This window comes from Pseudomonas sp. PONIH3 (assembly GCF_002934345.1).
Lineage (GTDB): Bacteria > Pseudomonadota > Gammaproteobacteria > Pseudomonadales > Pseudomonadaceae > Aquipseudomonas > Aquipseudomonas soli.
On the sequence record NZ_CP026386.1, the window covers coordinates 4,685,001 to 4,741,639 of the forward strand.

Annotated in this window: 49 protein-coding genes, 4 tRNA genes, 2 rRNA genes and 4 pseudogenes (2 of these 59 cut by a window edge); 38 read left to right on the forward strand and 21 right to left on the reverse strand. The window is 59.5% G+C overall.

The features are described 5' to 3' along the window. The 5 genes from C3F42_RS21735 to C3F42_RS21755 form a co-directional block, all read left to right on the forward strand. A 23S ribosomal RNA gene (locus C3F42_RS21735) occupies window positions 1–2,743 on the forward strand; it begins 151 nt to the left of the window's first position. 134 nt (window positions 2,744–2,877) lie between these two features. Continuing rightward, a 5S ribosomal RNA gene (gene rrf / locus C3F42_RS21740) occupies window positions 2,878–2,993 on the forward strand. Between the two features lie 207 nt (window positions 2,994–3,200). Beyond that, a complete protein-coding gene (locus tag C3F42_RS21745) occupies window positions 3,201–3,860 on the forward strand; it encodes a paraquat-inducible protein A (protein ID WP_046854155.1) in 660 nt (219 codons plus the stop codon). Next, the gene (locus C3F42_RS21750) at window positions 3,847–4,470 is read left to right on the forward strand and encodes a paraquat-inducible protein A (RefSeq protein WP_023629756.1); all 624 of its coding nucleotides are present in this window, start codon (window positions 3,847–3,849) and stop codon (window positions 4,468–4,470) included. Before C3F42_RS21745 ends, C3F42_RS21750 begins: the two co-directional genes overlap by 14 nt. Then, window positions 4,463–6,763, forward strand: coding sequence for a PqiB family protein (locus C3F42_RS21755; RefSeq protein WP_104444891.1), 2,301 nt, complete (start codon window positions 4,463–4,465; stop codon window positions 6,761–6,763). The genes C3F42_RS21750 and C3F42_RS21755 overlap by 8 nt, the downstream gene beginning before the upstream one ends. 199 nt (window positions 6,764–6,962) lie before the next feature. On the opposite strand, the gene rpsT is transcribed toward C3F42_RS21755, so the two are convergent. Beyond that, window positions 6,963–7,241 (reverse strand): 30S ribosomal protein S20, encoded by a 279-nt coding sequence (gene rpsT / locus C3F42_RS21760; protein WP_023533220.1) that lies wholly within the window; start codon window positions 7,239–7,241, stop codon window positions 6,963–6,965. Window positions 7,242–7,490: 249 nt separating this feature from the next. On the opposite strand from rpsT, the gene murJ reads away from it, so the two are divergent. From murJ to ispH, 6 genes are all read left to right on the forward strand, one after another. Then, the gene (gene murJ / locus C3F42_RS21765; protein ID WP_104444892.1) at window positions 7,491–9,029 is read left to right on the forward strand and encodes a murein biosynthesis integral membrane protein MurJ; all 1,539 of its coding nucleotides are present in this window, start codon (window positions 7,491–7,493) and stop codon (window positions 9,027–9,029) included. Between the two features lie 118 nt (window positions 9,030–9,147). Further along, entirely contained in the window at window positions 9,148–10,098 is a 951-nt protein-coding gene (gene ribF, locus C3F42_RS21770; protein ID WP_104444893.1) for a bifunctional riboflavin kinase/FAD synthetase, read from the forward strand. Continuing rightward, on the forward strand, window positions 10,095–12,926 hold the full coding sequence (gene ileS / locus C3F42_RS21775; protein ID WP_094011773.1) for an isoleucine--tRNA ligase: 2,832 nt from the start codon (window positions 10,095–10,097) through the stop codon (window positions 12,924–12,926). The genes ribF and ileS overlap by 4 nt, the downstream gene beginning before the upstream one ends. Next, window positions 12,919–13,434 carry a signal peptidase II gene (lspA, locus tag C3F42_RS21780; protein ID WP_023629752.1) on the forward strand — a complete coding sequence of 172 codons (516 nt, stop codon included), beginning with the start codon at window positions 12,919–12,921 and terminating at the stop codon, window positions 13,432–13,434. Before ileS ends, lspA begins: the two co-directional genes overlap by 8 nt. Further along, complete coding sequence (locus C3F42_RS21785; protein ID WP_023629753.1) at window positions 13,427–13,864, forward strand: peptidylprolyl isomerase; 438 nt, start codon at window positions 13,427–13,429, stop codon at window positions 13,862–13,864. Before lspA ends, C3F42_RS21785 begins: the two co-directional genes overlap by 8 nt. Window positions 13,865–13,878: 14 nt before the next feature. Continuing rightward, window positions 13,879–14,826 (forward strand): 4-hydroxy-3-methylbut-2-enyl diphosphate reductase, encoded by a 948-nt coding sequence (gene ispH, locus C3F42_RS21790; RefSeq protein ID WP_038706818.1) that lies wholly within the window; start codon window positions 13,879–13,881, stop codon window positions 14,824–14,826. A gap of 1 nt (window position 14,827) precedes the next feature. On the opposite strand, the gene C3F42_RS21795 is transcribed toward ispH, so the two are convergent. Continuing rightward, the gene (locus tag C3F42_RS21795; protein WP_236661048.1) at window positions 14,828–15,274 is read right to left on the reverse strand and encodes a GspH/FimT family protein; all 447 of its coding nucleotides are present in this window, start codon (window positions 15,272–15,274) and stop codon (window positions 14,828–14,830) included. Between the two features lie 162 nt (window positions 15,275–15,436). Between C3F42_RS21795 and C3F42_RS30385 the strand changes: the two genes are divergently transcribed. The 5 genes from C3F42_RS30385 to thiO are packed head-to-tail and all read left to right on the forward strand — an operon-like array spanning window position 15,437 to window position 18,425. Then, complete coding sequence (locus C3F42_RS30385; RefSeq protein ID WP_371920581.1) at window positions 15,437–15,775, forward strand: hypothetical protein; 339 nt, start codon at window positions 15,437–15,439, stop codon at window positions 15,773–15,775. Then, the gene (locus tag C3F42_RS21805) at window positions 15,772–16,407 is read left to right on the forward strand and encodes a PilW family protein (RefSeq protein ID WP_104444894.1); all 636 of its coding nucleotides are present in this window, start codon (window positions 15,772–15,774) and stop codon (window positions 16,405–16,407) included. The genes C3F42_RS30385 and C3F42_RS21805 overlap by 4 nt, the downstream gene beginning before the upstream one ends. Then, the gene (locus C3F42_RS21810) at window positions 16,404–16,874 is read left to right on the forward strand and encodes a hypothetical protein (RefSeq protein ID WP_104444895.1); all 471 of its coding nucleotides are present in this window, start codon (window positions 16,404–16,406) and stop codon (window positions 16,872–16,874) included. Before C3F42_RS21805 ends, C3F42_RS21810 begins: the two co-directional genes overlap by 4 nt. Before the next feature lies 1 nt (window position 16,875). Then, entirely contained in the window at window positions 16,876–17,274 is a 399-nt protein-coding gene (locus C3F42_RS21815) for a type IV pilin protein (protein WP_023632897.1), read from the forward strand. Between the two features lie 53 nt (window positions 17,275–17,327). After that, window positions 17,328–18,425 carry a glycine oxidase ThiO gene (gene thiO / locus C3F42_RS21820; RefSeq protein WP_038706815.1) on the forward strand — a complete coding sequence of 366 codons (1,098 nt, stop codon included), beginning with the start codon at window positions 17,328–17,330 and terminating at the stop codon, window positions 18,423–18,425. A 60-nt stretch (window positions 18,426–18,485) separates the two neighbouring features. On the opposite strand, the gene C3F42_RS21825 is transcribed toward thiO, so the two are convergent. Continuing rightward, a complete protein-coding gene (locus tag C3F42_RS21825; RefSeq protein ID WP_023632576.1) occupies window positions 18,486–18,716 on the reverse strand; it encodes a PP0621 family protein in 231 nt (76 codons plus the stop codon). Between the two features lie 94 nt (window positions 18,717–18,810). Next, entirely contained in the window at window positions 18,811–19,830 is a 1,020-nt protein-coding gene (locus C3F42_RS21830) for an outer membrane protein assembly factor BamD (RefSeq protein ID WP_023632577.1), read from the reverse strand. 148 nt (window positions 19,831–19,978) lie between these two features. On the opposite strand from C3F42_RS21830, the gene rluD reads away from it, so the two are divergent. The 7 genes from rluD to C3F42_RS21865 all read left to right on the forward strand — a co-directional run bounded on the left by rluD (window position 19,979) and on the right by C3F42_RS21865 (window position 25,756). Then, window positions 19,979–20,941 (forward strand): 23S rRNA pseudouridine(1911/1915/1917) synthase RluD, encoded by a 963-nt coding sequence (gene rluD / locus C3F42_RS21835; RefSeq protein WP_038706814.1) that lies wholly within the window; start codon window positions 19,979–19,981, stop codon window positions 20,939–20,941. Further along, window positions 20,938–21,678, forward strand: a complete 741-nt coding sequence (pgeF, locus tag C3F42_RS21840; RefSeq protein ID WP_104444896.1) for a peptidoglycan editing factor PgeF — start codon at window positions 20,938–20,940, stop codon at window positions 21,676–21,678. Before rluD ends, pgeF begins: the two co-directional genes overlap by 4 nt. 267 nt (window positions 21,679–21,945) lie before the next feature. Beyond that, on the forward strand, window positions 21,946–24,510 hold the full coding sequence (gene clpB / locus C3F42_RS21845; RefSeq protein WP_104444897.1) for an ATP-dependent chaperone ClpB: 2,565 nt from the start codon (window positions 21,946–21,948) through the stop codon (window positions 24,508–24,510). Window positions 24,511–24,878: 368 nt separating this feature from the next. Continuing rightward, window positions 24,879–24,954, forward strand: a tRNA-Asn gene (locus C3F42_RS21850). Between the two features lie 4 nt (window positions 24,955–24,958). Further along, window positions 24,959–25,035 (forward strand) — tRNA-Pro (locus C3F42_RS21855). Between the two features lie 6 nt (window positions 25,036–25,041). Continuing rightward, window positions 25,042–25,117: transfer RNA gene (locus tag C3F42_RS21860), tRNA-Lys, on the forward strand. A gap of 102 nt (window positions 25,118–25,219) precedes the next feature. Further along, window positions 25,220–25,756, forward strand: coding sequence for a dihydrofolate reductase family protein (locus tag C3F42_RS21865; protein ID WP_104444898.1), 537 nt, complete (start codon window positions 25,220–25,222; stop codon window positions 25,754–25,756). Between the two features lie 124 nt (window positions 25,757–25,880). On the opposite strand, the gene C3F42_RS21870 is transcribed toward C3F42_RS21865, so the two are convergent. The 4 genes from C3F42_RS21870 to C3F42_RS21885 form a co-directional block, all read right to left on the reverse strand. After that, window positions 25,881–27,176 carry an NAD(P)/FAD-dependent oxidoreductase gene (locus tag C3F42_RS21870; protein ID WP_038706812.1) on the reverse strand — a complete coding sequence of 432 codons (1,296 nt, stop codon included), beginning with the start codon at window positions 27,174–27,176 and terminating at the stop codon, window positions 25,881–25,883. Between the two features lie 84 nt (window positions 27,177–27,260). Beyond that, window positions 27,261–27,434: a DUF3094 family protein gene (locus C3F42_RS21875; RefSeq protein WP_023631877.1), complete on the reverse strand. Its 174-nt coding sequence runs from the start codon at window positions 27,432–27,434 to the stop codon at window positions 27,261–27,263. Window positions 27,435–27,566: 132 nt separating this feature from the next. Next, a complete protein-coding gene (locus C3F42_RS21880; protein ID WP_038706811.1) occupies window positions 27,567–28,196 on the reverse strand; it encodes a DUF1780 domain-containing protein in 630 nt (209 codons plus the stop codon). Between the two features lie 55 nt (window positions 28,197–28,251). Beyond that, window positions 28,252–28,683, reverse strand: coding sequence for a hypothetical protein (locus C3F42_RS21885; RefSeq protein ID WP_038706810.1), 432 nt, complete (start codon window positions 28,681–28,683; stop codon window positions 28,252–28,254). A gap of 86 nt (window positions 28,684–28,769) precedes the next feature. Here C3F42_RS21885 and C3F42_RS21890 point away from each other — a divergent pair, with 86 nt between their 5' ends. Beyond that, complete coding sequence (locus tag C3F42_RS21890; protein ID WP_104444899.1) at window positions 28,770–29,477, forward strand: energy-coupling factor ABC transporter permease; 708 nt, start codon at window positions 28,770–28,772, stop codon at window positions 29,475–29,477. Between the two features lie 44 nt (window positions 29,478–29,521). Here the strand turns inward: C3F42_RS21890 and C3F42_RS21895 are convergent, their stop codons facing one another. From C3F42_RS21895 to C3F42_RS21915, 5 genes are all read right to left on the reverse strand, one after another. After that, a complete protein-coding gene (locus C3F42_RS21895) occupies window positions 29,522–29,770 on the reverse strand; it encodes a hypothetical protein (protein ID WP_104444900.1) in 249 nt (82 codons plus the stop codon). Window positions 29,771–30,092: 322 nt separating this feature from the next. Then, a complete protein-coding gene (yacG, locus tag C3F42_RS21900; protein ID WP_046854173.1) occupies window positions 30,093–30,293 on the reverse strand; it encodes a DNA gyrase inhibitor YacG in 201 nt (66 codons plus the stop codon). Further along, complete coding sequence (gene coaE / locus C3F42_RS21905) at window positions 30,290–30,913, reverse strand: dephospho-CoA kinase (RefSeq protein WP_038706809.1); 624 nt, start codon at window positions 30,911–30,913, stop codon at window positions 30,290–30,292. Before coaE ends, yacG begins: the two co-directional genes overlap by 4 nt. Further along, on the reverse strand, window positions 30,913–31,779 hold the full coding sequence (locus C3F42_RS21910) for an A24 family peptidase (protein WP_104444901.1): 867 nt from the start codon (window positions 31,777–31,779) through the stop codon (window positions 30,913–30,915). Before C3F42_RS21910 ends, coaE begins: the two co-directional genes overlap by 1 nt. A 2-nt stretch (window positions 31,780–31,781) precedes the next feature. Then, a complete protein-coding gene (locus tag C3F42_RS21915) occupies window positions 31,782–32,990 on the reverse strand; it encodes a type II secretion system F family protein (RefSeq protein WP_104444902.1) in 1,209 nt (402 codons plus the stop codon). 226 nt (window positions 32,991–33,216) lie between these two features. Between C3F42_RS21915 and C3F42_RS21920 the strand changes: the two genes are divergently transcribed. The 3 genes and pseudogenes from C3F42_RS21920 to C3F42_RS21930 all read left to right on the forward strand — a co-directional run. Next, window positions 33,217–33,627, forward strand: a complete 411-nt coding sequence (locus C3F42_RS21920; RefSeq protein WP_104444903.1) for a pilin — start codon at window positions 33,217–33,219, stop codon at window positions 33,625–33,627. A gap of 58 nt (window positions 33,628–33,685) precedes the next feature. Continuing rightward, a tRNA-Thr gene (locus C3F42_RS21925) sits at window positions 33,686–33,761 on the forward strand. Window positions 33,762–33,922: 161 nt separating this feature from the next. Beyond that, window positions 33,923–34,162: pseudogene (locus C3F42_RS21930) on the forward strand (integrase arm-type DNA-binding domain-containing protein); the annotation flags it as partial. Between the two features lie 17 nt (window positions 34,163–34,179). Here the strand turns inward: C3F42_RS21930 and C3F42_RS21935 are convergent. Both C3F42_RS21935 and C3F42_RS29435 read right to left on the reverse strand, forming a co-directional pair. Then, window positions 34,180–36,795 carry an AAA family ATPase gene (locus C3F42_RS21935; protein ID WP_104444904.1) on the reverse strand — a complete coding sequence of 872 codons (2,616 nt, stop codon included), beginning with the start codon at window positions 36,793–36,795 and terminating at the stop codon, window positions 34,180–34,182. 461 nt (window positions 36,796–37,256) lie between these two features. Next, window positions 37,257–37,484, reverse strand: a complete 228-nt coding sequence (locus C3F42_RS29435) for a hypothetical protein (protein WP_218277420.1) — start codon at window positions 37,482–37,484, stop codon at window positions 37,257–37,259. Window positions 37,485–37,753: 269 nt separating this feature from the next. Here C3F42_RS29435 and C3F42_RS21940 point away from each other — a divergent pair, with 269 nt between their 5' ends. After that, the gene (locus C3F42_RS21940; protein WP_100774681.1) at window positions 37,754–38,782 is read left to right on the forward strand and encodes an IS30 family transposase; all 1,029 of its coding nucleotides are present in this window, start codon (window positions 37,754–37,756) and stop codon (window positions 38,780–38,782) included. On the opposite strand, the gene C3F42_RS29440 is transcribed toward C3F42_RS21940, so the two are convergent. The 4 genes from C3F42_RS29440 to C3F42_RS29450 form a co-directional block, all read right to left on the reverse strand. Beyond that, window positions 38,748–39,095, reverse strand: a complete 348-nt coding sequence (locus tag C3F42_RS29440; RefSeq protein WP_158659581.1) for a hypothetical protein — start codon at window positions 39,093–39,095, stop codon at window positions 38,748–38,750. The genes C3F42_RS21940 and C3F42_RS29440 overlap by 35 nt on opposite strands. 315 nt (window positions 39,096–39,410) lie before the next feature. Next, a complete protein-coding gene (locus C3F42_RS29445; protein ID WP_158659582.1) occupies window positions 39,411–40,091 on the reverse strand; it encodes a hypothetical protein in 681 nt (226 codons plus the stop codon). 63 nt (window positions 40,092–40,154) lie between these two features. Next, window positions 40,155–40,973: an abortive infection family protein gene (locus tag C3F42_RS21945; protein WP_104444905.1), complete on the reverse strand. Its 819-nt coding sequence runs from the start codon at window positions 40,971–40,973 to the stop codon at window positions 40,155–40,157. Window positions 40,974–41,752: 779 nt separating this feature from the next. Then, entirely contained in the window at window positions 41,753–43,162 is a 1,410-nt protein-coding gene (locus C3F42_RS29450; protein WP_158659583.1) for a HEPN domain-containing protein, read from the reverse strand. Window positions 43,163–43,816: 654 nt separating this feature from the next. Between C3F42_RS29450 and C3F42_RS21950 the strand changes: the two are divergent. After that, window positions 43,817–44,086, forward strand: a pseudogene (locus C3F42_RS21950) (Arm DNA-binding domain-containing protein); the annotation flags it as partial. A gap of 60 nt (window positions 44,087–44,146) precedes the next feature. Here C3F42_RS21950 and istB read toward each other — a convergent pair. Further along, window positions 44,147–44,887, reverse strand: coding sequence for an IS21-like element helper ATPase IstB (gene istB / locus C3F42_RS21955; protein WP_064491510.1), 741 nt, complete (start codon window positions 44,885–44,887; stop codon window positions 44,147–44,149). Further along, window positions 44,884–46,404 carry an IS21 family transposase gene (istA, locus tag C3F42_RS21960; protein ID WP_081273177.1) on the reverse strand — a complete coding sequence of 507 codons (1,521 nt, stop codon included), beginning with the start codon at window positions 46,402–46,404 and terminating at the stop codon, window positions 44,884–44,886. Before istA ends, istB begins: the two co-directional genes overlap by 4 nt. A 132-nt stretch (window positions 46,405–46,536) precedes the next feature. Here istA and C3F42_RS21965 point away from each other — a divergent pair. The 9 genes and pseudogenes from C3F42_RS21965 to C3F42_RS22000 form a co-directional block, all read left to right on the forward strand. Continuing rightward, window positions 46,537–47,472, forward strand: a pseudogene (locus C3F42_RS21965) (tyrosine-type recombinase/integrase); the annotation flags it as partial. A gap of 137 nt (window positions 47,473–47,609) precedes the next feature. After that, window positions 47,610–47,993 carry a type II toxin-antitoxin system RelE/ParE family toxin gene (locus C3F42_RS21970; RefSeq protein WP_003462995.1) on the forward strand — a complete coding sequence of 128 codons (384 nt, stop codon included), beginning with the start codon at window positions 47,610–47,612 and terminating at the stop codon, window positions 47,991–47,993. Next, window positions 47,977–48,279: a DNA-binding transcriptional regulator gene (locus C3F42_RS21975; RefSeq protein ID WP_003462991.1), complete on the forward strand. Its 303-nt coding sequence runs from the start codon at window positions 47,977–47,979 to the stop codon at window positions 48,277–48,279. The genes C3F42_RS21970 and C3F42_RS21975 overlap by 17 nt, the downstream gene beginning before the upstream one ends. Before the next feature lie 143 nt (window positions 48,280–48,422). Further along, the gene (locus tag C3F42_RS21980) at window positions 48,423–49,838 is read left to right on the forward strand and encodes an N-6 DNA methylase (RefSeq protein WP_003462990.1); all 1,416 of its coding nucleotides are present in this window, start codon (window positions 48,423–48,425) and stop codon (window positions 49,836–49,838) included. A 93-nt stretch (window positions 49,839–49,931) separates the two neighbouring features. Continuing rightward, window positions 49,932–51,560 (forward strand): restriction endonuclease subunit S, encoded by a 1,629-nt coding sequence (locus C3F42_RS21985; protein ID WP_003462989.1) that lies wholly within the window; start codon window positions 49,932–49,934, stop codon window positions 51,558–51,560. A 2-nt stretch (window positions 51,561–51,562) separates the two neighbouring features. Next, a complete protein-coding gene (locus C3F42_RS21990) occupies window positions 51,563–53,284 on the forward strand; it encodes an ATP-binding protein (RefSeq protein ID WP_023049540.1) in 1,722 nt (573 codons plus the stop codon). Then, complete coding sequence (locus tag C3F42_RS29455) at window positions 53,281–54,093, forward strand: HNH endonuclease (RefSeq protein ID WP_124207739.1); 813 nt, start codon at window positions 53,281–53,283, stop codon at window positions 54,091–54,093. The genes C3F42_RS21990 and C3F42_RS29455 overlap by 4 nt, the downstream gene beginning before the upstream one ends. A 1,095-nt stretch (window positions 54,094–55,188) precedes the next feature. Further along, the gene (locus C3F42_RS21995) at window positions 55,189–56,016 is read left to right on the forward strand and encodes a DUF932 domain-containing protein (protein ID WP_064314573.1); all 828 of its coding nucleotides are present in this window, start codon (window positions 55,189–55,191) and stop codon (window positions 56,014–56,016) included. An 81-nt stretch (window positions 56,017–56,097) separates the two neighbouring features. Further along, window positions 56,098–56,639, forward strand: a pseudogene (locus tag C3F42_RS22000) (ParB N-terminal domain-containing protein) (it continues 1,543 nt past the right edge of the window).

Below are 56,639 nucleotides of genomic sequence, written 5' to 3' on the forward strand. Positions count from 1 at the left end.
TTGTACTGAATACATAGGTGCAAGAGGCGAACCAGGGGAACTGAAACATCTAAGTACCCTGAGGAAAAGAAATCAACCGAGATTCCCTTAGTAGTGGCGAGCGAACGGGGACCAGCCCTTAAGCTGGTTTGAGATTAGTGGAACGCTCTGGAAAGTGCGGCCATAGTGGGTGATAGCCCCGTACACGAAAATCTCTTGCCAGTGAAATCGAGTAGGACGGAGCACGAGAAACTTTGTCTGAACATGGGGGGACCATCCTCCAAGGCTAAATACTACTGACTGACCGATAGTGAACCAGTACCGTGAGGGAAAGGCGAAAAGAACCCCGGAGAGGGGAGTGAAATAGAACCTGAAACCGTATGCGTACAAGCAGTGGGAGCCTACTTTGTTAGGTGACTGCATACCTTTTGTATAATGGGTCAGCGACTTATATTCAGTGGCGAGCTTAACCGAATAGGGGAGGCGTAGCGAAAGCGAGTCTTAATAGGGCGCTTTAGTCGCTGGGTATAGACCCGAAACCGGGCGATCTATCCATGGGCAGGTTGAAGGTTAGGTAACACTGACTGGAGGACCGAACCGACTACCGTTGAAAAGTTAGCGGATGACCTGTGGATCGGAGTGAAAGGCTAATCAAGCTCGGAGATAGCTGGTTCTCCTCGAAAGCTATTTAGGTAGCGCCTCATGTATCACTGTAGGGGGTAGAGCACTGTTTCGGCTAGGGGGTCATCCCGACTTACCAAACCGATGCAAACTCCGAATACCTACAAGTGCCGAGCATGGGAGACACACGGCGGGTGCTAACGTCCGTCGTGAAAAGGGAAACAACCCAGACCGTCAGCTAAGGTCCCAAAGTCATGGTTAAGTGGGAAACGATGTGGGAAGGCTTAGACAGCTAGGAGGTTGGCTTAGAAGCAGCCACCCTTTAAAGAAAGCGTAATAGCTCACTAGTCGAGTCGGCCTGCGCGGAAGATGTAACGGGGCTCAAACCATGCACCGAAGCTACGGGTATCACCTTTAGGTGATGCGGTAGAGGAGCGTTCTGTAAGCCTGTGAAGGTGAGTTGAGAAGCTTGCTGGAGGTATCAGAAGTGCGAATGCTGACATGAGTAACGACAATGCGAGTGAAAAACTCGCACGCCGAAAGACCAAGGTTTCCTGCGCAACGTTAATCGACGCAGGGTTAGTCGGTCCCTAAGGCGAGGCTGAAAAGCGTAGTCGATGGAAAACAGGTTAATATTCCTGTACTTCCAGTTATTGCGATGGAGGGACGGAGAAGGCTAGGCCAGCTTGGCGTTGGTTGTCCAAGTTTAAGGTGGTAGGCTGAGATCTTAGGCAAATCCGGGATCTCAAGGCCGAGAGCTGATGACGAGTGCTCATTAGAGCGCGAAGTGGTTGATGCCATGCTTCCAAGAAAAGCTCCTAAGCTTCAGATAACTGGGAACCGTACCCCAAACCGACACAGGTGGTTAGGTAGAGAATACCAAGGCGCTTGAGAGAACTCGGGTGAAGGAACTAGGCAAAATGGCACCGTAACTTCGGGAGAAGGTGCGCCGGTGAGGGTGAAGCACTTGCTGCGTAAGCCCACGCCGGTCGAAGATACCAGGCCGCTGCGACTGTTTATTAAAAACACAGCACTCTGCAAACACGAAAGTGGACGTATAGGGTGTGACGCCTGCCCGGTGCCGGAAGGTTAATTGATGGGGTTAGCGCAAGCGAAGCTCTTGATCGAAGCCCCGGTAAACGGCGGCCGTAACTATAACGGTCCTAAGGTAGCGAAATTCCTTGTCGGGTAAGTTCCGACCTGCACGAATGGCGTAACGATGGCGGCGCTGTCTCCACCCGAGACTCAGTGAAATTGAAATCGCTGTGAAGATGCAGTGTATCCGCGGCTAGACGGAAAGACCCCGTGAACCTTTACTATAGCTTTGCACTGGACTTTGAGCTTGCTTGTGTAGGATAGGTGGGAGGCTTTGAAGTGGGGACGCCAGTTCTCATGGAGCCATCCTTGAAATACCACCCTGGCAACCTTGAGGTTCTAACTCAGGTCCGTTATCCGGATCGAGGACAGTGTATGGTGGGTAGTTTGACTGGGGCGGTCTCCTCCCAAAGAGTAACGGAGGAGTACGAAGGTGCGCTCAGACCGGTCGGAAATCGGTCGTAGAGTATAAAGGCAAAAGCGCGCTTGACTGCGAGACACACACGTCGAGCAGGTACGAAAGTAGGTCTTAGTGATCCGGTGGTTCTGTATGGAAGGGCCATCGCTCAACGGATAAAAGGTACTCCGGGGATAACAGGCTGATACCGCCCAAGAGTTCATATCGACGGCGGTGTTTGGCACCTCGATGTCGGCTCATCACATCCTGGGGCTGAAGCCGGTCCCAAGGGTATGGCTGTTCGCCATTTAAAGTGGTACGCGAGCTGGGTTTAGAACGTCGTGAGACAGTTCGGTCCCTATCTGCCGTGGACGTTTGAGATTTGAGAGGGGCTGCTCCTAGTACGAGAGGACCGGAGTGGACGAACCTCTGGTGTTCCGGTTGTCACGCCAGTGGCATTGCCGGGTAGCTATGTTCGGAAGAGATAACCGCTGAAAGCATCTAAGCGGGAAACTTGCCTCAAGATGAGATCTCACTGGAGCCTTGAGCTCCCTGAAGGGCCGTCGAAGACTACGACGTTGATAGGTTGGGTGTGTAAGCGCTGTGAGGCGTTGAGCTAACCAATACTAATTGCCCGTGAGGCTTGACCATATAACACCCAAGCAATTTGCTCACGCAGATTGCGGTGGTGAAGACGAAACGAACCGAAAGTTCGCGACGAACCACAAAGATCACATATCCGAATTGGCTGGCATGTCTGCAAGGACGTACTGGCAACCGAATTTCTTGACGACCATAGAGCATTGGAACCACCTGATCCCATCCCGAACTCAGTAGTGAAACGATGCATCGCCGATGGTAGTGTGGGGTTTCCCCATGTGAGAGTAGGTCATCGTCAAGATTCATTTCGCAAAACCCCTATCTGCGCGAGCAGGTAGGGGTTTTGTCTTTGTGCCCGGCAAACGCTACGGGTGCCGACTTGCCGGCGATGCGCCCTGCTCACGGAAAATGTGACTCGAACACCGATACAGTTCCTCATACTGGCCACCTCCCACAATTCGAGTCGGAACACTAGAATAGAGCCGACGTCTCCATTCAGAACCCCTTTATGCCTAACCCTGTAGAACCCGAAGCGCTCGCGCAGCTGCCGCTGGATGAGCTGGTGGCCTGCCACGAGTGCGACCTGCTGATGCGCAAAGTCTCGTTGCAGACTGATGAAAAGGCGCAATGCCCACGTTGCGGCTACGAGCTGTACGCCCATCGCCACAACCTGGTCAACCGTAGCCTGGCCCTCGTCCTGACCGCCCTGTTGCTGTATGTGCCGGCCAACTTCCTGCCCATCATGCAATTGCACCTGCTCGGCCAGACCTCCGACGACACGGTCTGGAGTGGTGTGCTCGGCCTATACAATTCAGGGATGCGTGGCATCGCCGTGGTGGTGTTCCTGTGCAGCATGGCCATTCCCCTGCTCAAGCTGCTGTGCCAGCTGGCGGTGTTGCTGAGCATCCGTCTCGACTTCGGCCGCAGCTATGGCCTGCTGATCTATCGTATCTACCACCACCTGCGTGAGTGGGGGATGCTCGAGGTCTACTTCATGGGCGTGCTGGTGGCCATCGTCAAGCTGGTCGATCTGGCCGAGCTGAGCATTGGCCTGGGTCTGTTCTGCTTCATCAGCCTGCTGCTGGTGCAGGTCTGGCTCGAAGTGGTGATGTCACCGCACCAGATTTGGGTGGCCTTGTCGGGGGAGGACGTCCATGCGGGCGATTGATGCAGGCATCCTGGTATGCAATGAATGTCATGAGCTTAATCGTCAGGAGCCCGGCAGCACCTCGCAGAGCTGCACCCGCTGCGGGGCAGTGGTACATGCCCGGCGGCCCAACAGCATCGTGCGTACCTGGGCGCTGCTGATTACCTCGATGATCCTCTATATCCCGGCCAACGTGCTGCCGATCATGACCGTCAGCGCTCTTGGCCAAGGCAGCCCGGACACCATCATGTCCGGCGTGATCACCCTGATGAAGCACGGCATGTTGCCGATCGCCGCGGTGGTGTTCATTGCCAGCATCCTGGTGCCCACCTTCAAGCTGGTGGGGATCGCCCTGCTGCTCTATTCGGTACAGCGCCACCAGCCGCTGTCGGCGCGGCAGCGCATCCTGATGTATCGCTTCATTGAATTCATCGGCCGCTGGTCGATGCTGGACATCTTCGTCATTGCCATTCTCGTGGCCGTGGTGAATTTCGGCCGCATCGCCAGTGTCGAAGCCAACCTGGGCGCCGTCGCCTTCGCCTCCGTGGTGATCCTGACGATGCTCGCCGCTTTAACTTTCGATCCCCGACTGATCTGGGACAACACGGAGTCGGATGACGACCATGAGTGACTTGCCTACGGCTAAAACCCGCCCAGCTTCGAACTGGTCGGCCATCTGGATCCTGCCGCTGATTGCCTTGGCAATCGGTGGCTGGCTGGCATGGCAAGCCTATAAGGATGCTGGCATCGAGATCCAGGTGCGCTTCGAAAGTGGCGAGGGCATCGTCGCCAACAAGACCGAGGTTATCTATAAAGGCATGTCGGTGGGCAAGGTGGTTGCCCTGGTGCTGGATGACAAGGGGGACAAGCGTGGTGTCATTGCCACCATCGAGATGCGCAAGGAGGCAGGCCCGCACCTGAACAAGGGCACGCGCTTCTGGGTGGTCAAGCCGAGCGTCAGCCTGGCAGGCATCTCGGGCCTGGAGACGCTGGTTTCGGGCAACTATATTGCCGTCGACCCTGGAGACGGAGAGCCGACCAAGCGCTTCACCGCGCTCAAGGAAGCGCCGCCACTGTCGGATGCCGAGCCTGGCTTGCACCTGACCCTCAAGGCCGAGCGGCTGGGCTCGCTCAACCGCGACAGCCCGATCTTCTACAAGCAGATTCAGGTCGGTCGGGTGAAGAGCTATCGCCTGTCCGAGGATCAGGGCACGGTGGAGATCAAGGTGTTCATCGCGCCAGCCTATGCCAGCCTGGTGCGCAAGCACACACGTTTCTGGAATGCCAGCGGGGTCAGCATCGATGCCGACCTGTCCGGGGTGAAGGTACGCACTGAATCGCTGTCGAGCATCGTGGCCGGGGGTATCGCCTTTGCAACGCCGGAGAACCGCAAGGACAGCCCGCCCACCGATCCAAGCCTGCCGTTCCGCTTGTACGAGGACTTCGACGCGGCCCAGGCCGGTATCCGCGTCAAGGTCAAGCTCAGTGATTTCGAAGGCTTGCAGAAGGGGCGCACGCCAGTGTTGTACAAGGGCATCCAGGTGGGCACGCTCAAGGATCTCAAGGTCGAAAGTGACCTGGCCAGCGCAACGGCCGAGCTGACCCTGGACCCGCTGGCCGAGGACTATCTGGTTGAAGGCACACAGTTCTGGGTAGTCAAGCCGTCGATCTCGCTTGCCGGTATCACTGGCCTCGAGGCGTTGGTGAAGGGTAACTACATCGCGGTCCGCCCGGGCGAGCCAGGCGCCAAGCCCCTGCGCGAGTTCGAAGCGCGTCCCAAGGCGCCGCCACTGGACCTGAAGGCGCCCGGCCTGCACATGGTGCTGTTCGCCGATACCCTGGGCTCGCTGGAGGTGGGTAGCCCGGTGATGTACCGCCAGGTGCGCGTGGGCAGCGTGCAGAGCTACCAGTTCGCTCGCAACAGCAAGCGCATCCTGATCGGTGTGCACATCGAGAAGGAATACGCCAACCTGGTCAACGGGTCTACGCGCTTCTGGAATGCCAGCGGCATCACCTTGACCGGTGGCCTGTCGGGGATCCAGGTCAAGAGTGAGTCGCTGCAGACGCTCATGGCCGGGGGCATCGCTTTCGATACGCCGAAGCCGGATGTACCGCTCAAGCGTCGCATCCCGCGCTTCCGTCTGCATGAAAGCCAGGACGCGGCCAACCGGGCCGGGACCCTGATCACCATTCGCGTGGACCGCGCCGATGGCCTGAAGCCGGGCACGCCGATCCGTTTCCGCGGCCTGGATGTGGGCAGTGTCGAGAGCGTCGACCTGACCGGCGACCTGCAGGCGGTCCTGCTCCGTGCGCGGATTACCCAGGCGGCCGAGCGTATCGCCCGCACCGGTACGCAGTTCTGGGTGGTCAAGCCTGCATTGGGCCTGGTGCGTACCGAGAATCTCGACACGCTGATTGGCGGTCAGTACCTGGAGGTGCTGCCGGCGCTCAAGGATAAAGGGCCGCAGCGTGACTTCATCGCCCTGAGCGATGCCCCCGAGGTGAAGGGTGAGGAGGTCGGCCTGCCGTTGACCTTGAGCGCGGCGCGCCGTGGTTCGATCAAGCCAGGCGTGCCGGTCACCTACCGGGAGATTGCAGTGGGCAAAGTCACCGGCTTCGAGCTGGGCCAGACCGCCGACCGGGTGCTTATCCACATCCTTATCGAGCCTCGCTATGCCGGGCTGGTGCGTGGCGGCAGCCGTTTCTGGAACAGCAGTGGGTTTGGTTTCGACTGGGGCTTGTTCAAGGGGGCCACGGTGCGCACCGAGTCGTTGGAAACCTTGATCGACGGTGGGATTGCCTTTGCCACGCCCGATGGCGAACAGATGGGTAATCCTGCGCGACCGCAGCAGACCTTCGCGCTGTTCGACAAGCCGGAGGATGAATGGATGCAGTGGGCGCCGAAGATCCAGATCGGCAAGTAATGATGGGGGGCCGCTATGCGGCCCTTTCGCCGGCGAGCCGGCTCTCACGCCGACCGCGTTGGCCTCAGGATATTCTGTGGCAGCCGGCTTGCCGGTTGACTCGAAGACACCGGTGCTAATGCAGCCTTGGCGAGTAACGAGAAAATCACAGGCATAAAAAAACCGACCCTAGGGTCGGTTTTTTCGACAAGAACGTCGCTTAGGCAGCTGCAGCTTCTTTCAGTGCCTTGATGTGGCCATTCAGACGGCCTTTGTGGCGAGCAGCTTTGTTCTTGTGGATGATACCCTTGTCGGCCATACGGTCGATTACAGGTACAGCCAGAACGTAAGCGGCTTGCGCTTTTTCGGCGTCTTTTGCGTCGATGGCCTTGACTACATTCTTGATGTAGGTACGGACCATGGAACGCAGGCTGGCGTTGTGGCTGCGACGCTTCTCAGCCTGTTTTGCACGTTTCTTGGCGGAAGGTGAGTTGGCCACCGTCGAGCTCCTCGAAAGACTTTAGGTAAATAGCAAACAAAATAGGCCGCGAATCATGCCGATGAGTCGATCGGATGTCAAGGCCACCTGCAAGGTTCCGCCGAGTGGTGAGCCAACAGGAGGGAAATATTCCTTTCTGTCGCACGACCTGTAAACTCGGGAATTTTTGGCTCCCCTGCGAAGGCGCGGGAGTATCGCACATTCGGACGCTGTCTGCAGCGTCCTCTGCCCCTGGCGTGAAACTTTTCGATGAACCTGCTCAAATCCCTGGCTGCGGTCAGCTCCATCACCATGATTTCCCGGGTGCTCGGCTTCGTGCGCGATACCATCCTGGCGAGGGTGTTCGGCGCCGGCATCGCCACCGACGCCTTCTTCATCGCCTTCAAGCTGCCCAACCTGCTGCGGCGGATATTCGCCGAAGGCGCGTTCTCCCAGGCCTTCGTGCCGATCCTCGCCGAGTACAAGACCCAGCAGGGCGAGGAGGCCACCCGCACCTTTGTCGCCTATGTCAGTGGCCTGCTTACCCTGATCCTGGCATTGGTCACCACCATCGGCATCCTCGCCGCGCCCTGGGTGGTCTGGGCGACGGCACCGGGTTTCGTCGACAGCGCAGAGAAGTACGAGCTGACCACTTCGCTGCTGCGGGTGACCTTTCCTTATATATTGTTGATCTCGCTGTCGTCGCTGGTCGGCGCGATCCTCAACACCTGGAATCGCTTCAGCGTGCCGGCGTTCACCCCCACGCTGCTCAACGTGGCGATGATCGCCTTCGCCGTGCTGCTCACGCCCTACTTCGACCCGCCGATCATGGCCCTGGCCTGGGGCGTGCTGGCCGGTGGCCTGGCGCAACTGCTTTACCAGCTGCCGGCGCTGAAGAAGATCGGCATGCTCGTGCTGCCGCGCCTGAGCTTGCGCGATACCGGTGTGTGGCGCGTGCTCAAGCAGATGCTGCCGGCCATCCTCGGGGTGTCGGTGAGCCAGATCTCGTTGATCATCAACACTATCTTCGCTTCCTTCCTGGTGGCCGGCTCGGTGTCCTGGATGTACTACGCCGACCGCCTCATGGAACTGCCCTCCGGCGTGCTCGGCGTGGCCCTGGGCACCATCCTGCTGCCGACCTTGGCCAAGACCTACGCCAACCAGGACCGTGAGGAGTATTCGCGGATCCTCGACTGGGGCCTGCGCCTGTGCTTCCTGCTGGTGCTGCCCTGCACCCTGGCCCTGGGCATCCTCGCCGAACCGCTGACCGTAGCGCTGTTCCAGTACGGCAAGTTCAGTGCCTTTGACGCGGCGATGACCCAGCGCGCGCTGGTCGCGTATTCGGTGGGGTTGATGGCGATCATCCTGGTCAAGGTGCTGGCACCTGGCTTCTATGCGCAGCAGAATATCCGCACACCGGTGAAGATCGCGGTGTTCACCCTGGTCTGCACCCAGTTGCTCAACCTGGCGCTGGTCGGCCCGCTGGCCCATGCCGGGCTGGCCCTGGCGATCAGCCTGGGCGCTTGCCTGAACGCCGGCCTGCTGTACTGGAAGCTGCGCAGCCAGCAACTGTTCCAGCCGCAACCGGGCTGGACGATGTTCCTGCTCAAGCTGGTGCTGGCGGTGGCGTTGATGTCGGGCGTGCTGTTGCTGGGCATGCACTACATGCCGGCCTGGGAGCAGGGCAACATGCTCGAGCGCTTCGTGCGCCTGGGCGCCCTGATCGTCGCCGGCGTGGTGACCTATTTCGGCTGCCTGTACCTGTGTGGTTTCCGCCCACGGCACTTCGCCCGCAAGGCGTTGCACTGAGGCGCGAAAAGGGTCAGGCGTCGGTTTTTCGCATTCCACACTCCAGGGTGGCGCTGCTGCCTGTCACCAGCGCCCGGGTGTGGTTATAATCGGCCACTTTATGAGCAAGAAGCGCGTTATGCAGCTGGTTCGAGGTCTTCACAACCTGCGCCCCGAGCACCGGGGCTGTGTCGCCACCATTGGCAACTTCGACGGGGTCCACCGCGGCCACCAGGCGATCCTCGCACGCCTGCGCGAACGTGGCCAGGCACTCGGCCTGCCCACCTGCGTGGTGATCTTCGAGCCACAGCCTCGCGAATATTTCGCCCCGGATACCGCGCCGGCCCGCCTGGCGCGCCTGCGTGACAAGGTCGAGTTGCTGGCCGCGGAGGGCATCGATCGGGTGCTGTGCCTGTCGTTCAATCAGCGCCTGAGCCAGCTCAGCGCCGAGCAGTTCGTCAAGGCAGTGCTGGTCGATGGCCTGGGCGTGCGCCACCTCGAAGTGGGCGATGACTTCCGTTTCGGCTGCGACCGCGCCGGTGATTTCGCTTTCCTCACCGAAGCCGGCAAACGCCATGGCTTCAGCGTCGAGGCGGCCAACACCGTCATCCAGGATGGCCTGCGGGTCAGCAGCACCGAAGTGCGCAAGGCCCTGGCAGAGGGCGACTTCGAGCTGGCCGAACACCTGCTGGGCCGTCCGTACCGCATTACCGGCCGCGTGCTGCATGGCCAGAAGCTGGCCCGCCAGCTCGGCACACCTACCGCCAACATCCAGCTCAAGCGCCGTCGCGTGCCGCTGTCCGGGGTCTACCTGGCCAGCATCGAGATCGACGGCCAGCAGTGGCCGGGTGTCGGCAATATCGGAGTACGCCCCACCGTCGCCGGTGACGGGCGTCCTCACCTGGAGATTCATCTCCTGGATTACGCCGGTGACCTCTATGGCCGGCGCCTGACGGTGGAATTCCACCACAAGCTGCGTGAAGAGCAGCGTTTCGCCTCCCTGGAGGCGCTGAAGTCGGCGATCGACGCGGACATCGCCGCCGCACGTGCCCACTGGCACGCTCAACCGCTAACGAAGAGCCTGAAATGACCGACTACAAAGCCACGCTTAACCTTCCGGACACCGCCTTCCCCATGAAGGCCGGCCTGCCTCAGCGCGAACCGCAGATCCTGCAGCGCTGGGACAGCATTGGCCTGTACCAGAAGCTGCGCGAAATTGGCAAGGATCGTCCGAAGTTCGTCCTGCACGACGGTCCGCCCTATGCCAACGGCAAGATCCATATCGGTCATGCGCTGAACAAGATTCTCAAGGACATGATTGTCCGTTCGAAGACCCTGTCGGGTTTCGACGCCCCGTATGTACCGGGCTGGGACTGCCACGGCCTGCCGATCGAGCACAAGGTCGAGGTCACCCACGGCAAGCACCTGACCGCCGACCGCACCCGCGAGCTGTGCCGCGAGTACGCCGCCGAGCAGATCGAGGGGCAGAAGACCGAGTTCATCCGCCTGGGCGTGCTGGGTGATTGGGACAACCCGTACAAGACCATGAACTTCGCCAACGAGGCCGGCGAGATCCGCGCCCTGGCCGAGATGGTCAAGCAAGGCTTCGTGTTCAAGGGCCTGAAGCCGGTGAACTGGTGCTTCGATTGCGGTTCGGCCCTGGCCGAAGCCGAAGTCGAGTACGCCGACAAGAAATCCCAGACCATCGACGTCGCCTTCCCGGTCGCCGACGAGGCCAAGCTGGCCGCTGCCTTCGGCCTGGCCGCGCTGGCCAAGCCCGCCGCCATCGTGATCTGGACCACCACCCCGTGGACCATCCCGGCCAACCAGGCGCTGAACATCCACCCGGACTTCACCTACGCCCTGGTCGACACCGGCGAGCGCCTGCTGGTACTGGCCGAGGAGCTGGTCGAGTCGTGCCTGAAGCGCTATGCGCTGGAAGGTTCGGTCATCGCCACCGCCCCGGGTTCGGCCCTCGAGCTGATCAACTTCCGTCACCCGTTCTACGATCGCCTGTCGCCGATCTACCTGGCCGAATACGTCGAGCTGGGCGCCGGTACAGGCGTGGTGCATTCCTCGCCCGCCTACGGTGAAGACGACTTCGTTACCTGCAAGCGCTACGGCATGGTCAACGACGACATTCTCACCCCGGTGCAGAGCAACGGTGTGTACGTCGAGTCGCTGCCGTTCTTCGGCGGCCAGTTCATCTGGAAGGCCAACCCGGCCATCGTCGACAAACTCAGCGAAGTCGGCGCGCTGATGCACACCGAAACCATCAGCCACAGCTACATGCACTGCTGGCGCCACAAGACCCCGCTGATCTATCGCGCCACCGCGCAGTGGTTCGTCGGCATGGACAAGCAGCCCACCAGCGGCGACAACCTGCGCGAGCGCTCGCTCAAGGCCATCGAAGAGACCAAGTTCGTTCCGGCCTGGGGCCAGGCGCGCCTGCACTCGATGATCGCCAACCGCCCCGACTGGTGCATCTCGCGTCAGCGCAACTGGGGCGTGCCGATCCCGTTTTTCCTGGACAAGCAGACCGGCGAATTGCACCCACGTACCGTCGAGCTGATGGAGGAAGTGGCCAAGCGCGTCGAACAGCAGGGCATCGAAGCCTGGTTCAAGCTGGATGCCGCTGAGCTGCTGGGCGATGAAGCCGGCCAGTACGACAAGATTTCCGATACCCTCGACGTCTGGTTCGACTCGGGTACCACCCATTGGCACGTGCTGCGTGGTTCCCACGATATCGGCCACGCCACCGGCCCGCGCGCCGACCTGTACCTGGAAGGTTCCGACCAGCACCGCGGCTGGTTCCACTCTTCCTTGCTGACCGGCTGCGCCATCGACGGCCACGCGCCTTACCGCGAGCTGCTGACCCACGGCTTCACCGTGGACGAGAACGGCCGCAAGATGTCCAAGTCGCTGGGCAACACCATCGAGCCGGAAAAGGTCAACAACACCCTGGGTGCCGACATCCTGCGCCTGTGGGTGTCCGCCACCGACTATTCGGGCGAGATGGCCGTCTCCGAGCAGATCCTGCAGCGCAGCGCCGATGCCTACCGCCGCATCCGCAACACCGCGCGCTTCCTGCTTTCCAACCTGTCCGGCTTCGATCCGGCCCGCGACCTGTTGCCGGCCGAGGACATGCTGGCCCTGGACCGTTGGGCGGTCGACCGCACCCTGCTGCTGCAGCGCGAGCTGGAAGAGCACTACGGCGAGTACCGTTTCTGGAACGTCTACTCGAAGATCCACAACTTCTGCGTGCAGGAGCTCGGTGGCTTCTACCTCGACATCATCAAGGATCGCCAGTACACCACCGGCGTGAACAGTGTCGCCCGCCGCTCCTGCCAGACCGCGCTGTACCACATCAGCGAGGCGCTGGTGCGCTGGATCGCGCCGATCCTGGCGTTCACCGCCGACGAGATCTGGCAGTACCTGCCGGGCGAGCGCAACGAGTCGGTGATGCTCAACACCTGGTACCAGGGCCTGACGGAGCTGCCGGCCGACGCCGAGCTGGACCGTGCCTACTGGGACCGTGTGATGGCGGTCAAGGCCGCAGTCAACAAGGAGCTGGAGAACCAGCGTACCGCCAAGGTCATCGGCGGCAACCTGCAGGCCGAGGTCACCCTGTTCGCCGAAGAGGGCCTGACCGCCGACCTGAACAAGCTCGGCGATGAGCTGCGCTTCGTGCTGATCACCTCTGCCGCCAGCGTGGTGCCGTTCGTCCAGGCTCCGGCCGATGCCGTGACAACCGAGGTCGAAGGGCTCAAGCTGAAGGTCGTCAAGTCTGGCCATGTCAAGTGCGGCCGTTGCTGGCACTTCCGCGCCGATGTGGGCAGCCATCCGGAGCATCCGGAAATCTGTGGCCGTTGCGTCGATAACCTGAGCGGTTCCGGTGAGGTGCGCCACTATGCCTAACGCTTCCGCGGGGCGCTTTGGGCGCCTTGCCTGGCTCTGGCTGAGCCTGGTGGTGCTGGTCCTCGACCAGGCCACCAAGGTCTACTTCGAGGGCGCGCTGAGCCTGTACCAGCAGATCGTGGTCATCCCCGACTACTTCAGCTGGACCCTGGCCTACAACACCGGCGCGGCGTTCAGCTTCCTGGCCGACAGCTCCGGCTGGCAGCGCTGGCTGTTCGCGCTGATCGCCGTGGTGGTCAGCGCCGTGCTGGTGGTCTGGCTCAAGCGCCTGGGGCGCAACGAAACCTGGCTGGCCGTGGCCCTGGCGCTGGTGCTGGGCGGTGCATTGGGCAACCTGTACGACCGCGTGGTGCTTGGCCATGTGGTCGATTTCATCCTGGTGCACTGGCAGAACCGCCACTACTTCCCGGCCTTCAACCTGGCCGACAGCGCCATTACCGTGGGCGCGGTGATGCTGGCGCTGGATATGTTCAAGAGCAAGAAGTCCGAGGAAGCCGTCCATGACTGAGACCCGTATCGGCCAGAACACCGAAGTCACCCTGCACTTCGCGCTGCACCTGGAAAACGGCGACACCGTCGACAGCACTTTCGACAAGGCCCCGGCCACGTTCAAGGTGGGTGACGGCAACCTGCTGCCGGGCTTCGAAAACGCTCTGTTCGGCTTCAAGGCCGGTGACCAGCGCAAGCTGAGCATCGCCCCGGAGAATGCCTTCGGCCAGCACAACCCGCAGAACGTACAGGTGATGCCGCGCTCGCAGTTCGAAGGCATGGAGCTGTCCGAAGGGCTGCTGGTGATCTTCAACGATGCCGCCAACACCGAGCTGCCGGGTGTGGTCAAAGCGTTCGACGACAACCAGGTGACCATCGATTTCAACCATCCACTGGCTGGCAAGACCCTGAACTTCGAGGTGCAGATCCTCGACGTGAAGGCCGTGTGAGCCTGGAGCCGAGCATGCAAATCAAACTCGCCAACCCGCGCGGCTTCTGCGCCGGGGTCGACCGTGCGATCGAGATCGTCAACCGCGCCCTGGAAGTCTTCGGCCCGCCGATCTACGTGCGCCACGAAGTGGTGCACAACAAGTTCGTGGTCGAAGACTTGCGTAACCGTGGCGCGGTGTTCGTCGAAGAGCTGGACCAGGTGCCGGACGACGTCATCGTCATCTTCAGCGCCCATGGCGTTTCCCAGGCCGTGCGCCAGGAAGCCGCCGGCCGTGGCCTGAAAGTGTTCGACGCCACCTGCCCACTGGTGACCAAGGTGCATATCGAGGTGGCCAAGTACAGCCGTGATGGCCGTGAGACCATTCTCATCGGCCACGAAGGGCACCCGGAAGTCGAAGGCACCATGGGTCAGTACGACGCCAGCAACGGCGGCGCCATCTACCTCGTCGAGGACGAGGACGATGTTGCCCAGCTGCAGGTGAATGACCCTGACCACCTGGCCTTCGTCACCCAGACCACCCTGTCGATGGACGACACCAGCCGGGTGATCGACGCCCTGCGCGCGCGCTTCCCGAACATTGGCGGCCCGCGCAAGGACGACATCTGCTACGCCACGCAAAACCGCCAGGACGCCGTCAAGCAACTGGCCGACGAGTGTGACGTGGTACTGGTGGTCGGCAGCCCCAACAGCTCCAACTCCAACCGCCTGCGCGAGTTGGCCGAGCGCATGAGCACGCCGGCCTACCTGATCGACGGTGCCGAGGACCTGCAACGCAGCTGGTTCGATGGTGCCGAGCGTATCGGTATCACCGCCGGTGCCTCGGCGCCCGAGGTGCTGGTGCGTGGCGTGATCGAGCAGCTCAAGGCCTGGGGCGCCACCGGCGCCGAAGAGCTCGACGGCCGCGAAGAGAACATCACCTTCTCGATGCCCAAGGAACTGCGGGTTCGCTCGCTGATCTGACTCAGTCACCTGCACAGCGGCGGCCCTCGTCGCTGCGCAGGCTGACCCGGCCACTGGGGCTCAGCACCACCTGATGCTGGCTGCCAGGCCCGCTGCGCTGGCAGATGTCCAGCGTGATACCGACAAAGCCTTCCCCTATCGGTGCGCCACGCTTGCTGAAGCGCACCTCCCGCGCAGAACTGGCCACTACCTTTACGGGCTTGGCCAGGCGATGTTCGCGCAAAACCTGGCCGTCGTGTTCCTGCGACACACGCCAACCCTTGCCCCAGTCACCTTGCAGTGGATGAACCGTCAGCGCCAGCTGTTGCAGCGCGGCCTGGTTGCGCGCAGCGCGCAGTGCCTGCGCCAGTTCCCGGGCTGCGGCGGCCAGTTGCAGGGTTTCGCCGAGCCTGGCGTAGGCCGTTATCCCCAGGTGTGTCAGCAGGCTGCCAATTGTCAGTGCGCACATCATTTGTAGCAGTGTTACGCCTTGTTGCCTCACCGTGCATTCCTCCCTGGAAGTGCTTCGCTGTAGCTTCCGGCCTGGCCGCGCGAGGCGCCAGTCAGGCGGTTCGGGCAGACGGCGAGGAAAGATCCCAGGAGGGTGGCGATGTGGGCGAAGGAAGGTGGGATGACGCTGCTGGAGGTGCTGCTGGCGATGACGGTGCTGGCGCTTGGGGTGTTCGCCGCGGCGGCCTTGCAGGTGCGTGGCATGCAGGCGGCCGAGAGCGCCCTGCGTGACGGTCAGGCGTTGCAGCTGGCCCAGGGCATGTTCGAGCGGGTGAGGGCCAGCGGCACGCTCGAAGCGGGGGAGGAGAGTGCCTGGCGCTCGCGGGTCACCCAGGTGCTTGGCACCTCGGCGCAGGGGCTGATCAGGCGCCACGCCGGCATGCTGGAGCTGCAGGTGAGCTGGCCGGCCCAGGCTGAAGGGCGCCCGCCCTTGCAGTTGCAGGGCAGGGTGCTGCCATGAAACGCGGGCAAGCAGGCGCCGGGCTGGTCGAGGTGTTGCTGGCCGTGGCCCTGGGGGCGTTGTTGCTGGTGACGGCGAGCCAGTTGTTCGGCCAGGCCTATCAGGCCTGGCGGCTACAAGGCGCGGCGGCGAGGCTGCAGGATGATGCGCGCCTGGTCCTGCAGCGCCTGGCCGAGGACATCCGCATGGCGGGCATGTTTGGCTGCCTGCGCCTGGAAGCGGCGGACTTCACCGATCCGCAGGCTGCGCTAGCGTTCGCCAGGCCGATCGAGGCCAACGCTGACAGCCTCACGCTGGTAGGCGCCGAGCTGCCGGGATTGCTCGGCGCGCCGGACTGGACCGTGCTCACCGACTGTCGCAGTTGGGCGCAGGTCCTGCGTGGCCAGCATGTGCCTGGCGATGCCCTGCTGGCCTTGCCGGTGCGCCGGGTTACCTACCGCGTACGCAATGGCAGCCTGATGTTCACCAGCAACGCCCAGCATGCCAGCCTGGTCGACAATGTCCGGGCCCTGCGGGTGCGTCATGGCGACGGTCGCGTCGATATCGAGTTGCTCATGCAGGACCGCGAGCATCGGCTGGAGCAGCGCCATGCCGTGAGCGTGGCCGTGCGCAATCCAGGGGATGACGCATGAGCCGCCAGCGTGGCGTGGTGCTGTTGCTGGCCCTGAGCCTCAGCCTGCTGCTTGGCCTGCTGACCGCGCTGGGCATGCGCGAAGCCTTGCTGCAGGCGCGGCAGGTCGGCGAACAATGGCGCAGGGCGCAGGCTTTCGAACAGGCCGAAGCCAGCCTGGTGGAAGGCGCCGAGTTGCTGCCAGGTGGCTTGCCTGCGCTGTGCCTTGACTGCCTGCCACCCGCACTGCCGACAGCCTCACCTGCCGCGCCGTGGCGAACCACCGACAGTGGCTATGTCCTGCTCCAGCATCTGGGGCAGACACGCCGTGCCGTCGGCCTGCCGCCGGAGCAGCGGGTCAACCTCGTGCGGATCACGGCGCTGAGCCGCCAGGTGCGCGGCCGGCACTTCCTGGAAGCGGTGTATGCCGTGGACGGGCAGGGCAATATCGGACGCATCAGCTGGCGCCAACGCCTGGAGGAGAGCTGACATGCAGCGGGGTCTTGGTCTGATCGAATTATTGATTGTCGTGGCGCTGATCGGCATGCTGGCAGCCATTGCCTACCCCAGTTACAGCGACCAGCTACGCCGTGCCGCGCGCAGCGAGGTGGTCGGGCTGCTGCAGGACGCGGCGTTGCGCTTGGAACAGCATCGCGCGCATGTCGGCGGCTATGCCGACAGCGAGCAGCTTGTCACGCTATTGCCGGCTGGCAGCCGCTACTACCGCCTGCAGGCACAGCGTGACGAAGACGCTTTCACACTGCTTGCCCGCCGGGTTGCGCAGACGCTCATGGCAGATGACCGCTGTGGCGACTTCCGCCTCGATCACGCTGGTGTGCGTGATAATCCCGGGGGCAGCGAAGACGAACAGGCGTGCTGGGGAAGCTGAAGATCAAGAGGTGCCCGTGCACCGTGGAATTACTTCAGGTGTTGGATCGAACGATGAGCAAGCAAGTAGTGATTGTCGGCGGTGGCGTCATCGGCCTGCTGACGGCGTTGAACCTGGCGGCGGATGTCGACCGGGTGGTGGTGTGCGACCAGGGCGAGGTAGGGCGTGAGTCGTCCTGGGCCGGTGGCGGCATCGTCTCGCCGTTGTACCCCTGGCGCTATAGCCCGGCGGTAACGGCGCTGGCGCATTGGTCGCAGGATTTCTATCCACAGCTGGGCGAGCGTCTGTTCGCCAGCACCGGCATCGACCCGCAGGTGCACACCACCGGGCTGTACTGGCTGGACCTGGACGACGAAGCCGAGGCCCTGGCCTGGGCGGCCCGTGAGCAGCGGCCGCTCAGCGCCGTGGATATCTCGGCTGCCTACGACGCGGTGCCAGTGCTCGGGCCAGGCTACCGCCATGCCATCTACATGGCGGGCGTGGCCAACGTACGCAACCCGCGCCTGGTGAAGTCGCTCAAGGCCGCGCTGCTGGCGCTGCCCAACGTGACCCTGCGCGAGCATTGCCAGATCAGCGGTTTCGTCCATGAAGGCGGGCGTGTCGCCGGGGTGCGTACCGAGCAGGGCGTGCTGGCTGCCGACGAGGTGGTGCTCAGTGCCGGTGCCTGGAGCGGCGATCTGCTGCAGACATTGGGCCTGAGCCTGCCGGTGGAACCGGTGAAAGGGCAGATGATCCTGTTCAAGTGCGCCGAGGACTTCCTGCCGAGCATGGTCCTGGCCAAGGGGCGCTACGCGATCCCGCGCCGCGACGGGCATATCCTGGTTGGCAGCACCCTGGAGCATGCCGGCTACGACAAGACGCCGACCGGTGATGCGCTCGAGAGTCTGAAGGCTTCGGCGGTGGAACTGCTGCCGGCGCTGGCGGATGCCGAGGTGGTGGGGCACTGGGCTGGCCTGCGCCCTGGGTCGCCGGAAGGCATCCCTTACATTGGTGCAGTACCGGGGCATGCGGGGTTGTGGCTGAACTGCGGCCATTACCGCAACGGGCTGGTGCTGGCGCCGGCGTCTTGCCAGCTGTTCAGCGACCTGCTGCTGGGGCGTGCGCCGATCATCGATCCGGCGCCGTATGCGCCTGAGGGGCGTCTGGGCTGAGACACAACAGTGATGACGAGCGGGCGTGGGAGTGGGGCAAGCCCGCTCCCACAACGCAACTCAGCGCTGTTGCCCCGGCCCTTGCTCCAGATGCTGCTGGCTGCAATACCACTCCTTGCCCAGCTGCAACGCCCGGTCATTGGGCAGGTGCACGCCGCAATGGGCACAGCGCACCATCTGCAGCGGGTCCTGCAGGCGCGGTTCGGCAGGTGATTGCTGACTGGTCTTGAACTTGCGCCACAGCCAGAACGCGGCGGCGATCAGGGCGATCCAGAAAAGTAGGCGAACCATGGTGTCCAGCTTGTCGAATTAAGAAGGCGACAGTCTAGGACGCGGCCAATAAAAAAGGGAGGCCTCGGGCCTCCCTTTCTGCGCATGCGACGTATCAGTCGAACAGACCGAAAGTCATGTAGCTGAACCAGCTGCGGTCCTTGTCGGCTTCCTTCGGACCTTCCGGCAGGATCGGGTCGCCGTTCTCGTCCTTGGGGAGCAGCTCTTCGGGCATCTCGGAGCGGGCGTCCTGGAACTGCTTGACCACGTCCTGGTTGGCGCGGGTTTCGCCCGGCGGCAGTGGGGCCTTGGTTTCGATCAGGCCCAGAGTGGCCTTGGACAGCCACGAGCGGTTGCCGTTTTCATCGACTTTGGTGACGAACTGGCCATCGACCAGGCTCGGGTGGTCCGGGTAGTTGAGCTTGAGGGTCTCGAGGCTGGTGGCGGCCAGCTCGTCCAGGTGCATGCGCTGGTACGACTCGACCATCACCGCCAGGCCGTCACCCACCGATGGGGTTTCCTGGAAGTTCTCCACCACGTAGCGGCCACGGTTGGCGGCGGCTACATAGGCCTCGCGGCTCAGGTAGTAGTTGGCCACGTGGATTTCGTAGGAGGCCAGCAGGTTGCGCAGGTAGATCATGCGCTGCTTGGCGTCCGGGGCGTAGCGGCTGTTGGGGAAGCGGCTGGTCAGCTGGGCGAACTCGTTGTACGAGTCGCGGGCGGCGCCCGGGTCACGCTTGGTCATGTCCAGCGGCAGGAAGCGCGCCAGCAGGCCGCGGTCCTGGTCGAACGAGGTCAGGCCCTTGAGGTAATAGGCGTAGTCGACGTTCGGGTGCTGCGGGTGCAGGCGGATGAAACGCTCGGCAGCCGACTTGGCGGCCTCGGGCTCGGAGTTCTTGTAGTTGGCGTAGATCAGCTCGAGCTGGGCCTGGTCGGCGTAGCGGCCGAACGGGTAGCGCGACTCCAGGGCCTTGAGCTTGTTCACGGCGCTGGTATAGCTGGAGTTGTCCAGGTCGGCCTGCGCCTGCTGGTACAGTTCGGCCTCGCTGAGGTTCTCGTCAATGACTTCCTTGTTCGAGGAACAGGCAGCGGTGAGCCCGAGGATGGCGATCAGCAGCAGGTGTTTCACTTGCATGGCGGCTTGCGTCCCTTTGACGGCCGCTGTCTTGGGCGGTGCCGTCCTGTTATGATGAGCGCCCCCGGCAAACCCCGGGGCAAAAGAAGCCGTATTTAACCACAAGCGCGCAGCCGAAACCAAAGGCTGAACGCCCGTCGATTCGAGCATGTCCGAGATCATTCAACTTAGCGCAGAGGTCCCGTCCGAACTGGGCGGCCAACGCCTCGACCAGGTCGCCGCCCAATTGTTCGCCGAGTACTCGCGTTCGCGCCTGTCCTCGTGGATCAAAGATGGCCGCCTGACCGTCGATGGCGCGGTGCTGCGGCCGCGCGACACCGTCCACACCGGCTCCATCCTGGCTCTCGAGGCCGAGCAGGAGGCCCAGGGCGAATGGGTGGCTCAGGACATCGAGCTGGACATCGTCTATGAAGATGACCAGATCCTGGTGATCAACAAGCCGGCCGGGCTGGTGGTCCACCCGGCGGCGGGCCACCCCGACGGCACCCTGCTCAATGCCCTGCTGCACCATGTGCCAGACATCATCAACGTACCGCGCGCCGGTATCGTGCACCGTCTGGACAAGGACACCACGGGCCTGATGGTGGTGGCCAAGACCCTGCAGGCGCAGACCAACCTGGTCGACCAACTGCAGAAGCGCTCGGTCAGCCGCATCTACGAGTGCATCGTGGTCGGCGTGGTGATCGCCGGCGGCAAGATCGACGCCCCGATCGGCCGCCACGGCGGCGAGCGCCAGCGCATGGCGGTCACCGACGGCGGCAAGCCGGCAGTCAGCCACTACCGCGTGCTCAAGCGCTTCCGCTCGCACACCCATGTGCGGGTCAAGCTGGAAACCGGCCGCACCCACCAGATCCGCGTGCACATGGCGCATGTCGGTTATCCGCTGGTCGGCGACCAGACCTACGGCGTGCGCTTCCGCATTCCGCCGGCTGCCAGCGTGGCCATGGTCGAGGCGGTGAAGAACTTCCCGCGCCAGGCCCTGCACGCCCGCTTCCTGGCCCTGGATCACCCGACCACCGGTGAGCGCATGGAATGGGCCTCGCCGCTGCCGGACGACTTCCTCTGGCTGCTGTCGCTGCTCAACGACGACCGCGAGAGTTTTATCGGATGAGTGGCCTGACGCAGGCGCTGATCATTCCCGACTGGCCGGCCCCGGCCTCGGTCCGCGCCTGTGTCACCACCCGCCAGGGCGGCGTCAGCCTGCCGCCCTATGAATCCTTCAATCTTGGCGACCATGTGGGCGATGACCCCGCTGCAGTTGCCGAGAACCGTCGTCGCCTCAGCGAAGAATTCGCCATCCAGCCCGCCTGGCTCAAGCAGGTGCACGGCCTGGTGGTGGCCGATGCCGACCCCGCCGTGGTCGCCGAGGCCGATGCCAGCTGGACCGACCAGCCGGGCATCGCCTGCACCGTGATGACCGCCGATTGCCTGCCCGCCCTGTTCTGCGACCGCGCCGGTACCCGCGTGGCCGCCGCCCATGCCGGCTGGCGCGGGCTGGCCGGTGGCGTGCTGGAAGCCACCCTTGATCGCCTGGCCCTGCCACCCGAAGAAGTGCTGGTATGGCTGGGCCCGGCCATCGGGCCGCAGGCGTTCGAGGTGGGCATGGAAGTGCGCGATGCCTTTACCGCCGTGCATCCCGAGGCGGCCGCGGCGTTCGTCGACGGCGAGCGGCCGGGCAAGCTGATGGCCGATATCTACCAGCTGGCGCGGATTCGCCTGGCGGCGCGTGGAGTGACTGCTGTTTATGGTGGTGGCTTCTGCACGGTCAGCGACCCGCGGTTCTTCTCCTATCGCCGTACCCCGCAGGGTGGGCGCTTCGCTTCGCTGGTGTGGCTCAGCCCTCGCTAAGCCTGGAGCCGCTTCGCGGCCCTATCGCTGGCAAGCCAGCTCCCACATGCCAAAGTCTGTACTGCCCCTGTGGGAGCCGGCTTGCCGGCGATTGGGCTGCGCAGCAGCCCCGGCAATATCAATCCCATCACCACCCTGCTGACTTCCGTCAACCCCGCTACGCTTGAATCTTCCAGAATCACCCTTATCTATTGGTCATCTCAGGCAGGTTCATCATTACAGGTGCTGTCCATCGCTCCGCCTGCCCTTTAAAGGAAGGTATCTCCCATGCGAATAGACCGACTGACCAGCAAGCTGCAACTCGCGTTATCCGATTCCCAATCCCTGGCCGTGGGCATGGACCACCCGGCCATCGAGCCCCTGCACCTGCTGCAGGCGCTGATCGACCAGCAGGGCGGCTCGATCAAGCCGCTGCTGATGCAGGTCGGCTTCGACGTCAACAGCCTGCGCAAGGCGCTGACCAAAGAGCTCGACCAGCTGCCGAAAATCCAGAACCCCACCGGCGACGTGAACATGTCCCAGGACCTGGCGCGCCTGCTCAACCAGGCCGACCGCCTGGCCCAGCAGAAGGGCGACCAGTTCATCTCCAGCGAGCTGGTGCTGCTTGCCGCCATGGACGAGAACAGCAAGGTCGGCAAACTGCTGCTCGGCCAGGGCGTGAGCAAGAAGGCCCTGGAAAACGCCATCAACAACCTGCGCGGCGGCGCGGCGGTGAACGACGCCAACGCCGAGGAATCGCGCCAGGCCCTGGACAAGTACACCGTCGACCTCACCAAGCGTGCCGAGGAAGGCAAGCTCGACCCGGTGATCGGCCGTGACGACGAGATTCGCCGCACCATCCAGGTGCTGCAACGCCGTACCAAGAACAACCCGGTATTGATCGGCGAGCCCGGCGTCGGCAAGACCGCCATCGCCGAAGGCCTGGCCCAGCGCATCATCAACGGTGAAGTGCCCGACGGCCTCAAGGGCAAGCGCCTGCTGGCGCTGGACATGGGCGCGCTGATTGCCGGCGCCAAGTACCGCGGCGAGTTCGAAGAGCGCCTCAAAGGCCTGCTCAACGAACTGAGCAAGCAGGAAGGCCAGATCATTCTGTTCATCGATGAGCTGCATACCATGGTCGGCGCCGGTAAAGGCGAGGGCGCCATGGACGCCGGCAACATGCTCAAGCCGGCCCTGGCCCGTGGCGAACTGCACTGCGTCGGCGCCACCACGCTCAACGAGTACCGGCAGTTCATCGAGAAGGACGCAGCCCTCGAGCGCCGCTTCCAGAAGGTGCTGGTCGAGGAGCCGAGCGAGGAAGACACCATCGCCATCCTGCGCGGCCTGAAAGAGCGCTATGAAGTGCACCACAAGGTGGCCATCACCGACGGCGCGATCATTGCCGCGGCCAAGCTCAGCCACCGCTACATCACCGACCGCCAGCTGCCGGACAAGGCCATCGACCTGATCGACGAAGCCGCGAGCCGCATCCGCATGGAGATCGACTCCAAGCCGGAGGTGCTCGACCGCCTCGACCGTCGTCTGATCCAGCTGAAGGTGGAATCCCAGGCGCTGAAGAAGGAACAAGACGAAGCGGCGAAGAAGCGCCTGGAGAAACTGACCGAAGAAATCGAGCGCCTGGAGCGCGAGTACTCCGACCTCGAAGAGATCTGGGCCTCGGAAAAGGCCGAGGTGCAAGGTTCGGCGCAGATCCAGCAAAAGATCGAGCAGGCCCGCCAGGAGCTGGAAGCCGCGCGCCGCAAGGGCGACCTCAGCCGCATGGCCGAGCTGCAGTACGGGGTGATCCCGGACCTGGAGCGCAGCCTGCAGATGGTCGACCAGCACGGCAAGACCGACAACCAGCTGCTGCGCAACAAGGTCACCGAGGAAGAGATTGCCGAAGTGGTGTCCAAGTGGACCGGCATCCCGGTGGCGAAGATGCTCGAAGGCGAGCGTGAGAAGCTGCTGAAGATGGAAAGCCTGCTGCATGAACGGGTGATCGGCCAGGACGAGGCGGTGACCGCCGTGGCCAACGCCGTGCGCCGTTCCCGCGCTGGGCTGTCCGACCCGAACCGCCCAAGTGGCTCGTTCCTGTTCCTCGGGCCCACCGGGGTGGGCAAGACCGAACTGTGCAAGGCGCTGGCCGAGTTCCTCTTCGATACCGAAGAGGCCATGGTGCGCATCGACATGTCCGAGTTCATGGAGAAACACTCCGTGGCGCGTCTGATCGGTGCCCCGCCAGGGTATGTGGGCTATGAAGAGGGCGGTTACCTGACCGAGGCCGTGCGCCGCAAGCCGTACTCGGTGGTGCTGCTCGACGAGGTGGAGAAAGCCCACCCGGATGTGTTCAACGTGCTGCTGCAGGTGCTGGAAGATGGCCGCCTGACCGACAGCCACGGCCGCACCGTGGACTTCCGCAACACCGTGATCGTGATGACCTCCAACCTGGGCTCGGCGCAGATCCAGGAACTGGCCGGTGACCGCGAGGCACAGCGTGCGGCGGTGATGGACGCGGTGGGCGCGCACTTCCGTCCGGAGTTCATCAACCGCATCGACGAAGTAGTGGTATTCGAACCCCTGGGCCGCGAGCAGATCGCCGGTATCACCGAGATTCAGCTTGGCCGCCTGCGTGGTCGCCTGGCCGAGCGCGAGCTGTCGCTGAGCCTGAGCCCGGAGGCCTTGGACAAGCTGATCGCCGTCGGTTACGACCCGGTGTACGGCGCACGGCCATTGAAGCGTGCGATCCAGCGCTGGATCGAGAACCCGCTGGCGCAGTTGATCCTGGCGGGCGAGTTCCTGCCGGGTGCGGCGATCACCGCGAAGGTGGAGGGCGACGAGATCGTCTTTGGCTGACCTGCAGTAAACGAAGAGCCCCGCGTAAGCGGGGCTTTTTTATGTGTGCTGTCCGGCTTTATCGCGGGGCAAGCCCCTGATTTTCCGGCTTCCTAGCTAACTTGCTGAAAATTTTGAAAAAAGTGCTTGCACAAAATTCAGAGTGCCCCTAATATTCGCCCCGCTGTCAGGCACTGAGCAGATCGCCAGCAACACCGACGATCTGAAAATAACTTACAAATCAGTAAGTTGAACGAAAAAAAGTGGTTGACAAGCAAAACGAAGAATGTAGAATAGTCGGCCTCAGCAGCGACAACGCGAAAGCGGATAGCCAAAGAGATCGAAGCTAACACAGGCTTCGAAGCAGTAAAGATGTACCGAAGTTCAGTTCCGCGATAGCTCAGTCGGTAGAGCAAATGACTGTTAATCATTGGGTCCCTGGTTCGAGTCCAGGTCGCGGAGCCAATCTCGGGGTGTAGCGCAGTCCGGTAGCGCGCCTGCTTTGGGAGCAGGATGTCAGGAGTTCGAATCCCCTCACCCCGACCATTTTCAGGGTCGTTAGCTCAGTTGGTAGAGCAGTTGGCTTTTAACCAATTGGTCGTAGGTTCGAATCCTACACGACCCACCATGTAAAGAGGGCATCTCGAAAGAGATGCCCTTTTTCTTTGTCCGAGATTTATATCCCCGCCCTTTGCTACCCTGTGGCCTTTGCCCGCAGGAGTGCCCGCGCATGCCACTCAAAGCCAGTGTTTTCATCGCCACCAGCTTGGATGGCTACATCGCCCGTGAAGATGGCGGCCTCGATTGGTTGTTAGGGGCCACCCAGTCTGCTGACGACCATGGCTACGCCGGTTTCATGGCCGGCGTCGATACCTTGGTAATGGGGCGTGGCACCTTCGACAAGGTCATGACCTTTGGCGAGTGGCCGTATCCGGATGCGCGAGTGGTGGTGGTCAGCAGCACCCTCAAAGCACTGCCCCAGGGCGTATCAGAGCGCGTCGAGTTGCACCCGGGGCCGATCCCGGCTTTGCTCGAACACCTTCAGGCCACGGGCGCAAAGAGCCTTTACCTTGATGGCGGCAAGCTGATTCAGGGGTTCTTGCGTGAGGGGTTGGTGGACGAGCTGACCATCACCCGCATCCCCGTGCTGCTGGGGCAGGGGATACCGTTGTTCGGCGAGTTGGCGAAGGATGTGCTGTTGCAGCACATGAGAACGACCAGTTACGAGAGTGGGTGCGTGCAGAGTACGTATCGCGTGGTCAGATAAATCGCGTCAAGGTCATCGCTGGCAAGCCAGCTCCCACAGGAGCGCGCATCCTTGTGGGAGCTGGCTTGTCGTGGCGACGAACCGCAGCGAAAGGGCTGCAAAGCAGCCCCAGGATCTTGAAGCCTCAGTGCAGCTTCAGGCGCGGCTCGGTGCCCCGGCCAATCTTGCTGCCCAGCATCAGCATCAAGGTGCGGAAGGTCCCGTACAGCGCCATCTGGTGCATCCGGTACAGCGACACATAGAACATCCGCGCCAGCCAGCCCTCCAGCTTGACGCTGCCCATCAGGTTGCCCATCAGGTTACCCACCGCCGAGAAGCGCGACAGCGATACCAGCGAGCCATAGTCCTTGTACTCGTAGGTCGGCAGCGCCTTGTTCTCCAGGCGCAGCTTGAGGCTCTTGGCCAGCAGCGAGGCCTGCTGGTGCGCGGCCTGGGCCCGTGGCGGCACGTTGCGGTCGGTGCCAGGCTGCGGGCAGGCGGCGCAGTCGCCGAATGCGAAGATGTTGTCGTCCAGGGTGGTCTGCAAGGTCGGGCGCACCACCAGCTGGTTGATGCGGTTAGTCTCCAGGCCGTCGATGTCCTTGAGGAAGCCCGGCGCGCGAATGCCCGCCGCCCAGACCTTGAGGCTGGCCTGGATCACTTCGCCCGAGGCAGTCTTCAGGCCATCGGCGGTCACTTCGCTGACCGCGGCGTTGGTCATCACCGTCACCCCGAGTTTTTCCAGGGTCTTGTGCACCGGCACGCTGATGCGCTCCGGCAGCGCCGGCAATACCCGTGGGCCGGCTTCGATGATGGTGATGTGCATGTCTTTGGGCTGGATCTTGTCCAGGCCGTAGGCTGCCAGCTCATGGGCGGCGTTGTGCAGCTCGGCCGCCAGCTCCACGCCGGTGGCACCGGCGCCGACGATGGCCACGCTGATCTGCTCGCTGGCCACATCTCCGGCGTGCGCACGCAGATAATGGTTGAGCAGTTGCTGGTGGAAGCGCTCGGCCTGCTTGCGGCTGTCGAGGAACAGGCAGTGCTGCGCCGCCCCCAGGGTGCCGAAGTCGTTGGTGTTGCTGCCCACGGCGATCACCAGGGTGTCGTAGCCGATGGTGCGCGCAGGCAGCAGCTCACGGCCCTCATCGTCGAGGGTCGCGGCCAATTGAATCATCTTGTTTTCGCGGTCCAGGCCGCTCATGCGTCCCATCTGGAAGTTGAAGTGGTTCCACTTGGCCTGGGCCACGTAGTTCAGTTCGTCTTCCGAGGAGTTCAGCGAGCCGGCCGCCACTTCGTGCAGCAGTGGCTTCCAGATGTGCGTCAGGTTGGCATCAACCAGGGTGATCTCGGCCTGTTTGCGCTTGCCCAGGCTTTTACCCAGGCGGGTCGCCAGTTCCAGGCCGCCGGCGCCGCCGCCGACAATCACGATGCGATGAGTCATGGGGATATCTCACAAGTTTTACGGAATTCGTGGACACAAGGTCCGGCCGCATCCGGCATGAGGGGCGGGCGAGCGCAAGGCAGCTCATAGCACCAGTCCACTCAGCAGGCGGCTCAACAGGCCCAGACCGATGGTCACGGCCACCACCAGCAGCAGGAGCAGCCACGGCCGGAAGGGCCGGCGCTCGACTTGATGCTGGGGGGCGCTCAGATACTCATCGACGCGACGCTGATCTTCAGGATTCAGGCGGCTGGTCATGGTGGGCCTCGTCAGATAGACGTTCGTGACTGCGTGTACGCCACAGCGTTCACGCAAACGCATGGGTCGAATGATAATGCTTTCTATCCCTGGCGCCGAGTGTACGTGATCGCAAAGACACCCGGCACTGGATCAAAGACTGATGCCTACGTCGAACACGATGCTGCGCCCCAGGTTGCCGCGCAGGAAATCCGGCGCGTCCGGGTGGGCGAACAGCACCCGGGCGAAGGTCGGCCCCACCAGCGACAGCGACCGCCAGCCCTGGCGCAGGTACTCGGTGGGCGGCGGGAAATGGCTGTTGAGGTCGAGTACCTCGCGCTTGAGGCTGGCGAAGGCGATGATGTCCAGCTCGCTGAGGTCCAGCCCGCGCTCGCGGTAGTTGTGCGACTTCTTGCGCAGGGTCGGCGCCAGGCGCGCCAGCAGCTCCTGGGCACTGATGCGCCGGGGCCGTTGCTCACGGCGCACCAGCTGGGCCAGAGAGAAGGCGCTGCGCCGCCGTTGCAGCTCCTCGCGCCATTCGTCGTTGAGCCGGCGGCCCTCGTCGAGCACGAAGAACACCTCGAACGCCGCGTCGCGGAACAGCACGTCCGGCGGCTCTTGCCCGGCCGGGGTGAAGTCCTCGCTGCGGTAGGGGATGTTCAGCCCTTGCAGCAGGCGCTGGCAGACCCAACGCTCGCGCTCCCATTTGCGGGCATTGGACAGGAACGCATTGGCTTGCTCGGCCTGGATGGTAAGCAGGCGGAGGTAGTCTGAGTCATCCATGGGGACAAGCTTAGTCGCTAATTGATGACGGTAAGATGCTGTTTGTGCGTAGGAATCAGCCCAGCACCAGCCATTGCTGCACCACCCCCAGCAGATGCAGCAGCCCGCCGCCCAGGCAAATGGCCGAACTGACCGCGATAAACCGCCGGCTGCGCCCGGTGCCGGCCAGCACCAGCGGCCCCAGCAGGCCGCGCGCCAGGTACACCAGGGTGATCAGGCAGATCACCGGCAACAACAAGGGCAATGGGCGCATCAACCCAGCCGCCGACAAGGCATAAGCCGACCAGACGAGCAGCACCGCCGCGATCGCCGCAGTAACCAAGGCGGGGTAGGCGCGCCCTTGCTCCGCCGCCCTGGCCATGCGCTCGCCGGCGCCGAACAAGCGGTACCAGCGCGGGCCAATGGCGATCACCGCCAGGTGCAGCACGCCGGCGATGGCGCTGAACGCCGCGCCTAGCAGCAGCGGCAGGTTAAGTCCTTCAGGCATGGCGGATGCGTCCTGCATCGAAAGGAGGTGCCAGCCTATAGCAACAGGCTGAAAGGGAGAATGGGTGTAGACTCAGGCTTGTCCACATGGCCGACAGGGATATTGTTCAGGTGATCAGCGCACAAGTCTTGTCCAGCACCAGCCTTACCCTTGGCTGGATAGGTTACGTGCCCCTGCTGATCTGGGCCGCCAGCCGCACCCGCTGGGTCGAGCTGTTCACCGACACCCGCCGCCAGCACCTGCTGTTCGGCACGGTGTTCTGCCTGTTCATACTCTGGTTGGTGCGCCGCGATTTCGATACCGGGGTGTCGTACCACTTCATCGGCATGACCGCCGTCACCTTGCTGCTGGACTGGCCATTGGCCGTGCTCGGCGGCTTTCTCGCCCAGCTCGGCCTGTTGCTGATGGGCCGGCAGGATCTTGCCGCCATCGGCGTCAACGGCCTGCTGATCGTCGGCCTGCCGGTGCTGGTCACCGAGGTGTGCGCGATCCTGGTCGAGCGCGCCCAGCCGCGTAACCTGTTCGTCTACATCTTCTGTTGCGGGTTCTTCCCGGCGGCGTTGACGGTGTTGCTGTGCCTGATGGCAGGGCTGGGGTTGCTGTGGATGGACGAGCGTTTCGCCATGCCGGAATGGCTCAGCGACTTCGTTGGCTACCTATGGCTGATGATGTTCCCCGAGGCATTTATCAACGGCACGGTGATCAGTGCGCTGGTGGTGTTCTGCCCGGAGTGGCTGGAGACCTTCAACCGCAGCCGCTATCTGCAGGCGCCTTGGAAGGATGACGAGAAGTAATGTGAATGGCACCGGCTTTGCCGGTGATCTGGACCTATCGTTTCTCAATCCGGATCGTCGCGAGAATAGCGTGAGCGTTTGAACAGCAAGCGCTGGCCAACAAGCACGAACAACATCCCCCACAGCCCGCCATCGAGCTGCAGCACTTGTCGTTCGCCCAGCTGGGAGCAAGTGGTGATACCGACCACCATGAAGATGACGTACAAGGCCCTCCTCAATACTTTGGGCCGGCACATCCAGTCGAGCAGCACGCCTGCCGCCAATCCGTAAGCGATGAAGTACAGTTCTGGCATGTTGGCGTCCTGCTCGGATGGCCAGCCGCAAGGAGGAGGGCTGTTGCATCGAACGATGCCAATGGCTGGGGAGAGTGCCTATTCAGTTTGGTCTGATTAAGCGGTACGAAACTTCTGAGGGTGGTCTGTTCGCAGGTAACAGGGATGCACTGTATGAGAGGGAATTGAACTGTCCCGGCCTCTCGCCGGCAAGCCGGCTCCCACACCGACCGCGTAAACCTAAAACCAAGCGCCGTCCTTGTGGGAGCTGGCTTGCCAGCGATGGGCCGCAACGCGGCCCCAGGATTCAAGCAGCAGCTGTTGTCAAGGCTGCGCGATCCGTTTAGTGACGCGGCTCCAGATCCCCCGAATACAGCTCATCCTCGGACTCCTCCGCCCCGGCGATCTTGTGCTCCTCGGCCGCCCAGGCGCCCAGGTCGATCAACTTGCAGCGGTCCGAGCAGAACGGCCGGAACGGGCTCTGCTCGCCCCATTCCACGGGCGCCCCGCAGGTCGGGCAATCAACGGTCATCGGCTGGCTCATGGCTGGCCTCCTCGTAAAGTCAGGTAAAAGTGGTGCAGGCGGTCGATCTCGTCGTGCAGCGATTGCAGGTCACGATCGTTGACCACCACGTCATCGGCATGGCGCAGGCGCTCTTCCCGGGCCAGCTGGGCCTTGAGAATCGCCTGCACCTGTTCCGCGCTGGTGTTGTCGCGGGCCAAGGTGCGTTGCACCTGCAACTCGGTCGGCGCGTCGATCACCAGGATGCGTTGGGTCTTCTGGTGCTGCCCCGACTCGATCAACAGCGGCGAAACGTACACCGCATAGGGCGTCTCGGCCTTGGCCAGGTAGCTGAAGATCTCCTGGCCGATCAGCGGGTGCAGCAGTTGTTCCAACCATTGCCGCTGGCTCGGGTCGGCGAAGATCAGCTGGCGCAGGGCGCCACGGTCGAGCTGGCCGTCCGCCTGCAGCACGCCAGCGCCAAAGCGCTCGACGATGCTGGCCAGGGCAGGGCGCCCCGGCTCGACGACCCAGCGCGCGGCCTGGTCGGCATCGACCAGGTGCACGCCCAGTTCGACGAAACGCTCGGCGGCGGCACTCTTGCCGCTGCCAATGCCGCCGGTGAGGCCAAGAATCCAGGGTGTGAAGGGCGCTGTGCTCATCAGGTTCCAAGCAGTTGCAGGTATGAGGCGACTATTTCATCACCCCAGAGCAATGCGATCCACCCCGCAATGGCCAGATAAGGCCCGAAAGGCAATGCCGCGCCTATTTGCGTGCGCTTGAAACGCACCAGCGTCAGCCCGATCAGCGCCCCGACCAAGGACGCCAGCATCAAGGTCAGCGGCAGGATCTGCCAACCGCCCCAGGCACCGAGCATGGCCAGCAGCTTGAAGTCGCCGAAGCCCATGCCCTCCTTGCCGGTGATCAGCTTGAAGGCCCAGTACACCGACCACAAACTCAGGTAGCCTGCCACCGCGCCCCACAGCGCATCGCTCAGCGGTACCAGCAGCCCGAAGGCGTTGACGATCAACCCCAGCCACAACAGCGGCAGCACCAGCACATCCGGCAGCAACTGGTGCTCGGCATCGATCAGGCTCAAGGCGATCAGCCCCCAGGTCAGCAGCATTACCCCCAGCGCCGCGACACCCGGCCCGAAATGCCAGGCTACCAACAGCGAGAGCAGGGCGCTGCCCAGCTCAACCAAGGGATAACGCAGGCTGATCCGCGCCTTGCACCCGGCGCACCGCCCGCGCAGGGCCAGGTAACTCAGCAGCGGAATGTTTTCCCAGGCGCGGATCTGGCGCTGACAGTGCGGGCAACGTGAAGCCGGCAGGCACAGGTCGAAGCGCTCGTGCTCGGCCTGCGGCAGCCCCAGCACCTCCTGCGCCTCCCGCTGCCACTGGCGCTCGAGCATGATCGGCAGGCGGTACGCCAGCACATTGAGAAAACTGCCCACCAGCAACCCCAGCACCGCGGCCAAGGTATGGAAGAACGGCGGATGTTCGACGATTACGGTCCAGGCATTCATGTTCAGATCAGGCTACCCAACTGGAAGATCGGCAAATACATCGCCACGACGAGGCCCCCCACCAGCAGCCCGAGGATCAGCACGATGGCCGGCTCCAGCAGCGTGGTCAACTGCTCCAGCGCCTGGCTCACCTGTTCTTCGTAATGCAGCGCGGCCTTGTCCAGCATCCGGTCGAGGGTACCGCTGGCTTCGCCCACCGCCACCAGCTGGCGCAACAGCGGCGGGAACAGCGCATCCGCCTCCATCGCCTGCTGCAGCCCCATGCCGCCGGCCACGTCCTGGCGCAACTTGAGGATCGCCCGCTCGTGCAGGCTGTTACCACTCACCGGCGCCACCGTGGCCAGTGCATCCAGCAACGCCACGCCGGCGGCGTAGGAGGTCGCCAGGCTGCGGGCAAAGCGCGCCAACGCCGCCTGCCCGAGCAAGGTGCCCACCACCGGCACCCGCAACACCCCGTGCAATATCCACAGGCGCGCCGGCAGATGCCGCCGGTACAACGCCCGCACGCCAAACCCCAGCGCAGTTATCAACAGCACCAACCACCCGACGTGATTGCCCAGCCCTGTGGATAAATCGATCACCCACTGGGTGAACGCCGGCAGCGCCTTGTCGAAACTGGCGAACAACCCCTGGAACCGCGGCACCACCTCCAGCAGCAACAACGCCGCCACCCCTAGCCCCGTGAACAGCAACAGCGCTGGATACAGCATCGCCTTGCGCACCTTTTGCCGCAGCGCCTGGCGCTTCTCCAGCATGGTCGCCATCTGCTCCAGCTGCCGGTCCAGCGTGCCCGACTGCTCGCCCACCCGCACCAGGTTGCAGTACAGCGCATCGAACCACCCCGGATGGCGCTGCAAGGCATCCGCCAAACCCAACCCCGCCGCCACATCCTGTTGCAACCGCACCAGCAACGCCGCCATGGCGCTGTTCACCGTGCTGCGCGCCATCACCTCGAACGCCTGCAACAGCGGCACCCCCGCCGTGAGCAAGGTCGCCAGCTGGCGGCTGAACCCCGGCGCATCCGCCTTGCCCGCCCGTTGCGGCCAGCGCCAGCGCAGCCCACCCGCCAGCCGCACCCGCGTCGCGCGAATGCCCTGCTGGCGCAACCACGCCTGCACGAACGCCGGGCTGCGCCCAGTGTGCTGGCCCTGTTGCGGCGCGCCGCTGGCATCGACGCCTTCCCAGACGTACAGACGGGTGGAAGCAGGCATGGCGAGAGTCCTTTTGCACGGGGGCGAAAAGCCCGGTAACAGCTTGCCCGGCCTGCTGCCGGGCGCGTTTCCCTGTGGCTCACTAGAGTAGTCCAGCGAAGATGACGCCCCGCCGCGCAGGGGTGACAAAAGGTGTCGGTTCAGGCCTACTGCGCGCCTGCCGGCCGGGGCGCGCCACGATAAAAGCGCCCGCCGCGCCTCCACGTATCACGAAGGAAGACCGTTCATGAAAGGGCAACGAGGTATCACCCTGATCGAACTGATGATCGTCGTCGCGATCATCGGCATCCTGGCGACCATCGCCATCCCCATGTACACCAACCACCAGGCCCGCGCCAAGGCTACCGCCGCGCTGCTGGAAATCTCCGCGCTGAAGACGCCGATGGACGTGCGCCTGAACGACGGCAAGGACGTACCCGACGTCGCCAGCCTCGGCGGCCAGCCCGCCACCGCCCATTGCGCGATCGCCGCCAGCGGCAAGGCCGCCGACGGCACCGCCAGCATCGCCTGCACCCTGGCCGACGCACCGGCCAATGTGCTGGGCAAGACCGTGACCCTGGCCCGTACCCAGGCAGGCTGGACTTGCGTGACCACGGTGGAGGAAGACCTCGCGCCCAATGGCTGCACGGTGCAATGAAAGTGAGGTGAAACAGGGGTTTGCGTAACCGACACGGCAGTGGTACGTTGCGCAACACGCCGGTGTAGCTCAGTCGGTAGAGCAGCGCACTCGTAACGCGAAGGTCGCAGGTTCGATTCCTGTCTCCGGCACCAGAGACCAGTTTCCAGAAGTCTATGACAGTCTACGAAACACCCCGCAAAGCCCGCCTAGCGCGGGCTTTGTTGTTTCTGCCTGTCTCGTTTTGTCTCTGGGTATCTACGCTATTTAGGGATATGGTTGGGGATATCTCGGTTCGACAAGGAAACGTATCCCTATGGCGCGCACAGTGGTGCCTCTCACCGATCCCAAATGTGATGCGGCCAAGCCTCGGGAGAAGGATTACAAGCTGTTCGATGGCAAAGGCCTCTATCTGCTGGTGAAGCCGTCAGGGGTCAAGACCTGGCGTATGAAGTACACCAAACCTGATGACCGTGATGGGTTAGCTACATTTGGCAATTATCCGGCGCTCGGCTTGAAAGCGGCCAGGGAGCGACGCGCTCAGGCGCTTGGGCTACCAGTGGGGGAGGCGGTTCAACCTCTGCGCCGGCGGATATCTTGGAACAGGGTATTGACGGCCTCGATATCTCGCAGGAGCTCCTCCGGTTGCGTAACGGCCCGCTGCTGTCCCGCCGCATGTGAATGCGCGCGCACGTTGCGGCAGCACCTGTCATGCAAACGCTGCACCTCGCGGTAATCAGCTTCCTGCACGCTCATCACGCCATTAAGCCGACCGACTGAGATACCGTCGCGGAACCGCACTACGGTTTCATTGAGTATTGTGTCCTCGATACCTACCTCAATCGTGACACGAAGGTCATCGTAAGCATTGCGCATCGCAAGTCGCTCATCATCCCCCGGCGGGTTACTAAAGTTGGCTGCGATTCGTTGGTGATCAGCACGGTGGTATGCAATGCGCTCACGGTGCCTACGCATGTCATAGGGCAAACCGGCATCGATATAACCCGGCCCTTCTGCCCGATAGTTGATTGACCTGACCTCAGGGACCAATTGCGCATCTTGGCAAAGGGTAAGCAGCTCTCCGAAAAACACCGCGTCGTGGGTAAATACTATGACTTGTCGGCTGACGGACTCCTCAACAATCCGTCGTGCGACGGCGGTTCGATGGTTGTGGTCAAGGCTCGAAACCGGATCGTCGAATACGATTCCGGAAGTGGACTCTGACTGGTGGAGCTCTGCGAAGAAGTAAGCGAGCGCACACATGCGCTGCTCCGCCTCGCTGAGGACAAGATGCGGATCAAGCTGGCATTCGTGTAGTTGAATTCCAAGACGCACCGAACCCGCATCACCGGTTGAGCTGACCCCGGCCCGAATGTGGTAAAGATCAAGTCTGTTAAGTTCATCGTTCATCCTTCCGGCCAACGCCTCGCTGACGTACCGCCTGGCCAACTGACCTGCAAGCACGCTAATCGAGCGCGTGCCGCCGATGTCCTCATTGCAACTCTGGAGCTTTGCCCTGAGAGCGAGATTTTCAGTCACCCGGGCGATGCCTTCGATATGTTCGGAAAGTAGCCGCCGCGCTTCCAGCTCCCTCAGGCGAAGCCTCTTCGCCGCCAAGGCCGCAGCATCAAGGTTCGCGCGCAGTCGGACTGCCTCGACGCGAAGGGCATCCGCGACCTGATGGAGTGAAGCTGTCGGGGTTGCACCACGATAATTTGGTCGATCCAACCATTCGCCATCAGCAACGGCCGCTCTGAGCCACTGAAGTCGAGCTGCCAAATCTTCCTGGAAGGTCCGGATCTCGTCCGGTAGCGTTGCTACTCGCGCGCCCAAGCTCTCAAACATGACCGGGGAAACGGTAAAGGTAACGGTCGTCTGGTTGACGTCACGTACGATCTGTTGCCAAGCGTTGCGCGCAACTTGGGCGGCTTCGGCCGCCCTATCCCGGATATAGCGATCGAACCGCTGTAAGCGATCCTTCGCTTCAGGAGTCAGCTCCTGCTGGCAAAGCACGCATACTCCACCTTCGTCAGTGACCGGAAAGGCTTGTCCGGGATACGCAGTGCTGGTCGAGTAATCGCGTGCGGCGTTGAACAATAATGCCCATGGGCCTTGTCCAGTTCCAGGAAGCAGCTGCGCGGCATCTTCTGACTGCAGTAGCGCAGATGCCGCGCATTCAGCCGCCTCGGCCTCCACCAGGCTTCGATGAGCCGACTGCGTGGCCCCAATCGCATCATCAGACACTATGTTGGCAGCCACAGCGATACTGTTAGCCAGCTCATCGACCCTAATTGCTGCGTTGTCGAGGTTCGTCGCCCTGGCGGTGGGATCTGCCTCGCTGATCTCCTGCGGCAGACGCGCGAGTTCTGCTTGCTCATCCGCAGTGAGCGTGGCCAGAGCACGCGCGCGCGTCAGATCAGTGGCCGGACCAATCGGATGTACTGTCTGGCCAGCTACGGTATCGGCGGGGATGACATTGAACGGTGTAATGTCTGTGGCGAGCCCCGCGATTTCTGCCTGAAGCCTTGGGCGTAGCGCCTGATTTAGACCATTTGCCAACTGTTGAAGGTAGGCCAAGGCGGACGGCTGAAAGGTGGCTGCCTCTCTCGTCTGGAGGTAATGACGGGCGCAGTCGCTATCGAAGACGGAGATCCCCCTGAGCTCGGTCCGAGGGACATGACCGCGCTGACCGCTCCAGATCGCCTGCTCTGGGGCATGATTCAATTCGAAGTCGATAGTGGCGCTCGGGGTAAGCTGCTGGTAGTTCGGATCGTAGGCATTGGCGTAGACGATACCTGGGCTCCTCGCCCGGCATGCTTGCTTGAGTACTCGCGCATAGCCGGACTTACCTGCGCCATTCCCACCGTATACGATCGTGAGTCCCTGCGACTGAAACGTCAGAGCTTGGTCACTCGGAATTTTCCCAACGTCAATAAGCGTATGTAGAGATGTAAGAACGACCGTCCTGTCTCGATTCGCCTCGGCGGGAAAATGCTCTGCGGCGAATCTGATCGGCTCCGGCGCAGGCTCCATTGCGCTGTTTATCCCATGATGCTGCTTGGCGAGATCGAGAATCTCTCCAAGATCCGCCTCGCTCCACGCCCCTTGAATACAAAGTCTCCGCAAGGCGTCCTGCCGCCACGGTGGCAACCTGTCCGCCCATGCCAGCACTTCCTCGTAGATAGCCATATCCATGCTCCATTTTCCCAAAGGGAATTAGCACAGAAATTATCACTCTGCCATCAAGCAACCGAAAACCCATGACGGCCTGGTTGGCGTTCGCGGCTTTTGAAGAGGCCAAATTGAGAATGTGCGGAGCGGATTGAATACACGCCATTGGCGGCTATTGGCAGATTTCTGCCTATGCCCACCGTCAGCTTAGGGTCGAAAGCAGCCAGTCGCGACTGACAGCTTTCGCCCCACAGCAGACACCACCAAAGATTTTATCTGTGAAAAGCGGGCTGTAATTTTTGCCAGTACGCAAACGCGGACTGTTGTATTTAGGAAATTTATCAGCCCAGTAAATCAAGCCAAAAATTCTACTAACAAGAAATTAGCGCCTTATTTTTTAGTAGCCATGGAGACTTCCAAAAAATGATGGAAGTTGGCGATGGCTTGCCTACAGTTAAATCTTAGGACGCTTCTCGCGCCTACGATTTCTCCTCATTGTTCTTATTTCCATTAAGTCTTTTTAGCACTTCATCCATCCCTGGCCACGGGACGTCATTTTTTTTGTTCCCAGGTTTTTTATACCAGCTATCAAAACCATCTTTCTCCTTCTTTGTCATGGTCTGATAAATTTTCAGCATCTCTGGAGATAGAGAAACTGATTGAATGGCCATTTTTGTTCTGACCGCATCAATGAATTCGCGGAACATTTCCGCTGTAATCGTGAGGGCTCCAGGCGCCAACTTCCAAGCAAGCACCTCAAACTGATATCCAGTCTCGGGTATTGTGGACTTGTTATGGAGAATACAGTGCCTGATTTTACGTAGATCCCCCATCAACGGAGCAGTCAGAGTGCTAGCTTCAACCCCAGCTGCTTTGGCTATTTTATGCCTATACGTTTCGTCCCACAGCGAATAAATGGTAGGCGGCGGCAAAAACTGAGTGCAACACCTGACCTTTCCGGTACGGTGCTGCCACTATGTCTTATACCGAACTCAGCGTTGAAGAGCGCGCCACCATTCAAATCGGTCGTACTCAAGGCTTCAGCCTGCGTAGGATTGCCTGCTTGATCAACCGATCCCCTTCGACCATCAGCCGGGAGCTGCGCCGCAATCGAGATGTCTGTGGCGGCTACTCGGCCCACGCGGCCCAGCAGCAGATGCAGGCTCGCCGCCAGGTGTGTCGACCGAAGCGAAAGCTGTTGCCGGGTGGTGAGCGCTTCGAGTTGGTGGCGCATATGCTCCGTGAGCGTTTGTCTCCCGAGCAGATTGCCGGCAAGCTGCGCAGCATGAACATTCCCAGCCTCAGAGATGCCTACGTCTGTCGCGAGACGATCTATAACGCGATCTATGCCCTGCCGGTCGGTGAACTGCGCAAGGAGCTGATCATCTGCCTGCGGCAAAGCAAGACGACACGCCGACCGCGCTCTGGTGGTGTGGATCGGCGCGGCCAGATCCCCGAGATGGTCAGTATTCATGTGCGCCCGCCGGAGATTGAAGACAGGCAGATGCCGGGGCATTGGGAAGGCGACCTCATCAAGGGTAAGGCCAACGCCTCGTCCGTCGGTACGCTGGTGGAACGCACCAGTGGCTACCTGATGCTGGTAAAGATGAACGACGCGACGGCGACTTCGGCGCTGGAAGGCTTCAGCGCCGCGCTCAATGGCATGCCGCTGGAGATGCGAAAGAGCATGACTTACGACCAGGGCCGGGAGATGGCGCGACACGCCGAGATCACCCAAAGAACCGGCGTGGCGATCTACTTCTGCGACCCGCACAGCCCTTGGCAGCGCGGTAGCAACGAAAACATCAATGGCCTGATCCGCCAGTACCTGCCCAAAGGCACAGACCTGTCGGTACACAGCCAGGAAGAACTGAATGCCATCGCACTGCAACTGAACATGCGTCCGCGTAAGCGCTTCGACTTCAAATGCCCAATCGAAGTTATGGGCGAGGTGATGCAGAAGGCCATGGCTATGCGGCATGATGCTCCAGTTTCAATTCAATGACCGTGTTGCACTCAGCTCCTGCAACCGCCGTACATAATAACGATTTGCAAACTTCGCTAACAAAGAAACCATTCTTCTTTGATTTTTCGATAAACATCGAAATATCCATTCTTGCATGATATTTTGGGTCGGATTCCGTATCAGATGCTATCCAAATTTTTTGACCCGGCTTCGCCTTTTCCTTAGCTATAAGGTCACCATTATTTTCTATTCCCTTAGAGGCAAACATCAAGCAGAATAAATACTCCCCGCAAGCCTCATGAAACTCTTCCACTAAATCCTTAGCTGTATCGCTTTTCGAATTACTTTCCATTTCTGATCTCGATTATTTACAATTACTTTCTTTATCTACATGACCGAGATTGCTTCATCTGGTCAAGGGTACTTCATATTAATTGGTAGGCGCTTCTGCGAATGGCAGCTACCTACCGTTAGCCGTCCTGAGCGAAAGCCAGCTATGGTCATAAGCGGGCACTCGCGAATAGCTGCTTACGACCCAAAGCTGCCCTTCACGAAGGGCAGCAATCGGCCACAAGCAGTCAGTGCCTACCATTTGGTTAAAGGACGGCCGCGAGCGTAGCTTGCGAACGTCCAAGTGAGCAGAGCAAACTACTTGAGCCTGTTGTTATCAGTAGGAATGCGCAGTTTCAACTGTGGAATCAATTTCACCCGCTAAATCGGTTGCGTGATCTAGCAAGTCAGCGATGGATTCAACTGAAATTTCTACTTTTTCACCATCCTTATTGTAGCCGGCACGATGTACACAGTGGTGCCGAATCTCTACGGCTTTAAACAACCAAGAGAGATCTGAAAATTTGTGATTTAAAACCGTTTCGTACATTGGCTTTATTTTTTTTAGGTCATGGAATATCAGATCTTTTAGGTATCTGGCGACGGTTACTTTTAAAGTTTCTTTTTCTTGATATATTTCACGCAAGGTAAATTTACGTTTGGAGAACTCCGGATCACTTTCGACAAGTTTTCTAGTAAGCTCTTCAGAATTACAAACCTGATGGATAAATACACCAGCTAAATACCCTTCAATGGTAGAAACCACATGAGCGTGAATCATAACTAAAAAGCTAAATCGTGCTTGCTCGGGAACATCTAGTTCTCGAATAATGTCAATACTCTCTAGCTGATCTACTAGTAGCTGATAGTGCTTTCTGTTCTCATTTTCTTCATACCACTCATAATCTTCCTGTTCGAGGGTGGGTTCTCTCGAAAATCCATCAATTAAGTCATCGATAAAGTCTGGGTCACTTGGACTTCTGCCGTACATCGCACATAAATCTTGATAATCGCTCATTGGTTACTCTTAAACTGATAAGGCCTAAAAATATTGAGCTAAGCGGCTGCCGAAGGCAGTCCGCTAGAACAAATGGTTGGGCGTCTGCGCTGAGTGCCAACGCTCCATGATGAATATGACCAACGAGTGCGATGCGTTCACCGCGAGGCGTGCCTCGGATACAGCTAGTGACGGCGGCCTTACGCCACGCCCATGTGCTGAACCAATATACGTTCGATACGCGCCAACGCCATCCACGATGGAAGCCAGCCCTTGAAGAATTCTCTTCTGGTCATCTCGGAGCGTTGGATCCAGGTTAAGGCCCAAGTGACTCTGAACAGTGCGCCAAAGCGGCGTGACTGTCTGGTTGGTCGGCATATCTAGAGCAAACGTCTCAATGTAGGTCTTGCAAGTCGCCTCAATGATTGAACAGGCCGCTGTGATAGCCGCATGGGGATCACGCTCAAGTTGACCGATTGCTCGCTCGAATTCCGCCTCAACAGAGGCAAAATCGCCAGCCCGGAGGAAGTCAGCTAGTGTTCTAGCAGCAAGACTTACTCCAGCAAGCCCTACGTATCCGTTTAGCTGATATGTGAGCTGATTCTTCGCTAGACTTTCACGGATTCTTTTCTGGCCGATAGCGATTTCCGGACGCCAGTCGTTGGGTTCTTGATCCATGTATTTTTGTATGACTTGGCCAAGTACTACCAAGGCATCCACTGACGGATCTTCGTTGCAGCGCTTTAGCCAGAGGGAACATTTCGTCTCGCAGTTCCCGACAGGGACGTCACCGGGCGCTCCGCTTTCCATAAATAGAGAGTTCAGCGTCGAATGGCTGAAGTGGTAAGCCCCAATGACGGAAGCGACTGCTCCTATAACTGAGTTTGGAATCGTATTAGCCAAATTTCTCTCCAGACGCCAACTATAAGTAAACGCCACAAGCGGCGAAATATTTTCCGCCACTTGCGTCTGAAACGATATTTTCCCATGAAAAATCCTTCAGCGGCATGCGTGGCTCGGTGGAAACGCAACATGAAGCAGGAAGAAAAAGCGACATGGTTTGAGCAGAGATTACAAAGTCGGTAGCAGCGTGTCCATGGGCTGTTTGGGTCGAGCGGCTGTGCTCGTGACGAGGAATTAGTCAGTTTTCTCAGGGGCAGCTTCTGGCCGATTGCAGCCCTAGGCGGATGTCCGCAATGGGTCGATAGCGGATAGCCATGGTTACACCAGGTCTGTTGTTACACTAATCAGAGCAGAGCGAGTACATGAAGGTGTACCACCTTTAAACCTTTAAGATCAATGGGTTGTGTGCCGTCGTTACACCCAGTACATCTGTTACACGACTCCTAGAATGGCGGTTATTAAGCGACCCCAAGCCCCTATTTGCTCGTGCCTTCAGCGGCTGAAGCAAGGACTCACTTTCCGACCCTGGGCGCCGCCGGGGCCCCTGAGAGATGCGACTAGATACGGGGCAGGAAACCCGCAGGACTTTGTTAGCGACCGGATTCCCAGCTTAGTGAACTGGTTAACCCGGTGAACCGGGTGAATTGTGCAGCTTCTTAAACACTACCTCCCTTCCTCACCTGATCGGTAAAAATCAGTGGCTTGCCCACGGGCGATGATTTTGGGGTATGGTTACTCGCCCGCTAACAAGATAGCGATGTCATTGAATAAAGCCACAATCACGATGGTTCAGCACCGTCAGAGTTTCTGGTGATCTGAGCTAGCATCGCCTCTTCGTTTTTGTCGGCCCACTTCATATACGCACCAAACCACTTGGCTAACTGGTCAGATTTGAGCCGCCCGTGACGTAGACCTTCTACTCCAAATGCTTCTATCGCTCTTGTTAATGCCATTTCGGCGACCTGGCCGGCATTAAATGCACCCTCGTCTAGATCCAGTGCCGCTGGTGATATAGATCCGTGAACTAAACGCGATCTAAGGTCGTAAGCTGCCTTAGTTCTATTCAGCCACTTTTCCCGTCTCACCTCAGGGGAAAAACATAAAGCGGCTACTCGTTGCGAAACGAGCGAGGATATATCGTCTCGTTCTTCAGTCATCAGCATTCTTTCAAGAGAGGTAACATATTTGACAATTTTAGTTGCCTGGCTAGTGTCTCGCGCTGCCTCGCCAAACCATTGTGCGGCATCGATAAACCTCCTGCTGATAGGACGGTCGCAGTCCGGATCAGTCGTGACCTCAAGGGCCACGTCAAATATGTTTTTCCAATAAAGCGTACGTGGCGTTGACAGCATTTCAGACCAGCCGTCCCGGTATGTAACCTCGCCCATGTATGCGAAGGATAACGAAGGATCGAGCACGCCGTTTTTACCGATGCTTAGTTTTGCCCGACTATCCCCTTTTACGTCAAGTCCGCCTAGTTGCATTCGGCTCGAGTTTGCGACGCCCAATAAAAGGTGGAGGCAATTAAGGGCTGATGTAACAGCTTCCTCTGCGACTCTGCCTGAAGTCGGGCGGTCGCATTCTGAAATGGTTACCTCCGCTACCCAGCGGAAATTGCGGTAATACCGAATTGCTTTCACCAGCAGGTAGCGTTCGTGCCTACCTTGATCCGTATCTTTCGAACATGTATTAGTGGTGCGGTTACTTAAGATTTTTCGAGTTATGCTTAGTCGGTTGTGGAATTTGACCGGGCCAAGAGTGAATGATTCAGGTTCCTTTGAATTCATAAGGTGGCAAGGGATTAAGTGAGTGATGCTCTCTACGAAGGTTTTTGAGGCTTTGACTGTGGAGTTGAATAAGCGATCAATTTGTTTGGTGTCAATATCTCGCTTTTCTTTGAAGAATCGAAGTACAAATAATTCCGCTAGTTTCTTCCGTACGTTATCCAAAGTCACTCGCTTCGATAAGCCGCCTCGTTCTGCTGCCTCCTGAGCAAAACGAGTAATTATCTTCGCGGCGGCAGCTCCGCAGATCATCTCTCCATAACCCTTAGGATGAGGCAATGATGCCATATGGTCGATTCGCTCGATCGTTTTGAAGCTTCCTAGATTTACCAGCTCCTGAAAGCGGATGCACTCTGAAACCACAAATTTTGCATCTTCAACTAGCTTCTCTTTGCTGTAACGCATTACACCTGTCGTCCATGTTGGGTAAGGGAGGATTTATCGGGGTAGGTTAATGCCCCAGCAGTCTGTCCGGTAGGGGAGTCATTGGCAGATTTTAGGACTATGAGACGGAGGGCGCGAGGGTGGAAATTTTTTTAGGGATACATTTAGGGATACGTATGCTTGGATTCTATCCTTGACTCCAGCTTTTACTTGGTTTTTTTCGGTGTATTCGATTCCTGTCTCCGTACTGTTCTTCGTAAACCTCAATCAAGCTTCGTTCAGCGGCGCCGAACCGGCCCTTTGGGTGGCGTTTACGTGTCCTTGAGTTTGTAGGCGGTTTCCCGCAGCATCCATCGCCTTTTTCCAGCCTTCCTAAGCTTGCATTAGCAGCCTCCAAGGCATAAATTCCCTCCGTCGCCGAAGCATCGGCGACGCGACCTTGGCCGGTCGGAATCGAAAGGCGCAACAGCGCCCAGTCTTCATCGCAGGCGCTTTTTTTGTTTCACGATGACTCCAGCACCGCATTTCGCTGGACTACGCCAAGGCTCGATACAGCAGGTTTATCAATCACTTAGGCGAGTTCAACATATGCCGGTGCTTTCCGAAACTTGACCCGGCTTCCCCTCGCGTGGCTCCCATGCGGCTCTTGGAAACCGGGCTTTCCGAGGAGTCATCATGGCGAAGATCAAGCTCACCAAGTCCGCAGTCGATGCGGCGCAACCTCAAGACAAGGCCATCGAACTGCGGGATACCGTGGTGCCTGGCTTTCTGTGCAAGATCACCCCGGCGGGCCGCAAGGTGTTCATGCTCCAGTACCGCACGAATGCCGGCGAGCGACGCAAGCCCGCCTTGGGCCAGTACGGGGAACTGACGGTCGATCAGGCACGCACGATGGCGCAGGAGTGGCTGGCCGAGGTGCGCAGGGGGGGCGACCCCGGCGCGGCTGTCAATGGCCATTAATTTTGACCCACTTTTGGCCAATAGAATTGACCCACTTGCTCACCGCTAACCGCCGGTTTTCTGCTTCAAACGATAGCTCTCACCTCCCAGCATAAAGATGTGTGAATGGTGGATCACGCGGTCGATGATGGGCACGGCCACGTTGTCGTCATGGAAGAACTCGCCCCAGCTGGTGAAGTCCTTGTTGGTGGTCAGGATGACCGAGCGGTACTCGTACAGGTTGTTGATTAACTGGAACAGGTTGTACCGGGCTTGGCGCGTCATCGGCAGGTAGCCCAGCTCATCGATGATCAGCACGTCGTATTTGCTCAGCTGATTAAGGCGCTTCTTCAGCTCGCCCTTCATTTCCGCCAGCTCCAGATCCTCGACCAACGCCAGAGCCGTGCGGAACAGCACCTTGTAGCCCGCCTGAACCGCCTTGTGGCCAATCCCAATGGCCAAGTGGGTCTTGCCCACACCCGGTGGTCCGATGAACACCAGGTTGTCGCGGTTGTCGATAAAGCTGAAGTCCAGCAAGGTGCTGACCTGGCGCTTGGTGATGGTGGTCTGGTGCCGGTAATCGAAGGCCTCCAGATGCTTCTCCGAGGGGAACTGCGCCTGCTTGAGGTTGCGGCTTACGCGGCTACTGGAGCGGGCGTTAAGCTCATGCTCGACCAGTGACTGGGCGAAGCTCAGGTAGGACAGTTCATTGGCTTCGGCTCTGGCCAGCAGGGTGGCCAGCTCACCCGCGGTCGCGCTGAGGCGCAGGCTTCGGTACTGCGCGATAGTGCTGTCGAGCAGGCTCATTGGGTCACCCCGTGGCCAGTCGACTGGCCAATGCGGGCATAAGCGTTCAGGTCGGCGTGACTAACCTGGCTACCGGCCTCTGGCGCATAGTCATGGTCGCCGATGATCCGGCCCCGCGCCTTGGCTTGCTGCCATGCTTCGAGGTAGCGCTTGAGCCCGGTGGCGGTCAGTTCACTGCGCTCGCACAACTCGCCGAGCAACGCCGTATCAACCGGCGCATGGGCCATGAGCAGGTCGCGTGCAGCAACCAGCTGATCCTTGTAGATACGCGGCGAAGTACGCTTGAGCAGTTGGCACAGGGTTGCCCCAAGGGCATCGGGCAGGATCGAGTCGATGCCGCGCTCCAGGTCGGTAATGCGCTGGGCATGGTCTCGGTAATGGTTGTTGTTCTTGATCATCCGGCCCTTGGCCTTGCACAGGTCATGGGTGGCTATGAGTTCACCGCTCTCCAGGTCATGGATCAGCAACTGGTTGTCCTGTGCGCTGACACCGACACGGGCTTGCTGCCAGGCCATGGGTACCGAGTACTTGTTGGCCTGCCATGAGATCAAGCCGGTCTTGTCGACCTTGCGGGTCTCCCTTGTCGGCGCCACGTGCAGCAGGTTCTGCGGGACGAGATAGGGCTTGAGCTGACTACGCTCCAGTGCCTCGAAATGCGCTCTTGGATGCTGCCCCGTCGTGCCGTGCACGCGTGCGTTGGCGACAGTCTCGAGCCAATCATTCAGGTGCTGTCGGACGGCGGCCTCGTCCTGGAAGTGCTCGCCGTAGAAGCAGTCACGCTTGACGTACTTGACCCCGGCCTCCACCTTGCCCTTGCTCTCCGGGTCATAGCCCTCGCAGGCATGGATGCGGTACCCGACGGTAGTCGCATACTGGTGGAAGCGCTGGTTCAGCGTCAGCTCACGGTACTGCTCGTTGATCACCACCATCTTGGTCTGATCGTAGATGCACTCCTCGGTGACGCCGCCGAAGTAGCGGAAGGCCTCGTCGTGCATCTGGATAAACCGTTCGGTATCCAGCGGCCGGAAGTTCAGACCGACATACATCAGCCGTGAACAGGACAGCACAAACACCACAAAATGAACGACACGCTCCAGGCCGCCAATCATGACGCCTCGCAGCTCACCGGGGTCGACCTGACACTGCACGCCAGGCACTGACTCAACGACCGGCTCGTAATAGCGCAACTGGCCACTGGCAACCTGCTGCTTGAGCGCTTGCACATAGCGGCGAATGCTCCGGTCTGACACCGCCAGCTCGGTGGTGCGCTCCCTCAGGCGACGGGCCAGCTTGACTGCGCTCAGGGCTGGAAACTGACCCAACTGATTAATCAGATAATCGCGGTGCTCGTCGAGCACCTTGGTGCGTGAAGGGTCAGCAATGGTAGCGCTGATCTGCATCTCATCCAGGTGGAGATACTTGCGTACGGTGTTCCGGGAAATCCCCAGCTCACGACTGATGGCACGGACCGACAGGCCTCGGCCCTGGTCATACAACCCCTTGATCTTGTGAATCACAACCCACTCCTTCAATGATCTGTCCCCGGCCTGTGCATAAGGCGGGTGACGCTACATGGTCGGTGGCCAATGCCACTATGGGTGGGTCAAAATTGTTGGCCAGAGGTGGGTCAGTTTAATTGGCCATTAACAGCGGCCAAGAACGCCGCCCGCAAGGCACCGACCATGAAGGAGTTTTGCCACACCTTCATGGAGGACTATTCCAAACAGCGCAACAAGCCCAGCACGCAGCGCGGCTATCAGGGCGTGATTGACCGCTGCATCATTCCGATCATGGGCCGGATGAAGGTGCAGGATGTGAAGCGCCCGGACGTGGCGGCGCTGATGAAGAAGCTGGCCTACAAGCAAGCCGAGGCGAACCGCACTTTCGGCGTGCTGCGCAAGATGTTCAACCTGGCCGAAGTGTGGGGGCTGCGCCCTGACGGCACGAATCCGTGCCGTCACGTCCCGATGTACCCGCCCGGCAAGGAAACTCGGCTCATCGTGGATGACGAGCTGGTGCGGATCTTCCGTCACCTGAAGTATCTGGAATCTGAGGGACTGGAGAACTACGTCATCCCGCTGGCGATCCGCCTGCAGTTCGAGTTCGCCGCCCGCCGCTCCGAAATCTGCCCGCTGGAGTGGGATTGGATTGATCTGGAGAAGCGCCGCGTCGTCTGGCCTGACAGCAAGACCGGCGGCATCTCCAAGCCCATGAGCGAGGAAGCCTATCGGCTGCTGTCCACAGCGCCGCGCCGGGAAGGCTGCCCCTACGTCCTACCTTCGCCCAACGATCCGACTCGGCACATGACCCACGGTGAACACTACGGCGGCTGGACTCGCGTGCTCAAGGCCGCTGGTGTGCCGCACGTTGGCACGCACGGCATTCGCCACCGGGCGACCACTGATATTGCCAACTCGGGCGTGCCAACCAAGGTGGGCATGAAGCTCACAGGTCACAAGACCGTGGCGATGTTTATGCACTATGTTCATACCGAGGACAAGCCTGTACGGGATGCCGCCGAACTGGTAGCGAGTCGGCGGCTGGCGATTACGGGCGCATCGTGCCCTGCGGAAGCTACGGTATGAGCGGCGGCCGGTACCCCAGCCTTGCCTGTCCCGATTGTCGTGTCGCTGTCACAACAATCGAGCGTACCGTTCCTCTCGTGGTGGTACGGCAAGGGATTGAAAGATATGCCCGTTACGGGTATAGTTTGGAGGTTGATGTGAAGAGCATCCTCAAGCGCAAGGACTTTGCACGGTGGCAGGCGGGAGAGAAGCTGCCCGATGCTGCATTGTGCAAGGCAGTTCAGGAGATGGAAAGCGGTCTGATTGATGCGGACTTGGGCGGCTTCCTCTACAAGAAGCGGGTGGCCCGTCCCGGTGGTGGGAAGAGCGGCGGCTACCGCACGCTGCTGTCGGCCAGGATTGGCAGCCGCTATGTGTTCCTACATGGGTTCCCCAAGAGCGACAAGGCGAACGTCACGCAGGATGAGAAGAAGGCGCTGCAATTCGCCGGCAAGGTGTTTCTGGAACTGACTGCAGAAGCCCTGTCGAAAGCATTGCAGGTTGGCGTGTTAATGGAGGTGCATTGTGAGCAAGATCATTGAATCGCTGCGCGGCGACCTGGCGGCGCTCCACGAGGCAGGAGCCATCGGCAAGGTGACGATGCGCGAGTTTGACGCGATTTGCCCGCCGCCGGTGCGGGAGTTCGACGCGGCCGACATTAAGCGCCTGCGCGAAGGCTTGAAGTTCAGTCAGCCGGTGTTCGCGCTGCACCTGCATACCACGGCATCGACCGTGCGCAAGTGGGAGCAAGGCGAGACTCGCCCGGCCGGCCCGGCGCTCAAGCTGCTCAACTTAATTGCAGACAAGGGCTTGCAGTCCATCATCTGATGGCTAGTCAATTTTGAGGTGGGTTGGCTACAAGTTAACTTGATCGAGCAGCAATGGCGTCGGCAGGGGAAGCAAGACGGCCAAGAGCAAATTTTCAAATATATTCAGGCTGTCTTAAGCCATAAAGTTACCAGGTCGGATTTATGAATTCTGAAAGTATCGTACAGAAAATATGGGACCTTTGTCATGTCCTTCGAGGTGATGGTGTTAGCTACCACGAATACATTTCGGAACTGACTTATCTTCTTTTTCTTAAAATTGCAGAGGAAAATAAGACGGAGAATCTCATTCCAGATGGGAGACGATGGAGCGATCTTGTCGCTTATAAGGGTGATAATCTTCTAGATTTTTATCGGGAAATGCTTACGTACCTAGGCGCGCATGCTTCAAGCGAAGCAGTGCGCAAAATTTATGCCTTCCCGACAACCGTATTCTCGCATTCAGAAAACCTCAAGGCGGTTATTGATGGAATCGCAAAGCTTGACTGGCATTCAATAACATTTGATGGCATGGGGGGTATTTACGAAGGGCTGCTTGCGAAGAACTCTCAGGATGCACGATCCGGTGCGGGTCAGTATTTTACGCCGCGCCCCCTGGTGGATTGTATGATTAAGCTACTTCAGCCACGATTGGGGGAAGTGATACAGGATCCGGCCACCGGCACCGGAGGTTTCTTGATCTCAGCAGATCACTATGTGCGTTCTCAAGTGAGTGAAAAGAAGTACAAGAGTAATCCTCCACGATATGAGGGTGTGGAAATTGAGAAAGGGACGTATCGCATCTGCCTCATGAATGCGTTCCTCCATCGACTTGAGTCTCATCTGATTCTTGGTGATGCACTAACAAAAGATGCAGAAGATCTCTCCCCCGCAGACGTCATTCTTGCAAATCCGCCTTTTGGATCAAAGGCTGGGAGCGCTAGAAAGCAACGAGATGATATCGCTTACGCCACGACCAACAAGCAGCTCGCTTTTCTCCAGCATATATATTTAGGGCTTAAGCCAGGTGGTCGCGCAGCAGTTGTACTCCCTGATAACGCTTTATTCGAAGACGGAGTGGGAAGAAAAATTCGACAAGATCTGATGAATCGTTGCGATCTTCATACGATTTTGAGATTGCCATCCGGGATATTCTATAGTCCAGGCGTGAAGACGAATGTTCTTTTCTTTACCCGTGGCCGAAAGAATACTGGGAATACTCGGGCCGTATGGATTTACGATATGCGCCATGACGCCCCAAGATATGGAAAGAAAAGACCCCTGCAGGCTGCGGACTTCTCCTCATTCGAGGCCGTATATGGCGTTGATCTTGAGGCAATGAAATTACGTAAAGATCAAGGTAAAGGGGGGCGCTGGCGCTGCTTTAGTCGAGAAGAAATTGCCGAGAAATTCGATAATTTGAATATCTCATGGCTTTCTGAAACGGAGGCAGATCCTGAAGATGGACTTACAGAACCAGATGACATTTCTGCGGCAATTCTACTTCATCTACGCGCCGCGCTGAGCGAGATAGAGGCGGTTGCCGACGAGTTGGCTGAGAGCTCGGAGACTGACAAATGATCGCCGCGAACTTGGTTTCGGCAGTGACTCAGGGAATTGCCTATTTAGACGGCCGCGGGCTGGAGGTGAATGCAGTTTTCGAGGAGGCCACATATGAGTAAGCTTCCTCAGGGATGGGTGAGCGTTAATATTGCAGATGTGGCGGAAGTTAACCCACGCAAATCAGTCGATCTTTCGCCAGATGAGTTCGTAACATTTGTTCCTATGGCGGCTGTTAGCGAAATAACTGGGGCGATCGCCACTCCGATGAGGCGCCCCCTTAGACAAGTTAATAAGGGGTTCACTCAGTTTGCCGAAAATGATGTGATCTTCGCGAAGATTACGCCTTCCATGGAGAATGGAAAGGCTGCCGTTGCTGCCAATCTTACTAATGGGATAGGTTTCGGCTCTACGGAATTTCACGTCTTTCGAAGCAAAGGGGCGGTTCTTCCGAAATTTCTTTGGTATTTCATCCGCCAACAGAGCTTTCGGGATAACGCGCGAAAAGTAATGTCTGGCGCAGTTGGTCAGCAAAGAGTTCCGGCAGATTATTTAAGGAGCCACCCCTTATTGCTGCCCCCTATCCAAGAACAAGAGCGTATCGTCGCCAAGATAGATAATTTGATTTCCCGTAGTGCGCGTGCTCGTAGCGAATTAAAGAAGATTCCTTCTCTACTAGCGGCATATAAGTCCGCAGTGCTTGAATTAGCTTTCTCGGGAAAATTGACAGCCAATCTTCGCGGCAGTAATTCTGATACTACTTCTGGTCTTCCCGAAGGGTGGACGATACAAAGATTGGGCGATATCAGTGAAATTCAAAGCGGAATCCAAGTTGGGAAACGTAGAAGCGGACAGGAAGAACTAGTTGAGGTGTCGTATCTTCGTGTGGCCAATGTTCAAAGGGGATGGTTGAATCTTGACGAGATCAAGACGATTTTCGTCACCCCGGAAGAGAAAGCCCGTCTTTTATTAGCACAGGGTGACGTGCTCATGAACGAAGGGGGTGATCGTGATAAGTTGGGGCGGGGGTGGGTCTGGAATGGTGAAGTTGACGAATGTATTCACCAAAATCACGTTTTCCGTATCCGTATGAAACCGGCGACCTTGCCGCCAGAATTTGTCTCTCATTTTTCTAACGAGCGTGGTCAACAATATTTTTTTGATGAAGGTACTCAGACGACAAATTTAGCTTCGATCAGTAAAAGAAAGGTAGCGGCTCTGCCACTGCCGGTTCCTCCTTTTGAGGAAGCGGTAGAGATTGTTCGTCGGATAGAACGCACTTTTATGTGGTTAGATCGGGTCGCTGCCAGTCACGGTGGTGCTTCTCAGTTGCTGGAAAAGCTCGACACTGCACTCCTCTCCAAAGCTTTTGAAGGACAACTGATTCCTCAAAACGCAGGTGACGAACCAGCGTCGGCTTTGCTAGAGCGTGTCAAAGCAGAATTTGTGGCACAACCCAGAAAAATTCAAAGTCGAAAGCAGATCTACCAGGGGCAGACACGGGAGAAACTCATGGCGATAGAAAGAACACTTGAGCAGGTTTTAACAGAGGCGAAGAATTGGCTTCCTGCGCAAGACGTATTTCAGCGCTGTGGAATCGGCGACGGAGCGTCTACCGAAGAGATTGAGCGATTGTATTCGGAATTGCGAGATTTGGATTTGGCCGGAAAGCTGGAGACGGAGGCCGTCAATGACGATCAGGGACGTAAAATTTACGACCGCATCCGTTTGAAGGCGGTGTAAGTATGCGCCTAGATAGGATCACCATAGGTAGCCCGAAAAGCAGCCCTACGCATCAATTCAAAAATCTAAAAAATGTCTCAATCGACTTTGATCAGCAGCATTGGATTACGGTCGTAATTGGATGGAATGGCACGGGAAAGTCAAATGTACTTGAGGCGCTTGCTACCATCTTCCGGGACTTCATTCAAGGGGCGCGAAAACCTGCATTTGCATTCAATCTTGAATACAGGATTTCTTCTGGTTCAACTGCGTTGCACGTCAATATTGATGCTGACCCGGATCGGCCGCGTGATTCACTTATTATTCATGTCGCAACAGACGCAGAGGCTAAAAGCGATGAGTTATTCGACGCCTCTTTCGAGATAAGTTCGAAAACCTCCGCCCTACGAGGAAAAAGAATTCCGCTGAAGAGTTTCTTCGATCCTAAATTCGGGTATTTGCCGCGATATGTATTTGCCTATTATTCAGGTGAAAGTGACCGGCTCTATCAAGTATTCCGTCCATACTTGGAGGATTTTGATAAAAAATTAAGGCGGGGGGAGGATCCTGGATTAAAAAGACTGTTTTATGCCATGCCAGTACATAGCCAGTTTGTCCTGCTGGCATTCCTTATTCAGCAGTCCGATGATGTAAGGAATTTTTTGGCCGAACACTTGGGTATTGATCCAGATGAGGGGATCGAGTCGGTTTTATTTGTACTGCGAGAGCCCCCTTGGACATCTAAAGAAGGAGACCCTCGCTTTTGGCGTGCTAAGGGAGTCGTCGCCTCTTTTCTGGACCGCCTCTACAATATTGCATTGGCCCCAGTCGAGCTCAGCCGTCGTGAGCGCGTTTCCCTTTGGAGCGACAAGGTACTTCAATTCAAATATTTATACGTTAAAGACATCGCCTCGCTCCGCAAACTGGTGGGTGAGCAGCGTCCGGCTGAATTTTTTCGTGACATGGAAAGCACCCACGTTTCCCAGCTAATTGATGAAGTACGCATTCGGGTGCGCCTCCAAAAGAATGACGGGACAGTTACCTTTCGTGAACTTAGCGAAGGCGAACAACAGCTATTGACGGTTTTAGGCCTGCTTAGATTTACGGCTGAAAGTGAAAGTCTTTTCTTGCTGGATGAGCCCGATACGCACTTAAATCCACGTTGGGCCGTCGACTATTTCAACTATCTACGAACCTTTGCTGGTCAAAGTAATGATGATCGGGAAAATAGCCATATACTGTTAACCACTCATAATCCGCTGGCAATTGCAGAGCTTGTGCGGGAGCAGGTTCAAATTCTGCAGTTATCAAAGGATGCAGAATCGACGCGCATTGTCGCCGTGCACCCGGAACTTGACCCGCGCGGCCTGGGCTACGCTGCAATTGTAACAAGCGATATGTTTGGTATCGCCTCAACGCTTGATCAGCCGACGCATTTGCTCCTAGAGCGGCAAAGGGCATACGCAGGTAAAGAGCACTTGACACCTGAAGAGCTCGCAGCCCTATCTGAAATTAACTCTAAATTGGAACGACTTGGGTTTCGATTTTTCCATCCCGATGAAGAGTATTCCCGCTACCTACGCTTGAGAAGCGCTGCACTGCGCGCTAAGTTTGAGTCGGACGATCCGGAGCAGTTAGCTAACCGGTCAATAGCAATGGAGTCCGAAGAGCGGGAGGAGTTGGGGCAGCGACTCATTCGGGAACTACTTGCCGAGCAGCGCGATAAGCAGGAGCCCGATCAGTGAGGTACATTGACTCGACGCGATTGCGTTTGCCTGATGGTTGGCTGGAGCGTGCGGCTGCGGCAAAAATTGCAGTCGAGAATGGTGCGAATCCAGATGATTATGCCCGGATCTGGAGAGAACTGAAAGACGGATTGGCGAATCTTTTTAATGACAAGTGTTGGTATTGCGAAGTTTCAGTTCCTCGCTCGGATAACGCCGTTGATCATTTTCGACCGAAAGGCCGCGTAAGAGACGCTGAGAATGAGCATAGAGGTTATCGCTGGCTCGCTTTTGAACAGTCGAATTTTCGGTATGCCTGCACGTTCTGCAATTCTCGCCGGAAAGATATCGAGGGTGACACTGCCGGTGGAAAGGCTGATAGGTTCCCTCTGTTAGACGAGGCGCGCCGAGTTTATGAGCCAGGGGCTGTCACTGGCGAGCGACCAATTCTGGTCGATCCTTGCGAAGTCGGGGATTGGCGGCTTTTAGGATGCAGAAAAGAGAATGGGAAGCCTTGTGCCACGAGTGATATTCCCGAGCAACGCCAGCGTGCAGATATTTCGATAGAAATATACCATTTGCATCACGAGCCAACTTGCAAACTGCGGCATTCAGAAGCTGTAAAGCTTTTAGGGGATATTGAGGAGGCAAAGGCACTGTTCATTGCGACACAATCTGATGCTTTACAAGAGCCAGCGTTCAAAAGGGTGGCTGCGCGAATATTGAAATCTATTCATGTCGACAGTGCTTTCAGCGGCGAAATGCGGTTTCTGTTGAGCGGAGAGAGGGATATGGCTCACTCTTGGATCCAGACCTTGTTGGAAACTTGATGAAAGACTGGTTCCTGTGCCGGCTTGAGATCGCTATGGACGGAAAATAGCATGTGCCGCTTGAACAATACGTTTGTCTTCCCTGCAGCACTTAGACACTGGTGCCGTTCTGCTGGATTGTTTCCTGCGCATGGGCATGCAGCGATGACCGATTGAGGCTCGTGTCTGGATCTTCAGAATCTCTCCGACGATGGCTTTCTCGCGCCGGTCTCCGACAAGCGGCGTCTTTGCTCGCAGACAAGCGGCTGCAGATCCCAAACAGGCGTACCGCACACGCCGCTTAACGCACCTGGAACGAGATATGTTTGCCGTCGCCGATCGAAGACAGGCAGCCATGTGTGATCTTTCAACGCGGCGTGTTTTAGCCGTTGCAGGCGATGACAGCGCAGTGACCGTGCGGCGACCATTCAGCGCTTTTTCCTTCGGGCCGACGCGCTTTTTTCTGGAGCGCTCGGTGCCGATGCCTTGCCCCCAACTGGGGCGCTGTGCTTGGCACTGCTCGATACCGTTGCCCGGCTGGGCAGACGCAGAAACCCTTGCGAACCAGTAGCATTTCATCCAGGGCATCTAGTCTATACGTCCATCGCTGATTGAATGGGCGTCCCCGGCCAGGAAACATGGCCGGTCGCGCTGTCGTGCTTCGCATCGAGCCGCCTGCGGCGTCTCGCCCCTTCGGGCTTCCATCGTTCCCTCGCTCCGCTCGGCTGACGCCTACGGCCCGGCTTCCAGCTTCGGGCCTGCGCGCTTCGCTTGCGTGCGGTCTGCACATCGCGGCGGCCGTTGCCATGTCCAGCCGTCTCTCCTGACTCCATCACCTTGCTCGCGACTGTAGCCCGTGGCCGCGTGCCATCAAGGCGCGCCAGGCCGTGTCCTCGGCTGCGCCTGCGGGCCGCACCTACCTGACGCTTTTCTCCTTGACGGCCCACGTCCGTGGGCTCCTGACCGTCGCGGGCGATGAACTCAGGAAAGACGGTGGCATCAGGGCCAACCGGGTTCCTCGTGCCAACCGCACCGAACAGCCGAAAGGCTGGGCTCCGAATCTAGGAATCCGGTGTGCGGTTTGAACAGCAAACCCTTTTCGTCAGGAGAAAGACCATGCTTGCATCCCGTTTCGCTTCCCGTTCCCCGGTACTGCGCAGCGATTCCCCGCTGTCCGATGACCAGATTCACCGTGTAGCGCCATCCATCTTTGCGGACGCACCCCACGAAAGCCGTTCCCAGCGTTACGCCTATATCCCCACCGCCACGGTGCTGACCGAACTGCGCAAGGAAGGGTTTCAGCCCTTCATGGTGACGCAGACCCGCACCCGCCACGAAGACCGGTGCGACTACACCAAGCACATGATCCGGCTGCGCCATGCCAGCCAGATCAACGCCCGAGGCGAAGCCAACGAAATCATCCTGCTGAACTCGCACGATGGCACCAGCAGCTACCAGATGCTGGCCGGAATGTTCCGTTTCGTGTGCAGCAATGGGCTGGTGTGCGGCGATACCGTGGCCGATGTGCGCGTGCCGCATAAGGGCGACGTGGCCGGACAAGTGATCGAAGGTGCCTATCAGGTGCTGCACGGTTTTGACCGTGCGCTGGAATCCCGTGAATCCATGCAGGCCATCACGCTGGACGAAGGCGAGGTCGAGGTGTTCGCCCGCGCCGCGCTGTCGCTCAAGTACGACGACCCGGACAAGCCCGCACCCATCACCGAATCGCAAATCCTGATGCCGCGCCGGTTCGACGACCGCCGCCCGGACTTGTGGATGACCTTCAACCGCGTACAGGAAAACCTGACCAAAGGTGGTTTGTCTGGACGCAGCGCCAACGGACGCCGCCAGCAGACCCGCCCGGTGCAGGGCATTGATTCCGATGTGCGCCTGAATCGCGCCCTGTGGCTGTTGGCTGATGGCCTGCGCCAGTTGAAAGCCTGATTTCCCTGCGCGGCAGGGGCTGGCAGCAACCCTTGCCGCGTTATTCGCTGCTGCATTCCATCATCGCAAGGAGTTTTCACCATGAACGCTATCAACCACACCGAAGCCCAAGCCATCCACGCCGCAGCCAGCGCCGCGCCTGCCGTGCTGCTGGAAGCCGCCGACCCGAGCAAGAATCTGATTCTGGTGCCGCTGTCGCGGCTGGTGTCGCGCCCCACGGGCCGCAACGTGCGCAAGACCCCGCGCATGTCGATTTCTGAACTCGCCGCCAGCATCCAGCGTGTCGGCCTGTTGCAAAACCTGATCGTGACCGCGACCGCTGACGGTGAGCGTTACGAAGTCGTGGCCGGAGGCCGTCGCCTTGCCGCCCTCAAGTTGCTGGCGAAGAAGCACCGCATCAGCAAGGAATGGGAGGTGCCTTGCCTGTTGGTGGCCGATGGCACTGCCCGCACCGCCAGCCTGACCGAGAACGTGCAGCGTGAAGCCATGCACCCCGCCGACCAGTTCGAGGCATTTGCCGCGCTGGTGGCCGAAGGCCGCCCCATCGAGGACATTGCCGCCGATTTCAGCGTCACGCCGCTGGTGGTGCAGCGTCGCCTGAAACTCGCCAACGTGTCGCCGCG

Excerpts from the sequence above, each read along its gene's own strand:
- C3F42_RS21745 (WP_046854155.1), top strand. The coding sequence starts at position 3,201 with ATGCCTAACCCTGTAGAACCCGAAGCGCTCGCGCAGCTGCCGCTGGAT.
- C3F42_RS21750 (WP_023629756.1), top strand. The coding sequence starts at position 3,847 with ATGCGGGCGATTGATGCAGGCATCCTGGTATGCAATGAATGTCATGAG.
- C3F42_RS21755 (WP_104444891.1), top strand. The coding sequence starts at position 4,463 with ATGAGTGACTTGCCTACGGCTAAAACCCGCCCAGCTTCGAACTGGTCG.
- murJ (WP_104444892.1), top strand. The coding sequence starts at position 7,491 with ATGAACCTGCTCAAATCCCTGGCTGCGGTCAGCTCCATCACCATGATT.
- ribF (WP_104444893.1), top strand. The coding sequence starts at position 9,148 with ATGCAGCTGGTTCGAGGTCTTCACAACCTGCGCCCCGAGCACCGGGGC.
- ileS (WP_094011773.1), top strand. The coding sequence starts at position 10,095 with ATGACCGACTACAAAGCCACGCTTAACCTTCCGGACACCGCCTTCCCC.
- lspA (WP_023629752.1), top strand. The coding sequence starts at position 12,919 with ATGCCTAACGCTTCCGCGGGGCGCTTTGGGCGCCTTGCCTGGCTCTGG.
- C3F42_RS21785 (WP_023629753.1), top strand. The coding sequence starts at position 13,427 with ATGACTGAGACCCGTATCGGCCAGAACACCGAAGTCACCCTGCACTTC.
- ispH (WP_038706818.1), top strand. The coding sequence starts at position 13,879 with ATGCAAATCAAACTCGCCAACCCGCGCGGCTTCTGCGCCGGGGTCGAC.
- C3F42_RS21795 (WP_236661048.1), bottom strand. The coding sequence starts at position 15,274 with ATGTGCGCACTGACAATTGGCAGCCTGCTGACACACCTGGGGATAACG.
- C3F42_RS30385 (WP_371920581.1), top strand. The coding sequence starts at position 15,437 with ATGACGCTGCTGGAGGTGCTGCTGGCGATGACGGTGCTGGCGCTTGGG.
- C3F42_RS21805 (WP_104444894.1), top strand. The coding sequence starts at position 15,772 with ATGAAACGCGGGCAAGCAGGCGCCGGGCTGGTCGAGGTGTTGCTGGCC.
- C3F42_RS21810 (WP_104444895.1), top strand. The coding sequence starts at position 16,404 with ATGAGCCGCCAGCGTGGCGTGGTGCTGTTGCTGGCCCTGAGCCTCAGC.
- C3F42_RS21815 (WP_023632897.1), top strand. The coding sequence starts at position 16,876 with ATGCAGCGGGGTCTTGGTCTGATCGAATTATTGATTGTCGTGGCGCTG.
- thiO (WP_038706815.1), top strand. The coding sequence starts at position 17,328 with ATGAGCAAGCAAGTAGTGATTGTCGGCGGTGGCGTCATCGGCCTGCTG.
- C3F42_RS21825 (WP_023632576.1), bottom strand. The coding sequence starts at position 18,716 with ATGGTTCGCCTACTTTTCTGGATCGCCCTGATCGCCGCCGCGTTCTGG.
- C3F42_RS21830 (WP_023632577.1), bottom strand. The coding sequence starts at position 19,830 with ATGCAAGTGAAACACCTGCTGCTGATCGCCATCCTCGGGCTCACCGCT.
- rluD (WP_038706814.1), top strand. The coding sequence starts at position 19,979 with ATGTCCGAGATCATTCAACTTAGCGCAGAGGTCCCGTCCGAACTGGGC.
- pgeF (WP_104444896.1), top strand. The coding sequence starts at position 20,938 with ATGAGTGGCCTGACGCAGGCGCTGATCATTCCCGACTGGCCGGCCCCG.
- clpB (WP_104444897.1), top strand. The coding sequence starts at position 21,946 with ATGCGAATAGACCGACTGACCAGCAAGCTGCAACTCGCGTTATCCGAT.
- C3F42_RS21865 (WP_104444898.1), top strand. The coding sequence starts at position 25,220 with ATGCCACTCAAAGCCAGTGTTTTCATCGCCACCAGCTTGGATGGCTAC.
- C3F42_RS21870 (WP_038706812.1), bottom strand. The coding sequence starts at position 27,176 with ATGACTCATCGCATCGTGATTGTCGGCGGCGGCGCCGGCGGCCTGGAA.
- C3F42_RS21875 (WP_023631877.1), bottom strand. The coding sequence starts at position 27,434 with ATGACCAGCCGCCTGAATCCTGAAGATCAGCGTCGCGTCGATGAGTAT.
- C3F42_RS21880 (WP_038706811.1), bottom strand. The coding sequence starts at position 28,196 with ATGGATGACTCAGACTACCTCCGCCTGCTTACCATCCAGGCCGAGCAA.
- C3F42_RS21885 (WP_038706810.1), bottom strand. The coding sequence starts at position 28,683 with ATGCCTGAAGGACTTAACCTGCCGCTGCTGCTAGGCGCGGCGTTCAGC.
- C3F42_RS21890 (WP_104444899.1), top strand. The coding sequence starts at position 28,770 with ATGGCCGACAGGGATATTGTTCAGGTGATCAGCGCACAAGTCTTGTCC.
- C3F42_RS21895 (WP_104444900.1), bottom strand. The coding sequence starts at position 29,770 with ATGCCAGAACTGTACTTCATCGCTTACGGATTGGCGGCAGGCGTGCTG.
- yacG (WP_046854173.1), bottom strand. The coding sequence starts at position 30,293 with ATGAGCCAGCCGATGACCGTTGATTGCCCGACCTGCGGGGCGCCCGTG.
- coaE (WP_038706809.1), bottom strand. The coding sequence starts at position 30,913 with ATGAGCACAGCGCCCTTCACACCCTGGATTCTTGGCCTCACCGGCGGC.
- C3F42_RS21910 (WP_104444901.1), bottom strand. The coding sequence starts at position 31,779 with ATGAATGCCTGGACCGTAATCGTCGAACATCCGCCGTTCTTCCATACC.
- C3F42_RS21915 (WP_104444902.1), bottom strand. The coding sequence starts at position 32,990 with ATGCCTGCTTCCACCCGTCTGTACGTCTGGGAAGGCGTCGATGCCAGC.
- C3F42_RS21920 (WP_104444903.1), top strand. The coding sequence starts at position 33,217 with ATGAAAGGGCAACGAGGTATCACCCTGATCGAACTGATGATCGTCGTC.
- C3F42_RS21935 (WP_104444904.1), bottom strand. The coding sequence starts at position 36,795 with ATGGCTATCTACGAGGAAGTGCTGGCATGGGCGGACAGGTTGCCACCG.
- C3F42_RS29435 (WP_218277420.1), bottom strand. The coding sequence starts at position 37,484 with ATGTTCCGCGAATTCATTGATGCGGTCAGAACAAAAATGGCCATTCAA.
- C3F42_RS21940 (WP_100774681.1), top strand. The coding sequence starts at position 37,754 with ATGTCTTATACCGAACTCAGCGTTGAAGAGCGCGCCACCATTCAAATC.
- C3F42_RS29440 (WP_158659581.1), bottom strand. The coding sequence starts at position 39,095 with ATGGAAAGTAATTCGAAAAGCGATACAGCTAAGGATTTAGTGGAAGAG.
- C3F42_RS29445 (WP_158659582.1), bottom strand. The coding sequence starts at position 40,091 with ATGAGCGATTATCAAGATTTATGTGCGATGTACGGCAGAAGTCCAAGT.
- C3F42_RS29450 (WP_158659583.1), bottom strand. The coding sequence starts at position 43,162 with ATGCGTTACAGCAAAGAGAAGCTAGTTGAAGATGCAAAATTTGTGGTT.
- istB (WP_064491510.1), bottom strand. The coding sequence starts at position 44,887 with ATGAGCCTGCTCGACAGCACTATCGCGCAGTACCGAAGCCTGCGCCTC.
- C3F42_RS21980 (WP_003462990.1), top strand. The coding sequence starts at position 48,423 with ATGAATTCTGAAAGTATCGTACAGAAAATATGGGACCTTTGTCATGTC.
- C3F42_RS21985 (WP_003462989.1), top strand. The coding sequence starts at position 49,932 with ATGAGTAAGCTTCCTCAGGGATGGGTGAGCGTTAATATTGCAGATGTG.
- C3F42_RS21990 (WP_023049540.1), top strand. The coding sequence starts at position 51,563 with ATGCGCCTAGATAGGATCACCATAGGTAGCCCGAAAAGCAGCCCTACG.
- C3F42_RS21995 (WP_064314573.1), top strand. The coding sequence starts at position 55,189 with ATGCTTGCATCCCGTTTCGCTTCCCGTTCCCCGGTACTGCGCAGCGAT.